We start from the raw sequence: 57113 nt of genomic DNA, 5'->3' as shown, positions 1-57113 counted from the left end.
CGGCTCGGTGTAGATGCCCTCCCCGGTCTCCGTATTGTTCTCGATCTTGATGGTGAGATCCCCGCCGACGGTCTCGACGAACAGCTCACCCCCGATCGAAATGTGCGGATGCCGCCCCAGCACATGATCGTCCCGCGTGGTCTCGACCCACTCGAAGTCATGCGCGGGCGGAAACACGTGATCGCGTTCCCCCCGGTTGTCCAGGTAGGTGAGCGTCCCGTCGTTGCCCACCGCCCACCGCAGCACCCGGATGTCCTGCGGCCCGGTCTGGAAGACCGCCAGCAGCCGCCCCTCGATCCGCCGCAGCTGCAGCAGCCGCGTCCCCTTGTAATACCGGTACAGCTCGCTGAAGTCCCGCTCGAACTGCGGGTCGGTGAACAGCCCAGGCGCGTCGTCGAACCGGTACGCGTCCCCGTCCCGCGAGAACCGGTGGAACGCGAACACGTCCGCCACGGCCGTCTGCGGCTTGAGCCCGATGAACACGTTGTAGCCGAACACCATGGTGTCCCCGGCGGACACGATGTCCCTGGGCACGCAGTTGTTCTCGGTCCTGATCCGCTCGGTCCCGATCAGCCGCAACTCGGAGCTGCCGAACACGCCCAGCCGCCGCTCGTTGAGCGCCTCCGCGGCCGTGGCCAGCGCGCCGGCCTGCTCGGCCAGCCGGGCACGCAGGATCTCGTACGTGCCCGCGTCCAGATTGACGGTCACGACTTCGACGGAACGGGGCCGAGCGCCGCCACCGGGGCCTCGGCCACGCCGAGGCGCTGCGCGGTGCTGAGCAGTTCACGCAGCTTCTCGGTGTCCTCCCCGCCCGACTGGATCAGCTTGACCAGGAACGCCGACAAGGTCATGTTCCGCACGTCCGCGGTGTCCAACCCGCCGATGATCTTCGCCAGGTCGTCGGCGATGCTCCCGGACCCGTTCAGGTACGGCGCCGCGATCGCCCGCACCGCCTCCGAGCCGTCCAGGAACCCGTCCACGCTCTTGCCCAGCGCCACCGACCCGACCAGCTTGTCCAGGAACATGGAGTCCCCGCCGACGATGTCGATGTTGGCCTTCTGCAGCCCGGCGGAGAGCACGGCCGCCTGCGCCTCGGCCACCTCGCGGTGCGCCTTGACCCCGGCCAGCCGGATCTCCTTCTCGGCCTCCAGCCGCAGCCGGTATTCCTCGTGCCCCCGGCTGGCGTCGGTCATGGCGGCCATCGCGGCGGCCTTCTCGGTCAGACCCTCGGCCTCGGCCTTCAGCTTCTCGCCCACCATCATGGCGGCTGACAGCGCCTTGGCCTGCTCGCCGTCCGCCTCCGCCTTCAGCCGCTCCCGGGTGCCTTCGGCGCTGGCCAGCGCCTTCTCCCGGTCCACCGCGGCCTGCGCCCGGCCCACCTTCTCGATGGCGACCGCGTCCCGCTCCTTGACCTGCACCTCGGCCAGCCCGGTGGCGGCCGCCTCGGCCTGCACACCCTCGGCCAGCCGGATCTTCGCGCGGGCGTCCAGCTCGGCGGCCTGCTGCCGGGCCTCGGCCAGCACCAGCTCCTCGCGGGCCCGGAACTTGGCGGCCTGCTCGGCGGCCTCGGCCGCCTTGATGTCCTTGACCAGGTTCTCCTGGGCTTCGGCCTCGGCGCCGATGATGACGGCCTGGCGGGTACGCTCGGCCTCCTCCACCACGCGCAGCCGCTTGATGTTCTCCTCCTGCTCGGCCACCGTCTTGTCGACGGCGATGCGCTCCCGCATCACCTCGGCGATCGCCCGCTTCTCGACCTCCAGCTCCTTGTCCTTGGCGATCGTGGACAGCTCGGTCTCCCGGTCCCTGGCGATCACTTCCAGCAGGCGGTCCTTCTCGATCCGCTCGGTCTCGATGGCGATGACCCGCTCGCGGTTCTTCTGCGCGACCGCGATCTCCCGATCCCGGTTCTCCCGCTGGATGCCCAGCTGCTCGTCGGTCTTCACGGCCGCGGCCTCGGCCTTGAGGCGCTCCTCGGCGCGGACCTTGGCGGTCTCCGCCTCCTCCCGCGCCTGCATGGTCTCGACCTCGCGCTTCTGCTTGGTCTCCGCGTCGGCCTGGCGGCGTTCCAGCTCCAGGATGGCCTCCCGGGCGTCCACGTTCTGCCGGGTGATCTCCTTCTCCTCGTTGCGCTGGAACTCGTTGGTGCGCACGTGCTCGATCGCGGTCAGCTCGGTGATCTTGCGGATGCCCTGGGCGTCCAGGATGTTGGCCGGGTCCAGCTTGGCCAGCGGGGTCTGCTCCAGGTAGTCGATGGCCGCGTCCTCCAGGCTGTAGCCGTTGAGGTCGGTGCCGATGACGCGCAGGATCTGGTCGCGGAACTCGTCCCGCTTGGTGTAGAGGTCCACGAAGTCCAGGTGCTTGCCGACGGTCTTGAGCGCCTCGGAGAACTTGGCGTTGAACAGCGTCTGCAGGGTGCCCTCGTCGCTGGCCCGGGCGGTGCCGATGGCCTGGGCGACCTTCACCACGTCCTCGGCGGTCTTGTTGACCCGCACGAAGAAGGTGATCCGGATGTCGGCCCGGATGTTGTCCCGGCAGATCAGCCCCTCGTTGCCGGACCGCTCGATCTCGATGGTCTTCACCGAGATGTCCATCACCTCGGCCTTGTGCACCACCGGTAACACCACCGCGCCGGTGAACGTCACGTCCACCCGGCGCACCTTGGAGACGATCAGCGCCTTGCCCTGCTCGACCTTGTGAAACAGGCGGCTGATGACGAACACCAGGCCGATGACGATCAGCAGGACGACGGCGACTAAGATCCCGGCGCCGGCGGAGATGACATCCATCTACAGTTCCCCCTCATAGGGCATGACCCAGAAGAACTCGCCTTCCGCGTCATAGTCGAAGATCAGTGCGGTTCCGCCCGCGCGGAAGGTGTCGGTGCCGGTCTGGCGGACCTGGATCACCGCGGACGAGCCGTCCTCGGCGTGGACTTCGGCTTGGCCGAAATCCCGGGTCACCGTGCTGGTCCGCAGGACGCAGGTGCGGCCGACGAAGTCCGTACGGGAAGGTGCTTTGGCCGCGGGCAGCGCTCTGCGCACGGCGGCCAGCAGCAGGCGCGCGCTCAGCCAGCCCCCGGCCAGCGCGACGGCGAGTGCGGCGGTCCGGGCCAGGCCGCCGGTGAACAGGGCTGTTCCGGCCAGGGTGATGAACCAGGCGACGGCGACAAAGAGCGAAACCGCGGCGGCCACCGGCACGCTCAGAAGCTCACCGTCGTCCAGCCCGACCAGGCCGGTCACCACCAGCACCCAGAACACCAACACGACCAGCAGCGCGAACGTGAAAAGGACGGCCGGAAACTCCAGCGCGGTCTGTACTAGTTCGCCCATCAAGCCTCCAGCCGCCACCGAGCCCCCTGGGCAGCTGAACGTGCAATCTAGCCATAGAGGTTCCGGAGATCAATATTTCCGCTCATATCCGTCCGAAAGCGGGCCGCGCCAGACGACCACCCGCGAGCACACCCCACCTACAGTTACGACATGGGCATGGTGAGCACGGTCGGCATGGTCCTGCACCCGCGGCGGGACTCCAAGGAAGCCATCGAGACGATCATCGAATGGGCCCGCGCCCGCCAGGTGACCGTGCTCGGCCTGCGGGAGGAGGTCGACCGCATCGACTGCAGCGCGGTCGCCGTGGACGCGGCCTCGCTGGCGGGCCGGTCCAACCTCCTGGTCAGCCTGGGCGGCGACGGGACGATGCTGCGCGCGATGCGCCTCAACGCCGGCCGCAGCACCCCCGTCCTCGGCGTCAACCTCGGCAAGCTCGGCTTCCTCGCCGAGATCGACGTGCAGGAACTGCCACCCGCCCTCTCCGCCATCGACAACCGGCAGTACACGATCGAGCCGAGAATGGCCGTGCAGGCCATGCTGCCCGGCATCGGCGCGGTGCGCGCGTTCAACGACATCGCCCTGGTCCGCACCCCCGGCGACGGCCTGGCGGCCGTGTCGGTCTCGGTGGAGGGCAACCCGTTCGTCCGGCTCGCCGCCGACGCGGTGATCGTGGCCACCTCGACGGGCTCCACCGCGTACAGCTTCTCGGCAGGCGGCCCGATCGTCTCGCCAACGGTGGAGGGCTTTTTGGTGGTGCCCGCCGCCGCCCACTCCACCTTCAACCGGGCCCTGGTGCTGTCCATCGACGAGGAGGTCACCCTGGACGTGCTGCCCTCCAGCGGACGCCTCGCCGTCGAGGTGGACGGCCAGATCGCGGGCTACCTGAACCCCGGCCAGTCGGTCACCGTCTCCGCCCAGCGTTCGGCCGCCCATGTCGTACGGCTCGGCACCACCACCTTCTACGAGCGCGCCCGCCGCAAGCTCCGGGTGAGCGGCAGCGCCGAAGCCGACTAGATTTTTCCGGAAAACACCAGCACCCGCCCCAATCGTTTGGTTTCGTTATGGAGTGACATAGGCACACAGGGTGACAACGGAGGGCCGGATGGTCGAAGACCCGCGCACGCCGGCCGTCCCCGGCGAGTTCACCGCCCTCGCCCACGACCACCGGTTCCACCTGCTCAAGGCCCGATTCCGGCGCCTGGCCACCACCCTCGTCGCCGCCTTCCTGGGCTGGTACTTCCTCTACATCGCGCTGTCGGCGTTCGCCCGCGACTTCATGGCCCGCCCCGCCTTCGGCCACATCAACATGGCGCTTCTGCTCGGCGTCCTGCAGTTCGTCTCCACCTTCGTGCTGGCCTGGCGCTACACCCGCTACGCCCGCCGCATGCTCGACCCTCTCTCCGCGCAACTCCGCGACGAGGCGCAACGCCGCCAAGCCGAACGCGAGCACATCGAGCAGATCATGGCCGAGCGCCGGCGCATCGAGAACTGGACAAGGGACTGATATGCCGGGCGACGGGCGTTTCCTGACCTTCGGCCTGTTCCTGGTGTTCATCCTGATCACCCTCGGCATCACCGTCTGGGCCCGGGCCAACACCCGCAACGCCGACGACTTCTACGCCGGCGGCCGCGCCTTCTCGGGACCGCAGAACGGCCTGGCCCTGGCCGGGGACTACATGTCCGCCGCGTCCTTCCTCGGCATCGCCGGCATCATCGCCCTGTCCGGCTACGACGGCTTCCTCTACTCCATCGGCTTCCTGGTCGCCTGGCTGCTCACCCTGCTGCTGGTCGAGCTGATGCGCAACGCGGGCCGCTTCACCATGGCCGACGTGCTCTCCTACCGGGCCAGGCGGCAGCCCCGCGTACGCACCGCCGCCGCCGTCTCCACGGTCACCGTCTCGGTCTTCTACCTGCTGGCCCAGATGGTCGGCGCGGGCGCGCTGGTCTCGCTGCTGCTCGGCATCCACCCCGGCCAGAGCTTCCTCGGCCTGTCCGCCGGGGCCGCCAAGGTGCTCACCATCATCGTCGTCGGCCTGATGATGGTCTTCTACGTCACCTACGGCGGGATGAAGGGCACCACCTGGGTGCAGATCATCAAAGCCGTCCTGCTGATGGCCGGCACGCTCGTGCTCACCGTGCTCGTGCTCGCCCGGTTCGGCTTCAACCTGAGCGACATGCTCGGCGCCGCCGCCAAGGCCAGCGGCCAATCCGCCGACTTCCTCCAGCCCGGCCTCAAGTACGGCAAGGAGATCGAGGGCGACCCGCTGCGCACGCTGATCAACAAGCTGGACTTCATCAGCCTGGCCGTCGCCCTCGTGCTCGGCACCGCCGGGCTCCCCCACATCGTCAGCCGGTTCTTCACCGTCCCCGACGCCCGCGCCGCCCGCACCTCCGTCAACTGGGCGATCGGCCTGGTCGGCGTCTTCTACCTGATGACGCTGGCGCTCGGCTTCGGCGCCACCGCCGTGGTCGGCCAGGCCGCCATCGCCGCCCAGGACCCGGCGGGCAACACCGCCGCCCTCCAGCTGGCGTACACCCTCGGCGAGTTCGCCGGCGGCCCGATCGGCGGCGACATCCTGCTCGCCTTCGTCGGCGCCGTCGCCTTCGCCACCATCCTGGCCGTGGTCTCCGGCCTCGTCCTGGCCTCCTCCACCTCGCTGGCGCACGACTACTTCGGGCACGTGCTGATGTTCGGCCGGCCGCGCGAGTCGCAGGAGGTCGCGGTGGCCCGGTTCTCCGCCTTCCTGGTCGGCGCCCTCGCCGTGGTGCTCGCGGTGGTGGCCCGCAACCTGAACGTGGCCTTCCTGGTGGCGCTCGCGTTCGCGATGGCCGCCTCCGCCAACCTGCCCGCCATCGTGCTGTCGCTGTTCTGGAAGCGGTTCAACTCCACCGGGGTGGTGGCCGGCATCTACGGCGGCCTGTCCGGCTCGCTGCTGCTGATGGCGCTGTCCCCGGTGGTCTCCGGCAAGGTCGACCCGGACACCGGGGCCAGCCTGTCGCTGCTCCCCGCCGGGGTGGACTTCCATGTGTTCCCGCTGGAGAATCCCGGCCTGGTGTCGATCCCGTTCGGGTTCCTCTGCGCGGTGGCCGGCACCCTGCTCAGCCGGGAACAGGCCGACCAGGAGCGCTACGACGAGCTCTCGGTCCGCGCGCTGACCGGGACCGGCTCGCATCGCGCCGCCCGCCGGGCGGGGAAACGCCCGTCAGGGAGATAACCCCGCAAGCTGAACCAGCCGCGCTTGCGGACCGTTGTGACCAACGAGAGTTCTGTTGCGCCGAGCCGGCCCGGCAACAACCTGGCAACTACAGAACCTCACCCTGGTAGGGCGTTCCATTCCGTTCCATCACGTGTCACGAAGCTTGGTGTGAGCAAGCGGCCGTCAAGGAACGTGCAAGCGGTTCCCGTATCACTTGTCTCATACGGGAGGACCGACATCGAGCTGCAGGATGAGAGGAAGCCGTGAGCTTGGTACAGGGGCTGGAGATCTACTCAGCCGACTTCGGCGACGGCATCGAATTCACACTCGTCGCCGGGGAACGAGCGCTGTATGTGGACGGCGACCTGCAGGCGGCACGGCGGTGGTTCGACGACGCCTACCGGATGGCCCAGGGCGAGAACAACGCCCCCGCGATGGCCCGCGCCGCCCTCGGACTCGGCGGGGTCTGGGTGCACGAGCACCGCACCACCGTGGAAGCCGGCCTGATCCGGATGCGCCAGCGGCACGCCCTGTCCGCCATCGACCCGCGCTCGACGCTGGCGCTGCGGCTGCGCGCCCGGCTCGCCGGCGAGGAGGACTACCGCACCGCGGAGCACGCCGCCATCATCAAGATCGTCGCAGAGGCCCGCCGCGCCGGGGACGCGCAGGCCCTCGCCGAGGCGCTCAGCCTCGCCCACCACTGCCTGCTCGCGCCCGAGCACGGCATGCTCCGCGCCGACCTGGCCGAGGAGCTCGTCTCGACCGCCGGGAGCACCGGCCGCCGCGGCGACCTGCTGATGGGCCTGCTCTGGCAGACCGTGGACCGCTTCCTGGCCGCCGACCCGCACGCCGAGCGCGCCCTGGAGGAGCTGCGCTCCCGCCTCGACCTGCACGACAACCGTGCCGTCGGCTTCGTGGTGAGCGCCATCGACGTCATGCTCGCCGTCCGCACCGGCCGCTTCGGCCACGCCGAGAACCTCGCCAACGTGGCCGCCGAGCGCGGCGCCGTGGCCGGCGACGTCGACACCACCGGCTGGTACGGCGGCCAACTCGGCACCATCCGCTGGTACCAGGGCCGGATCGCCGAACTCGTCCCGGTGCTGCTGGAGATGGTCAACTCGCCGATGCTGAGCGCCGTCGACAACTCCTACTTCGCGGCCCTCGCGGTCGCCTCCGCCGCCAAGGGCGACAAGCGCCTCGCCGCCGGCATGCTGGCCCGGCTGCGCGGCCGCGACCTGGCCGACCTGCCCCGCTCCAGCAGCTGGCTGTCCACCATGTACGGCATCGTGGAAGCCGCTCACCTGCTCGACGACGCCGAGACCTCGGCCGAGGCCTACCAGCTGCTGGCCCCGTTCGCCCGGCTGCCCGTGATCGTCAGCCTGGGCGTCTCCTGCTTCGGCTCGACCCGGCACGCGCTCGGCGTGGCCAGCCTCACCACCGGCGACCTGGACCGGGCGGTGGATCATCTGCGCGGTGCCGTACAGGACAATCTGGCGCTCGGGCACTGGCCGGCGACGGTCCTGTCGCGGTGGCGCCTCGGGCAGGCGCTGGCGCGCCGGAACGGCCCGAACGACGACGCCGCCCAGGAGATGGCGCAGGCGACCGAGGAGGCAGCCGAGCTCGGCATGGTCCTGCCGTCCGTGCCCGAGTCGCGCGCCCCGATCAAGTCCAAGGACGTCGGCAAATGCCGCCGGCACGGACGGCACTGGCAGATCGACCTGAACGGGCGGACCGTGCTGGTCGACCACAGCGTCGGCATGCGCCACCTGGCCACCCTGATCGCCAACCCCGGCTGCGAGATCCGGGCCACCGACCTGGCCGCCGGGCCCGGCATGATCGACGGCGAGACCGAGACCGGGCAGCCCGTCCTGGACGAGCAGGCCAAGCGCACCTACAAGCAGCGGCTCGCCCAGCTGCAGGCCGAGATCGACGAGCTGGAGTCGCAGCACGACCTCGGCCGGACCGAGGCCCTGCGCGCCGAGCGGGACTGGCTGGTGGACGAGCTGGCCGCGGCCACCGGCATGAGCGGGCGGGTACGCCGGTTCACCGGCAGCGAGGAGCGGGCCAGGATCGCGGTGGGCAAGGCCATCCGGCGCGCCCTGGCCCGGATCGCCGAAGCCGACCCGGTCATCGGCGACGAACTACGCACCACCGTGCAAACCGGCCTGCGCTGCTGCTACCGCCCCGCAGACCGATGAGGTTCCACCGGATGGAACGGGATGTCACGCCTTCCTCATGAGGGGGCAGCCGATGAGGGCGGCCCACCGCCGTCATCGGCGCCACTTCGCGGACTGGGGGACAGGATGCGCAACCCGCAAGGACTACGCGTACCCATCCGAGTAGACCGAAGCCTGCCCACACCGCTCCACGACCAGCTGGCTCACCAGCTACGGCAGGCCATCGACTCCGGCCAGCTGGCCACGGGCACCCGGATGCCGTCCACCCGGACCATGGCGGACGTGCTCCAGGTCTCCCGGGGAGTCGCGCTCGCCGCCTACGAGCTCCTGTTCGCCGACGGTTACGTCACCGGCAAGCACGGCTCCGGCACCTACGTCGCGATACACACCCGCGCCGACGACCGCGGCACGCCCCGAGCCACCACCCCGGCCCGCGCGCAGGGCCCGGTCGACCTGACCCCCGGCCAGCCCACCTCCGAGGCGTTCCCGATCGCTGCCTGGCGCGCCGCCTGGCGCCGCGCCAGCCACCACGCCCCACCCATCGACGAGCCACCCGCCGCCGGCCTGCCCGAACTGCGCTCCGCCATCACCGCACTGCTCCGCGACACCCGCGGCCTCGTCCTCGACCATCACGAGGTCATCGTCGTCTCCGGGTACGGCGAAGCGCTCCGCCTGGCCCTCCCCGGCGCCGGTGACCGGCCCGTGACCGTCGGCCTCGAAAACCCCGCACCCCCCGAGCTCCGCAACGCGATCGCCCGGCACGCCACCGTGCTCCCCATCCCCGTCGACGGCGCCGGCGCTCGCGCCGACCTGATCCCACCCGGCTGCGACGCCGTGATCGTCACCCCCGAACGCAACGACCCGCTCGGCGCCCGCATGTCCATCGACCGCCGCCACGCCCTCTCCACCTGGGCCACCGACCACAACGCCCTGATCATCGAACCCGCCTTCGACGGCGTCTTCAACCCCACCGTCAACCCACGCCCCAGCGTGCTGGCCGTCGCCCCCTCCCGCACCATGATGTACGGCTCGGTCCGCGACCTGCTCACGCCCTCGCTGCGGCTCGCCTTCCTGGTTGTCCCCCGGCAACTCGCGGCGGACATCGAGGCACGGCTTCAGTACGGCCCCGAGCCGCCATCCCACATGTGCCAGCAGGTGGCCGCCGACCTGCTCAGAGCCGGCTGCCCCACCCGCCGCGTGGACCGCCTCTCCAGCCTGTACGCCCAGCGCCGCACCTTGCTCCACCAGTCCCTCGGCGCCTACCCCGACGCCAGCCTCCTCGGCTCCAACTCTGGCTCCGCCGCCACCCTCCTCCTACCTCCCGCGCTCCCCGCCACCCGCCTAACCCACACCCTCCGCGACCGCGGCGTAATCGTCACCACCCTCGCCGACTACTACCACCCCCACAGCCACCCCAAGAACGGCATCGTCCTCGGCTACGGCCACCTCGACGAGATGACCCTCCGCCGCGCCCTCCGCACCCTCACCACCACCCTCGACGACCAAGGCCTCGCCCGCCGCACGGCAAATCGCGCCAGAACAGTGGCTTGAGCCACTCTTGCCTAGCGCGACCCTCACTCACACGCTCTGGCACCCCCATACTCCCCGGCTCCCCGCCCCACCCGACCGAGCACAGCGCCAACTCCGCAGCAGGATTGCCCTGTACGTTGATCTCCCTGACCTTCGACGCCACATCCGCCTGCCCTCTCTGGTGCCATAGCCGCGATATCGCCCGCCACGCCAAGGCATTCGATAAGGTCCGATCTGTGAAGCTGACTTCCCGGGTCACGGTGATTGGCGTTTGTTTCGCCTTACTGGCCGGGTGCTCGGGACCGGAACCGCAGACACTCGAATCCGCTACACAGAATCTGATCAACGATGGTAACGAGTTACTCTCATCGCCCCTGGTCCAGCGAGCGGGAGCACTGCACGTAACGGAGAAGGCCGAGAAGGCCAAGGACACCGCCTGCGTGCCCGGCACGACGCAACGTTTCTTCCGCGCGCAAGGAAACTTTACCCCCTCCGGCTCGCGGTCCCCGATCACCGCAGCCGGTCTCGTTCACGCCAAACTACTCGGGATGGACTACGACCGGCTCATAGACGAACTCGACTTCTTCGACGACGATTTGGCGGTCACGGTGCTGCACCGGCCGGAATCAGGCGTCACATTCCTGGTCGCCACGCGGATCACAGAACCCAACATCCTCATTGTCGGCAAGACGGATTGTCTGAAGCCGTGAGCGCAGTTGAACGTCAGCCTCCGCGCTCGTCCAGGGCCTTCACCAGGGCCGGGTAGAGCCGCCCGCGAAACGCCTGCCGCAACTGCTCTGTGTCCTCGACGGTCAGTGAGGGCTGTCCGTGCGCATCAAGCGAGTCGGTCAGTATCCGCATCTGAGCGTCAACAATCCTCGCACCGACGACGTCGGCCGTTTCGCCGGTCAGTTCGTCAAGGTGATCTTTGAGCATATCGGACAGCACGTCCTTCCCCCCACTGGTGTAGTAATCGACCCCGGTACTGCCCAGCGGAGTGGCGTCCTTGAATATTCGGGCGATGGTGAAGTTCACCGGCAGCAAAGCGGCGTCGGCGACGACATCAATGAATGCGTCGTCGTTGAATTCCGCGTAGGCCGAGCCGCCCAGTAGCAGATTCGACAACCCGCCCGCCTCCGCGCTCAGCCGCGTGTACTGGGCCCGCTCCGCCGGGTCGGAGCTGAACGGATGTGCCTGGCCGATGTCCAGACCTTTGACATACGCCTGGAAGTCGGCATGCAACATCGTGGCTGTGGCTGGGTCTTGCATGAGCGCGCCGATGAAACGGGCGGCTACATCCTCGTGCAGGCCCGTCCACGGGCCGGACGGCGCCAACCCCAGCCCTGGCGAATCGGCATGGACCTGGCCGCGCGCCAGCTCGCCCAAATACGGGGTCAAGTTCTTGGCGAGGACCTGGTTGAGCGGCGAATTCTCAAAGGTGGCGTAATGACCGGCCACCTTCTCCGTACCGTCATAACCGACCCCGTCGATCAAGTTGATCCAAGCCCGCTCCCGCGTCGCGGCTGCACCCGTCCCCGGGTCCAGCGCGCGGTCCAGGACCATGGCGAGCAGGCCGTCGAATCCGGGTGTGCCAGTCCCCTTGACCAAATCAGGGTCAAGCAACTGCCTGGCCACCTCCCTATGGTCGGCCAGCAGTCTTTGCAGTGCCTCCGGGTTACCGGTGTAGGCGCCGACCACCCAGACGGTGTTCCAGTCCGGATCCGGAAAAGCGCGCGAACCCGGCGGTGGGTGAACTCAACTGGCTGGCCGCGACCTCGTTGAGGAAGCCGCTGGACGGGCGGGCCAGCGCCACCATCGTCGACAAGGTGGCCGGATTGGCGCGGGTCAGCACATCCTCTCGCCACCCCGCAGGCAGGCGTGCGGAGCTCTCGGCGGCGGCGAAGGCCACCGCCAACGCTCCCAGCGACGACTGCGCCTTGCCCAGTTCCTCCGGGGTCAGGCCCCGGCTCCGTCCCGCGGCGTGAGCCTCCATCCATTGCCCGAAGATGGTCCGCAACTTGCCGGGGGTTCCCAGCGCGGCCAGAAACGCCGACGCATAAGCCGGGTCGCGCGTGTCGGCGGTTCCGGCGGAGGTCAGCGCCGCTTCCACCCCCGCCCACGCCCCCGGCGTTCCCTCCGCCAGGTGGGCGGTCAGCGCATCAGCCAGCGCCTTCCCCGCCTGGGCTCCTGCCGCGGCCGCCTGCTCCTGGCTGGTGAACGGCACCCGTACCGTCGTCAACGCGGGCGAACCCTCCGGCAGCACCTGGGTCAGCACCTGCAGTCGCCACCGCAGATCCGCCTGCGAGTCATGAAAGAACGCCCACGCCCGGTGCATCGCCGCCACCCCGCCCGCGCCGGCCCAATCCGCGCCCGCCTCGGCGATCGCGGCCTCCAATCCCGGCCGCACCCCCGCCAGCACGCTCTTCCCCGCCTCCAGCCGCCGGATCAACGCCTGCACCCCGGCCGGATCCATCCCCATGAACTCGGCCACAGCGCCTCCCGACCCAAAGCGTAGTCAGTCAGCATCTAGTGGTCCGCCAGACCACCAACACGGAACCCCGGGTACCGTAAGCCTTCCCTGGGGTTAGCCGCCGAGCGGATGTTCCCTACCCGGCCAAGCTGTCGGCCCCACACGTGCGGGGATGTTCCGTACCGGCGGATCCGCTTGGGCGTGGACCTCCTGTCGGCCCCCGAGTCTGCGGGGATGTTCCCAGGCCTGCCCGAAACCGCTGTCTAGGAGGCGGTCGGCCCCGCGCCTTTCCGTTTTGTGGGTCAGAGATCGAGAAACGCCATGATGCCGCTACCGATCGCCGCCAGGGTCTTGTGATCGACTTCGCCGACATGGTCGAGCAGCCGGGTTCGGCTTAGACCAGTCATGGAGGCGACATCGGCGATGAGTCCGGTGCCGGGATCGCGCACGGCCAGCAAGGTCGGTGTGACCGCCAGGTCGTCGCGTAGGGGCACGACGACCACGTTGGGGTGGTTGGGGACGACACCAATGACGACGACCTTACTCACGGTGCGGAGGTTGGTCTGCCAGATTTCTCCGCGATTCATGCGACGTCCAGGTCTTCGGCCACCTCGTCGGCGAGTCCGACGAGCGGTGTGTAGCCCTCGCTGACCATCTGCTCGATGGCATCGCGGACAAGCGCCGCGCGTAGAGCGCTCGCGGTGTAGGCGGACACGTTGGTGTTGCGGCGGGCGGCTACCTGCTTGGCCAGTTCAACCATGTCCTCAGGGATTGTGACAGTGACTTGTTTGGTCGCCATGCCGACGACCATATCACTCTATGGTCATCGCGAAGAACGAGCCACCGCAATGAAAGTGAGCTCGCCCAAGACGAATCAAGGGTTGAGGAGGGGCAGCAACGTGGCGAGGGCGCGCTTGTCGGGCTTGCCGGCGGGGGTGGTGGGGACGGATGTGAGGACGGTGATCGTCTTGGGGGTGTGTGCTTTGCTCAGGGATGACTGGATGAGGGACTGAAGGGCTTCGTTGTCTATTTGGTGGTCGGGGGTGGGGACGACGAAGGCGTGGATGGCTTCGCCGGTGGTGGGGTCGGGGGTGCTGGTGACGTAGGCGGCGGAGACGGAGGGGTGGGCGGTGAGGACGCGTTCGATGGCGGTGGGATAGCAGACTTCGGCGTTGACGAGGATGACGTCGCGGCTGCGGCCGGTCAGGCGGAGGAGGCCGTCTGGGCCGACGTAGCCGATGTCGCGGGTGTGGAGCCAGCCGTCTTGCAGGACCTCGGCGGTCTGGTCGGGGTCGTTCCAGTAGCGGGTCATCATGTGGGGGCTCCGGACCCAGATCTCGCCGGGGGTGGCGGGGCGGTCGCTGCGGATGTTGAGTTCGACGGTGGGGAGGGGGCGGCCAACTGTGGTGAGGGCGTCGGGGCAGGCGGCGATGTCGGTGGGGGTGAGCATGGAAATGACGCCAGCTTCCGCCTGGCCGTACCCCTGCCAGATGATCGGGCCGAGGCGGTCGATGGCGGCGGTGAGGAGGCCGGGGTCCGCCGGGGAGCCGCCCAGGACGACGGCGCGCAGGGTGGAGAGGTCGGCGGGGCGCTGGTGGAGGGTGGCGAGCAGGACGTGGAGGCGGGGTGGGGGCATCATGGTGGCGGTGACGCGGTGGCGTTCGATGAGGTCGGGGGTGAGGTCTCCGCTGGTCATGATGGCGGTGCCGCCGGTGACGAGGCAGCGGCCGAGGTAGGTCATCATGACGGGGCTGGCCAGGCTCTCGTGGACGAGGCAGCGCTGGAAGTGGGTCATCAATGACGTCAGCTGCGGGGGCCAGTCGTCGCGTTGGTAGGCGAGGCTGAAGGCGCGGTAGGTCTGGGCGCAGCCTTTGGGCTGGCCGGTGCTGCCGCTGGTGAAGGTGAGCCGGGCGATATCGCCGGGGCGGGCGTCGAGGGCGAGCGGGTCGGCCGGGTGGTCAAGCAATGTGGCGGTGTCTAAGACCTGGACGCGGTGGCCAACGCGGGCGTCGAGGTCCGGGACCTTCAGATCAGTGGAGCGGGCGCCGGGGTCGGGGCTCGGGACCTTCAGGTACGTGGGATGGGTTCCGGGATCGACGATGAGGGCGTCGACATGGTAGGCGAGGGCGTGGGCGATTTGGTCGCCGCTCCAGCGGGGGCGGAAGGCGGCGACGCGGCAGCCGAGGGCGTGGGCGGCCAGGTGGGCGGCGTAGGCGTCGGGAGAGGTGCCGGTCATCATGGCGACGCCCTTGCCGGGGCCGAGGCCGGCGGCGCGTAGGCCGGTGGCGATGCGGGCGACGGCGGTGAGGAGGTCACCGCGGGTGATCTCGCGCCCTCCGTGCTCGATGGCGGTACGGCTCGGCGATATCCGCAGCGCGTCAAGTACGGGGGCCGGGAACATCGATCTCCTCCTGAGGGGTCATCGGTAATACGGCAGGGGAAAGTCACGGGATTCAGGCCACGCCGAGGAATCTCCAGGCCACCCATTTCCCGTACAACAGAGTGCCAAGGTAGACAATTACCAAGGAGACGCCGATGACGGCTATTCCGATCCGTGGGGGTAGGTGGCAGTCCCTCAACGCGGGGGGTCACCGCACAGCGCTCAATGTCTTCCTGTTCATCGTCATCGCCCACTGGGCCGAGCACATCGTCCAGGCCATCCAGATCTGGGGTCTGGGCTGGCCGGTTCCCGAATCGCGCGGCGTTTTGGGCCAGGTTTTCCCGTGGGTGATCAAGTCCGAGGCGCTGCACTACGGGTACGCGTTGATCATGCTCGTCGGTCTGATCGTGCTTCGCAAGGGGTTCACGGGAACGGCTCGAACGTGGTGGAACATCTCGCTCGGCATCCAGGTCTGGCATCACCTGGAGCACCTGCTTCTGCTCTTCCAGGCGCAGTCGGGGCTGTTCCTGGCGGGCAAGCCCGTGCCGACCAGCATCGTGCAGCTGATCGTGCCCCGGGTCGAGCTGCACCTGTTCTACAACACGCTGGTCTTCATCCCGATGGTGGTGGCGGCGATCCTGCACCGTAAGCCGTCCGACGACGCCGCCTGCACGTGCGCGCGCGCCTGAGCGGGCCGTCGGGGTTCACCGTCGCCGTGGCGACCGCGGCGGCGGTGCTCCTGCTGGCGCTGGCCGTGCCGGCCATCGGCCCGGCCTTGCGGGCGGCCCGGGCGGAGGGCGTTCAGGGCACGTTCACCGCCGGCTTCTCCCGGTGTGTCTCCCACCTCGGCCACGAGGCCTGCACCTGGTACGGCACGTTCACGGTCGACGGCGAGAACCGCGACGTCTACCTGTACGGCAGCGCCACCCTCACCCAGGGCCAGCGCGTGCCCGCGATAGACATCGGCCGCCGCGCCTACGTCTACGGCCCCGGCGGTTCCAGCGAGTGGATCGTCACCTCGCTGCTGCTGCTCGCGGGGGTCGGCCTGCTGTGGCCGCTGGCGGCGAAGTGGCGCTCACACAGCCGCTCGCGCCGGGCGTCCCAGACCATGTAGGTGCCCAGGCAGAGCTGGACGAGCCCGAGTGCGACGTCTTCCCAGCGATCCCTGATCCTGATGAACGCCAGGGCGAGCGGGGAGGGCCGGGAGCCGCGCGGCAGGACGAGGCAGGGTCCGCGGTTGGGCAGCGAGCGGGTGTGGGCGGCCGTGCTGTGGAAGCTGTGGCGCCGGAGCAGCTCGGCGGTCGCCGCGCGGAGGGCGATCGGGGAGAGCCGCCAGGCTGGGCAGGGGCGATTGGCGGCGATCCCGTACGGGATGTGGTTGGCGTGCTTTACCGACAGGCTTTCCCACCGGCTGGGGTCGAACTCGTCGGGGCGCTCGAATCCGGCCCGGTGGAAGGCCGGGTAGTTGAAGCAAAGCACGGATCCGGCGGGCAGCACGGTGGTCTCGTCGACCGTGATGTCGGCGGAGGTGACGCGGTGGGCGATGCCGAACAGCGGGTAGAGCCGGAAGGTCTCCTCGATGATGTGGGCGAGGTCGCCGTGGGGGTGCCTGGCCAGGGACATGAGGATGTGCGCGGACGCCTCCGACTGCTGCACGACGGCCGTGTTGAAGAACGTGCCCTGCAGGTAGAGGGCCTGCTCGTGGCGGGTGAGGCCGGCGGGAAGCGGATGCCGTACGTCGTCGAGGCGGGTTTCGAGGTAGGCGGTGAGGCGGTGACGGCGGTCCATGTGGCGCAGGCCGCAGAATTTGAGCGCGGTGACCACGTCGTCGGCGTTGGCGACGATCAGGTCGCGGGCGTGGCGGGGGCAGCGTTCGGCGAAGACGAGTTCGTAGAAGAATTCCGCCCAGACGGGCATCATCAGGTCGCGTAGCCGTACCGAGCGGCGGATCTGGGCGCGGCCGGCGCAGCGGACGGCGAGGGCGGTGACGTCGGCGGTGGGCAGGGAGAGGAAGCGGCGCGTGGCGCGGGCGACCTCGTCGTAGCGTTCGCCGGGTTCCAGGTGTTCCTGGTGGATTTCGGCGCCCGGCGACAGCCAGTACCAGAACAGGTCGGACAGCTTGGCGCCGTGGCTTCGCCCATTGGCGGCGGGATCCGCGTAGACCTGGCGGAACCGCTCGACGGGGACGAGGTCCCCGGGGATCGGGATGCCTTCCTCGCCGTTGATCCTGGCGAAGATCCACATCCGCAGGGCGATCACCGCTCTCGGCACCCAGTACGGCAGGCTCGCCACCACCAGCATGGCCCCGATGAGCGGCACCATCAGCCCTCCTGGAGCGCTTCCGCCATCCGCGCCGCCACCCGCCCCCAGAACCGGTCGGGGTCGTTGAGATGCGGGTACGGTTCGACCGGCACCGGCAGCCCGAGGAAGTCGCACAGCGGCTGCCAGCCGTCGCCGGGCTGGATGACCAGCAGCCGATCGGCGGGGACCTCCCGCATGACGGCCGCGTTGTGCTGCTGGTAGACGGCGATGGCGTGGTCGCGGTCGGCGAACCTGCCGCCGAAGAAGCCGTTCCAGATCATGCGCCGGTGGAAGGCGGTGAACACGTCGAGTCCGGGCACGACGCGCAGGGCGTGCTGGGCGCGGGGGTCGGCGCCGCTGCCGAACATGGGGTAGATGGTGCGGTTGACGCTTTCGTACCAGCCGTCGGGTTCGCGGACGGTGAGGATGATCTTCGCGTCCGGGAAGGCGGCGCGCAGTTCCCGCCAGTAGGCCGCGCCGGGCCAGTCCACGGTGGAGCGGTAGCCGCGGAACACGGCCGTCCAGTCGACCGGGCGGCCTTCGGAGGCCGCTTCCCACAGGGGGAGCCGTTCCGGATGGTCGAGCACGTGGCGGCCGTGGAAGCAGGGCCCGAGGCCGAGCACCTCCAGCGCCGACTTGAGGGAGAGCGTCCCGGTCCGGCCGACACCGGCTCCGATGATCTTCACATGGCTCCTTGGATGACGAGATCGCGCGGCACCGACTCGACCGAGTCGCAGCCGCATAACGTGAGCGCGTTGAGCAGCTCGATTCGGAGCAGGTCGAGCACCCGGGCGACGCCTACCTCGCCGCCCGCGGCCAGACCCCACAGCACGGGGCGGCCGATCGCGGCGGCGGTCGCGCCCAAGGCGAGCGTCTTGACCACGTCGGTGCCGCGCCGGATGCCGCCGTCGACCAGCAGCGGGAGCTCGCCGCCGACCGTGTCCGCGATCACCCGCAGCCGGTCGACGGCGGGCGGGGTGCCGTCCAGCTGCCGCCCGCCGTGGTTGGACACGATGATCGCGTCGATGCCGCGGCGCTGGGCGAGTTCGGCGTCGGCCGGGTGCAGCACGCCTTTGAGCACGATCGGCAGCGTGGTGATGCCGCGCAGCCAGTCGAGGTGCCGCCAGGAGATCTCCGGGGAGAGCACCACGCCGCGCACGTCGCCGCCGGCCTCGCGGAGGTTCTCGCAGCGGATGCCGGGCGGCAGGTCGTGGAAGTCGTTGCGGTCGCCGCGCTCGTTGCGGCCGAGGGCCGGGGAGTCCACGGTGACGACCAGGGCGGCGACACCCGCCGCTTCGGCGCGGCGGACGATCGCCTCGGTGAAGCCCAGGTCGGGCTGGAGGTAGAGCTGGAACCAGAGGGCGGGGTCGTCGGCGACCTTGCGGGCCTCGTCGGCCATGTCCTCGATCGCCACGGTGGCGAGCATGGCGGCGATCATGATGACCCCCGCCTCGGCCGCGGCCCTGACGCTGGCCCGCTCACCATCGGGGTGGGCGAGCCGGTGGAATGCGGTGGGCGCGATCATGATCGGCATGGAGGCCTGGCTGCCGAGCACGGTGCGGCCGAGACGAGGGGGTTTGTGGCCGCGCAGGATCCGGGGCACCAGGGCGAGGCGCCGGAATGCCGCCTCGTTGGCCCGTACGGTGAGTTCGTCCTGCGCACCGGACGCGAAGTAGTCGAAATGCACCGGGTCGAGGACGGCTTTCGCGGCCGCCTCGAAGTCCCGCACGTTCACGTTGGCCTCCACGCCCGGTAATACGGAGAAAAATCAGTAAAAGATTCACTGAACCGGTTGGCTTCGGGATTCGTCGTAGGCGTGTGGCACTGTCGGATGAATCTCTCGTCGCGGGGATGGCTTCGGGCGACGCGGAGGCCGCTGCGGCCTTCGTCCGGAGGTTTCAGGCCCGGGTGTTCGGGCTGGCGCTGAGCGTGGTGGGCGATACCGGCCTGGCCGAGGAGGTGGCGCAGGAGGCGTTTGTCCGGGTGTGGCGGCATGCCGCGACCTACGATCCCCGGCGGGGGCGGGTGGCGACGTGGCTGCTCACGATCACCCGTAATCTGGCGGTGGACGCCATCCGGCTGCGCCACAAACATCGCGCCGACCCCGAACCGCTGCTGCGGGCGCTCCAGCCCGCCGCGACCGAGGATCCCTTCGAGACCGATCCGTACGGATCCGACCAGCTCCGCGCCGGATTACAGGCGCTGCCCTTGGAACAGAGCCGCCCCATCGTGATGTCAGTATTTTACGGATTGACCGCTAAGGAGATAGCCGACCGGGAGGGCATCCCGCTCGGCACCGTCAAGACCCGGATCAGGAGAGGCCTGGCGAAACTGCGGCATGAGCTGGGGGTGAGCGATGACTGAGACACCGGAGTGCGCGGCCGTCCGGGAGCTGATCCCCGAGCTCGCCGCCGGGGTGGCCGCGGGCGATGAGCGGGCCCGCGCCCTCAGGCATCTGGCCAGCTGCACCGACTGCCACCGCGAGCTTGAGGCGGCGGCGTTCGTGGTGGACGAGTTGCTGCCGCTGGCGCCCGCGGTGGAGCCGCCGCCGGGATTCGAGCTGAAGGTGCTGGCCGCGCTGAACCCGCCGCGCCGGCGCTGGCGGGGCAGGCTGCGGCTGGTGGCGGCGTTCCTGGTGGCGGTGGTGCTGGGCGGGGTTGGGATGTGGCAGGTCACCGCCGACGACCGCCGGATGGCCGACAGCTACCGCCGTACGCTGGCGGCCGCCAACGGGCGTTACATGACGGCCAAGACCTTCGCCGCCCCGGACGGCAGCACCGCGGGACGGATCTTCGCGTACCAGGGCAAACCCTCGTGGATCTTCATTACCGTGCAGTACGGCACGACCGGCGGGCCGTACACGGTCCGGTTGACCACGCGGGACGGGCGGAACGAGACACTGGGCACGATCATGGTGCAGGCGGGGGCCGGGGCCTGGGGGGGCACGATCGATGTGCCGGTGTCGGGTATCTCTCAGGTCAGCCTGACCGGCGCGGATGACCTGACCCACTTGATCGCGGGGTTCGGCCCGCCGCGATCGACCTGACCACTTCGCCGCGATTTCCACCCAGAAGTGGAACTGTCGCGTATTGCCGTTGCACCGGTCCAATGGGGACCGGAGGTGAGCCGATGTCGCGTCATCAGTCGAGTGTTTCCGCGCCGGCCAAACAGCACGGAACCGGTCGGCGTACGCGCACGGCCGGAATGGTTTTCCTGATGGCCGCGACGGTCATCGTGAGTACGGCGGCGGGCGCCCCGAAGCCGAACGCCCCGGGCGGGTGGACGCATGCCGCCGCGTGGGGTTTCGGTGCCTCGGGTCAGCTGGGCGACGGGGGCACGGTCAACCGGGTGACTCCGGTCGGCGTGCGCGACCCTGGCCTGGGCTTCGTCGAGGTCGCCTCGGGCGGCAACCACAGCGCGGCCATCGCCGCCGACGGCACGGTCTGGACCTGGGGCGGTGCGTCCCAGTCGGCGGTGCCCGTCCAGGTGCCGGGCCTGACCGGCGTCACCAGGATCGCCGCGGGCAGGGACCACACGCTGGCCGTGCGATCCGACGGCACCGTCTGGGCGTGGGGCGCCAACGAGAACGGTCAGCTCGGGGACGGCACCCAGGAAGCCCGGGACACGCCGGTCCAGGTGCCGGGCCTGGGGGCGATCGTGGAGGTCGCCGCAGGGACCTCGCACAGCCTTGCCGTACGGTCCGACGGCCGGGCTTTCGCCTGGGGCTGGAATCAGTTCGGGCAGCTCGGTGATGTGAGCGAGGTGACCAGGCTGAGCCCGGTCCCGGTGCACCTGCACGGGGGGCACGGAACCACCATCAAGGTGGTCAAGGTGGCGGCGGGCATGGCGCACAGCATGGCCCTGACGTCCAGTGGCTCCGTCTACACCTGGGGCCAGAACGGCTCCGGGCAGCTCGGTGACGGCACTTCGGAGAACCGCAACGTGCCCGGCTACGTCTACGGCGGGAGCGGCACGGCGAGCGCGGCCGACATCGCGGCCGGGGAGAACCACAGCATCGCGGCGCTCGCCAACGGCACCGTGCTGACCTGGGGTGACAATTTCGGCGGCCAGCTCGGCGACGGCACCACGACCGCGCGGAACGTGCCGGGCCCGGTGCCGGGGCTGACCGGCGTCACGCAGGTCACGGCCGGGTTCTGGTTCAGCGCCGCCCGGCGCGGCGACGGCACGGTGCGGTCGTGGGGCCTCAACTATCTGGGCCAGCTCGGCGACGGCACCACGACCAACCGGCTGACCCCGGTCCCGGTCCCCGGCCTCACCGGGGTGACGGAGATCGACGCCGGGCTACGCCCCGGGTTCGGCACCTCCTCGCACACGCTGGTCGTCCGCCCGGTCGCGCCGCCCGGGTTCCGGCTGGAGCTCGAGCGCGACGCCATCGACCTGCCCGCGGGTAGTTCGGTCACCACCCACGTGACCGTGGTCCCCCTCAACGGCTCGCATCAGGTGATCAGCCTGGCTCCGGCCCCGGCCTCGTCCGGGCTCGGCCTGCCCACCGGAGTCACGGTTGAATTCGGCTCGGGGTCGATACCGGTCGGCGAGACCGTTACTGTGACATTTACCGCCGACCTGGAAACCGCGCCATCGCATGGCGAGTCGTCTACCGTTGCCCTCATCGGCACGGCCAGCCTCCCCGCATCCTCCGCCACCACCACTCTCGACATCCTCATCACCGATCCGATGTCGTGAGCCCGCGGCGACTGGCCGTCCGTTGAGATGAGCGGGCGGCCGGTCGTCGAAAGGATCCACCCCATGCCAGACCTCGACCCTCAGCTCCTGGCCGCGGCCCGGCGTGTCCGGCCCGTGGATCCCGGGCTTCGCGACTGCTGGAATCACGTGGTCGGAGCCATCGAGCACGGCTGGCTGGACAGCACGGGCGTGCACGACGTGATCACCCGGATCAGGGCCGGGCACGACATCGGGTTCCAGGAGCTCTCCTTCGATCGGCTGGGCAACCGGCTGCGGGTCAGCCTGGGCGACCAGGAGGCGTGGTGCGTGCCGGAGGAGCTGCTGGGGGAGCTGGCCGCGCTGGTCGAGGGCAGGTCGCCGCGTGACTACACGGCGACGGCGATCGGGTGGGCGCACACCGGGGACGGCGAGTTTCCTTACGAGGCGTCCGCCGGTGCGGACGCGCTGGTGATCCGGGTCAACGATTTCCCGGCGGAGCCGCTGTACACGCTGATCGTGAACGGGCACGAGCATCTCGACCTGGAGGACTGGCCGGCCGCGTGGGCCCGGCCGCCGGTGCCGCGGCATCTGGTGGAGCTGGCGGAGGCCCGGGGGCGGCGGCGGTCGGGGGTGCCGCTGGACGCCGGGCTGCTGCTGTCGTGGGCGCAGGCGCTCTGCCGGTTGAGCATGGACGATCCCGTGCTGGTGGCGGGGTCGCTCGGGTTGCTGGGCGAGCTGGTGCCCCGGCGGGGCGAGGTCGCGGTGGAGCCGCCGCCTCCCGGGGCCGCCGAGTTGCTGATCAGCAGCCGGGGCGGGCGGTTCAAGTACGTGAAGATCCAGCCGTCGTCCACGTCGCTGATCCGGGCTGATCTGGACGCGTTGCTGGGGGTGGGGTTCGTGCCGCCTCGGGTGCATTGGGACAGCCCGCATACCCGGGTCTATCGGGTGGAGGTGCCGGACGCGCCGTACTGCTGCGACGTGACCGCCGAGTTCTACTTCACCGAGGAACCCAAGGCGACGGCAACCGTCCTGGAGGTCAGCCTGCACCGGATCCCGGTTTTCCCGACAATCTAAGACTCATGGAACTCAACGAGTCGTACTTCGACCAGCGGGCCAGCACATACGGCGATTTGAGCTGGCATGTCGGATATGCCGAGCGATTGGTGGAGCTGGCGGAGCTGCCGGCGGGAAGCTCCGTCCTGGACGCCGCCACGGGCACCGGGCTGGCCGCGCTCGCCGCCGCACGGGCGATCGGCCCGGTGGGCGAGGTGGTCGGCGTGGACATCTCCGCGGGCATGCTCCGCGAGGCCGAAGCCCTGCTGGCGAAGTCGGGGTTACGCAACATCCGCTACCAGAAGGCGGACGCGACCGCTTTGCTGGAGTTCTCCCCCGAGTCGTTTGATGTGGTGTTGTGCTCGTCGAGCGTGCTCTACCTGGACGCCGGACGGGCGCTGGCCGCCTGGCATCGGGTGCTCAAACCGGGGGGCATGCTGGCGTACTCGGCCATGCGAGCGGGCTTTCCCGTGTCATCGCGGGTGTTTCGCGAATGCGCGGCCGAGGTGGGCGTGACGGTCGCCGACCCGATGGCGGCGCTCGGCAGTGAATGTGCCAGCCGGGACGCGTGCGAGAAGGCCGGGTTCCGTGTCGATCGCATCGTCGACGACGTGGTGCGCCGGCCACCGCTGCCCGCGGCCGAGCTGTGGCGGAGCTACGCGCGCAATCCGCTCAATCCGGAGGTACCGGCGGCGGAGGTTCGCTACCTGGCCCGGATGGCCGAGTTCGCTGACGATCCGAGCATCTGCGACATGCCCGTTCTATTTGTCATAGCCAGCAGGAAATAGGTGTTATCGCTCACAAGAGAGTTCGTTCGGCGGCATTCGAGCGTTCTAAAGAGCCAATGTCGCGAACGGCGATCTGGTGAATGTTTCATTCGCGGTCGATAAAGCCGCTGGCGCGGCGAACGGATAGTTCGGATTCATTGACAGGCCGCGGTTGTCGGGCCGACCATCCCAGGCAAACATCGGAGCACTTTCCGGCGCATTAATGATTGCGCTAACACAAGGAGGAGTGGTGATCCGAAAAAGCCTGGTCGTGCTGGCCGTGCTGCTGCTCGGGCTCGTCCCCGGGCTCCCCGCCTCGGCGGCCACGTCGTACACCAATCCCATCAAATCCCAGAAAGGGGCAGATCCCTGGCTGCGCTACTACAACGGCAACTACTACCTGATCACCACATCGTTCACGAACACGCTCGTGATCCGGAAATCTCCGACTTTGGGTGGGCTTGCTAATGCGCCCAGCGTGCAGGTCTGGCAGGACGGGACCGCGTCCCGGGGGACCAACATCTGGGCGCCGGAGCTCCATATGTTCAACAACCGGTGGTATCTGTACTACTCAGCCGGGGCGATCGGGGCGGCCTGCTGTGACAGCCAGCGCACGCATGTCCTGGAAAGCGCGGGGAGCGACCCGCTCGGGCCGTACACATACCGAAATATCCTGACCGGTTCGAATCTCGCGCCCGGGGGGTGGCTCATCGACGCCAGTCCGATGCAGCTCAACGGGTCGCTCTACCTGCTCGGCAGTGGCTTCGTGAACGGCAGCGCGCAGAGCCTGGTGATCGCGCCGATGAGCAACCCGTACACGATCAGCGGCAGCACGTTCAGCCTGATCTCCAGTCCGTCCTACAGCTGGGAGACCCAGGGCGGCACGGTCAACGAAGGCCCGGAAGCGCTGCAACGGAACGGGCAGACCTTCATCATCTACTCCGCCAGCGCGTGCTGGGGGCCCAACTATCGTCTGGGCCAGCTCACGTACAACGGCGGAAATCCGCTGAGCGCCTCGTCCTGGGCCAAGAAGTCCACGCCGGTGTTCCAGCAGTCCGGCAGTGTGTACGGCCCTGGCCACAACGGCTTCTTCACCTCCCCGAACGGCACCGAGAACTGGATCGTCTATCACGCCAACAGTTCCGCCGGCGGGGGTTGCGACAACGGCCGTACCACGCGGGCGCAGCGGTTCAGCTGGAACTCCGATGGCAGTCCGAACTTCGGCACGCCGGTCGGGACCGGGGTCTCGCTCGCCGCTCCGGCCGGCGAGACGGCGAGCACTCCCAGCGCGTACACGCTGGTCAACCGCAACAGCGGCAAGTGCCTGGATGTCAACGCGAGCTCCGGCGCGGACGGCGCGAACGTGCGGCAGTGGGCCTGCACGGGCGGCAACAACCAGCGCTGGCGGGTCGAGGACCAGGGCGACGACACCAGCAGGCTGGTCAACGTGGCCAGCGGCAAGGTCCTGGACGTGAGCAACTGCGGCTCCGCCGACGGCACCAACATCCAGCAGTGGAGCTGGCTCAACAACACCTGCCAGCGTTTCCGCCTCGTGCATACGACGGCGGGTTTCGTCAGGTTGGTCAATGCCGCGACCAACAAGGTCGCCGACGTTGCCGACTGCGGCACCGGCGACGGCGTCAACGTCCGCCTGTGGACCTGGCTGAACAACAACTGCCAGCAGTGGTCCCTCAACCCGGTCCAGTGAGGAACGCCATGAAGACCATCGAACCCGGCGCGCGGACCTGGGGAGGAGCCCTCGTGGCCGTTCTCCTGGCGTTGACCGGCGCCATCCTGCCCGTGACTTCCGCCGCGGCGGCACCTCCACCGAGGTACCCCGGGCCTGGAGTCGTCACCGGCAGCACCACCGCCCACGACCCCTCGGTCGTGAAAACCCCGACCGGCGGCTATCTCCTCGCGGCCACCGGCAACAACATCTCCCTGAAAACCTCCACGGACCGTACGGCCTGGCGGGACGCCGGCGTGGCCTTCCCCGGCGGAGCGTCCTGGACGCTGTCGTACACCGGCGGGAGTGCCACCCTCTGGGCGCCCGACATCTCCTACCGCAACGGCCGCTACTACATGTACTACTCGGCCTCCACGTTCGGCTCCCGCAACTCGGCCATCTTCCTGGCCACCAGCCCGACCGGCGCCGCCGGCACCTGGACCCACCAGGGCACGATCATCAGCACCACCTCGTCCAGCACCTACAACGCCATCGACCCCAACCTGATCGTCGACGACTCCGGCGCCTGGTGGCTGAGCTTCGGCTCCTTCTGGACGGGCATCAAGCTCATCCCGCTCAATTCGACCACCGGCCTCCGGTCGGGCACCACGCTCCACTCGATCGCCCAGCGCACCGGCGGCTCCACCGCGATCGAAGCGCCCTTCATCGTCAAACGCGGCTCGTACTACTACCTGTGGGTGTCCTTCGACACCTGCTGCCAGGGCGCTTCCAGCACCTACCGAATCATGGTCGGCCGCTCCACCAGCATCACCGGCCCGTACGCCGACCGCAACGGAACCGCCATGACCTCTGGCGGCGGCACCCAGGTCCTGGCCGGTCACGACTCCATCCACGGCCCCGGCCACCAGGCCGTCATCGCCGACGTCGACGGTGACATCCTCTTCTACCACTACTACGACAACGCGGGCACCGCCCGCCTGGGCATCAACAAGATCGCCTACGACACCTCCGCCTGGCCCTTCGTCTACTGACCCGTCCGGGGCGCCCTGACCACGCCCCGGCCCACTGGACTCCCGCCCCGCCCCCCGGGGGGCGGGAGTCCACTTGCTGGCCGAGGGCGTAACGCCTGCGCATCCTTCCCGTTAAGTTCTTGAGGCTTCAAGTAACGTCCGATAGCTTGAAGCGTCAAGTTTCAAGGGAGCCTAATGTGAACGTTTTCCTGTGGGTCCTGCAGGGCCTGCTCGCCGCCCTCTTCGGAGGTGCCGGGATCATGAAGATCACCCAGCCCAAGGAGAAGCTCAAAGCGGGCCTGCCGTGGACCGAAGACTTCTCCCCCGGTGCCATCAAAACGATCGGCGGCCTCGAACTGCTGGCCGCGATCGGCCTCATCCTGCCCGCCGTCACCGGCATCCTGCCGATCCTCACCCCCCTCGCCGCCACCGGCCTCGTCCTCGTCATGATCGGCGCCGCCCTCACCCACCTGCGCCGCAAGGAGCCCCCGGCGATCGCCATCAATCTGGTCCTCCTCGCCCTCGCGGCCGTCGTCGCGTGGGGAAGGTTCGGTACGTACGCTTTCTGATGTGGAACCACGGGGCGGATGGCTGGACGAAACAGAGCAACGGGCATGGCAGGGCCTTCTCGCCTTCGCCATGCTCGCGCTGCCCGAACTCGAACGCGCCCAGCGCCGCCACGGCCTCATCCACATCGAGTACGGCCTGCTCGCCGCCCTCACCGAACGTCCCTTCCGGCTGAGCGACCTGGCCTCGATGCTCAACATGTCGCAGAGCCGCCTCAGCCACCGCATGAACAAGCTCCGCGACCGCGGCCTGGTCACCGTGCGCCCCTGCCTCGAAGACGGCCGGGTGACCATCGCCGAGATCACCCCGAGCGGCCGCTCCCTGGTCGAGAAGATCGCCCCAGAACACGTCGAAGACGTCCGCCGCCTCGTCTTCGACAGCCTCAACCCCGCCCAGACCCACGCCCTCGCCGACGCCCTTCAAGCGGTGATGTCCGGCTTGCGCATGTGCTCCCCGGACTGACTAGTGTTCTGAGCCGTGTACGTGAAGATCTGTGGCCTGCGGGAACCCGCCCATGTGACCGCCGCCGTGGAAGCGGGCGCCGACGCGATCGGCTTCGTGCTGACGACGAGCAAGCGCCGGGTCACTCCGGCCGAGGCCAGGGCGCTTGGGGAGGCGGTTCCGCCGCATGTGCTCACGGTCGGGGTCTTCGCGGGTGAAGCGCCGGAGATCGTGCGGGCGGTGGCGGTTGAGGCGGGGGTGCGGGCCGTACAACTGCATGGGAATCATCCGCACAGCGACTTCATCGCGCTCAAGGGTCTCACCCTGGTGCGTGCGGTGGCTGCGGACGCCGATCTGCGGTGTGGCGCGTTCGACGAGGAATTGCTGATCGTGGACGCTCCCAAGCCTGGGTCCGGCGAGTCCTGGAACTGGGCGGCCATTCGCGGCCGGCCCTCGGGTAAGTGGATGCTGGCGGGTGGCCTCGACTCGCGAAATGTGTCCAGGGCCATCTCCGAAGCGCGGCCGTGGGGGGTGGACGTGTCCAGCGGGGTCGAACGTGAGGGCAGGAAGGACGCTGACCTCATCTACGAGTTCGTCACCGAGGCCCGTCGATGATCGTGGACAGATGGTTCTGGAGATCGGGATCCACCGCGTAGAGCAACGTTCCGCGCATGCCTCTGGTCAGGAGGACCTTGTAGACGTTGCGGACGAGCTGGTCGAACTCGGTGTCGGGGACCGAGCGATGGCTTTTGAAGGCGGGGTCCCTGTTCGCCTCGCGTACCGTGGCCAGGCGTCCGTCCCGGATGGTGAGGTCGGGGCCGAGGATGACGCCGTTCCAGTCGTACTCGAAACCTTGGGCCGTATAGACGCAGCCGACCTGGCCGAAACCGCCGGGGTCGCTCGCCCACAGCATGCTGGGGGGCGCGTCGCCGACGGCGCGGTCCTTCTTGACGTTCCACGGGCGGGCCCAGCCGCCGATGGTCACGTCGTCGACGAGGGTGTCGTCGGAGCGCGGGTTGCTCCAGGGCCAGCAGTATCCGGCCGTCATTCTGGCCGTGCCGGGCTTGGCGCGGAGGGCGGCTTCCAGTTCGTGCGGGGAACCGGCCAGGCGTACCTCGAAGTCGTCGTCGCCGTCCCAGAGCTCCGGTCCGCCGTCGGCCAGGCCGAGCAGGCGCAGCACCCATCGCTCGTACTTCCGGCTGCCGCCGCAGCGGAACTGCTCGTCGAGGGAGACGCGGTGCACGTCGTAGCCCTTGGCTCTGGCGACGGTCTCGATTCGTTCGACGGTGCCGACTTCGCCGGGCCGTACCACTTGGTGCTGGTCGAGCAGGAAGACGGGGACGCGCGCGGCGGCCAGGAGTTCGTCGAGCTGGCTGCGGCCGTTTCGTTTCGCGGCGGGGGTGAAGCGGTTGGTGGAGGTCTCGCGGATTCGGTGGGCTTCGTCGCAGATCAGCACCTCCAGGTTGTTGGGTTCGGCGTCGATGAAGCTGTTGAAGTAGGTGAACAGGTTCTTGATGCGGGTGCTGCCGCGGCCGGGGTAGCGGCGCAATGTCTGGGTGAAGGACTGGGAGCCGGTGGCGTACAAGGCGGTGCGGCCCTGCCGGTGTGACTCGCCCAGCAGGGATAGGGCGATGACGCTCTTGCCGCTGCCGGGGCCGCCGGTGACCACGACGACCTGTTTGGTGTCGGATCGGCGGGCTCTGGTGACGGCGCGCGTCACCAGCTCGAATGCGACCTGCTGCTCGTCCAGCAGGGTGAACTGCTCGCGGTCGCGGATCTCTTTCGCCGCGTACGTCATGAGTTGCTTGCTTGGCGCCACGACACTGTGCAGCAGGCGGTCCGCGGCGTCGGCGCCGGATTTGCCGGATAAACGTTCGGCCAGGTAGCGCAGGAAGTCGCCGCGGCGTTGTTTGGTGAAGAGGCGGCTGTGCTCGTCGCGTACCTGGTCGGCCAGGCCGTCGATGTCGAGATCCATGGCGTTGTGCAGGTAGGCGGCGCCGTGCAGGGCGTCCGGTCTGTCCTTGAAGACGCCGAGGAAGTCGCGCATGTATTCGCAGTAGCGGCGGACCTGCTCGGCCGGGTTGAGCTTCTCCCCGCCGGGGACGCCTTCCACGATAACCAGGTGTTCGCCCAGTTCGGACGGCTCGGCGCGGCTCCACTGCTTCAGTTCGACCACCACGTACGAATCCGCGCCTGTGCGCGGGTGGACTCCCGCCAGGACCACGTCGGCGCGCCTGCTGGTCAGGGGAAGTTTGTATTCCACCAGCATCTCGACCTTGTCCAAGCCCGCGTCGGCCAGGTCGCGCGCGAGCGCGGGCAGGCTCCGCTGCCAGGACCTGACCTCCGCCGGAGACGGCCCGCGCCCGGTGGTCATCCGCAAATGTTCCGCGATCGCCGCCGCCAGCGCGGCCTCGTTCGGTGACGCGAGCAGGTTCTCGACAGACAGCCGCAACGCCGTCACGGACTTCCCCCAGGCAGCACGAGAAGACTCGTGCGGGTGGGGGCCTATCCGCAGGTGCTACGCGGAAGCCCGTCGGGCCGCATCACATGGTCATCACGAGGGTAGCGGGGGCGCCTTCCTGGCGGAACCGCGATAACGCTCGGGATCGTAGCGGCGGGCGTTCTCGTCCAGTTTGGCGTGGGCGGCCTCGATCAGGTCCACGCCGAGGACGTCGGCCAGGCGGATCAGGTAGAGCGTCACGTCGCCGAGCTCGGCGCGCACGCGGGCGAGGGTCGGGCTATCGAGGTTCTGGGATTCGGCCGGGGTAAGCCATTGGAACTCGGCGAGCAGTTCTCCCGCCTCTCCGGACAGAGCCATGGCCAGATTCTTGAGCGTGTGAAACTGCTCCCAGTCCCGCGACCGCACGAATTCCCGCAACCGCACGGCCAGCTCTTCCAGGTCGGTGGTCATGCTTGGCGACCCTATATTGCGGTGTCAACCGGCGTGCAAGTGTCGCGCAACCAGGCTGCCGTAGAAATAACACAAGGGAAATACGAAAGGAACAATCATGCGGGGGAACCTGACAATGCGGTGGAGTATGCCGCAGGAAGACCAGCGGCACCGTGCCGACGTTCGCGAAGGCATCCAGGACACGGGAACCCGTGGCCCGAAGCGCCCATCGCACCGACTCAGCGCGAATTGGAGTGTCGACCGCTGACAGTGGCTATGCGCTCCCCTCCGGGAGCACGACCACCAGCGTATGGGGGACTTAGCGACGATTGTTGTCGCTCGGTTCCGGTAGCGCCGCCCGTAGCGCCCTGACCAGGGATGTCGAAGGGCGGCACCACCAGCTATAAAACAGATAGTGAGCCTTCGTGGCTCCGGTCACGGGACCAGTGCCGTGACGGCGGTGGCGAGGTAGAGGCAGCCGCCGATGGCCACTGCGACGCCTGCCAGCGCGGGCGTCCATGCCGCGGCCGTGCGCAGTAGGCGCAGGTCTGGGGCGCGGTGGCGCACCAGCGCGGCCCCGCGTACGGTCACGACCCCGACGGCGGTCAGCGTGATCGCCATTCCGGCGCCGAACACCAGCACCAGGACGACGGCGTCGAGCGCGCGTCCGGTGAGCAGGCCGCTGACCAGCACGATGAACGCCGAAGGTGAGGGAACCAGCCCGCCGGAGAGTGCGAGCGCGATGAGTCCACGCCGCGACCACGGATCCGCTGGCTGGTCATGCCCATGCCCATGCCCGTCATCGTGCCCGTGCCCGTGGCCGTGGCCGTGGCCGTGACCATGTCCGTCATCGTGGCCGTGTCCGTGGCCGTGTCCGTAGGCGTGTGTCTTCCGGTTGCGGAGGTGGCGATAGGTCAGGTGTGCGCCTACGCCGATTACGACCACGCCCGCGATCACCTGTAGCCAGCTGGTGACGGCCTTGGTGCCGACGGCGGTGCTGGTCAGGCCTGCCCAGGTCAGTGCGAGGGCGAGCACGGAGACCGTGTGCATCAGGGCGACGACCACGCCGAGGCGGAGGGCGTCGCGGTAGCGGCCGTGTGTGCCGATCAGGTACGCGGCCGTCACGCTTTTGCCGTGGCCCGGTGCGACGGCGTGCAGCGCGCCGACGCCGAGCGCGACGGCCAGTGCCAGCCAGAACGCGCCCGCGCTGTCGAACAGCGTGATCAGGTAGTTCTCCTGGTCAGTGGTGCCGTTCATGCGCGTGTGCCCGCGCGCCGCCGACCCCGTACCAGGAAAGCGGCCAGCGCGCCGAGTGCGGCGACCAGCGCGATGGCGGGAACGACGAGGGAGATGCCGCCCGTCGCCGACGGGTCGAAGCGCAGGCGCTGGGTGGCGGTCGCCGCTGTGAGCATCGCCTGGGTGGGTGTGGCGGGGGTCTCGGCGGTGAGCACGGTGCGGTATGCCTCGTGCAGGTCGGTCAGCGCGTCGATCCGGACGTCGACATCGACGACCGGGTTCGCGCAGGCGAAGCTGAACCGGGCGCCCTCGGCGAGTAACCGCTCCAATGGGGCCAGTTCGGCCGCGCAGGGCTGCCCGGCCTGGGTCACCCCGACCCGGGCCAGCAGGTAGTCGCGCACGGCGGTGGAACGGGCGAGTTTCTGCTCGCCGGTCAGCGTGGTGTCGACGCCCGCGGACGGATCGCCGAACGCGCCGACCGAGCGGCCGAGCGCGACCCAGTCGTCCTCGGCGGCCAGCCAGGCGATGGCCACGTGCGAGCCGTCGACGCTGATCCGCGCGGTGGACGGCGGGCCGAAGGGATGAGCGGCGGCCGGCGCCGCCGGCACGGCGGCCACCGCCGCCCCGGCGAGCAGCGCGCCCGCCAGACGGGTACGGAAGGTCACGGGATCTCCTGTCGAGCCGGCCGGATGGCCGGCCTGGGGCGGCCGGGCCGGCGCGGTACGCCGGCCCGGCCCGCGGGCGCGGGCCGCGCCCCGGTACCCGTCCCGGAGGACCGGTACCGGGGCGGGCCCGCATCCGGTGGGGCTACTACTTGACCGTGATCACCGGGCTGGTGATCTTCTGGGTGGCGCTCTCCAGGTACACCCGGTAGGTGCTGTCCTTGTCGAGGTCGGCCGGCAGCTTGAAGCTGTAGCTCAGCTTGCCCAGCGCGTCGGCGGTCTGGGTGCCGACGTAGGTCCGGCTGTCGTAGTCGCGGTCGCCGTCGCCGGCGTTCGCGGCCGTGCCCTTGGTACGGAGGAGGTAGACCTTCACCTTCTCGCCCGAGTCGTAGCCGAACGCGGTGGCGGTGAGCTGCTCACCCGGCTCGACACTGGTCTTGTCCACGGTGACCTGCTCGCCGGTGTTGTCAGCGACGAGCTCCGTGACGGTGCGCTCACCCGCGTCGTTCTTGCGGATCAGGAAGCCGTCGTGGTGCTCGCCGTTGGCGTAGCGGGCCTCGAAGCGCAGCTGGTCCTTGTCGACGTCGATCATCTGGTACAGCTGCGTGTTCTCGCTGCTGCTGATCACCTCGGCGCCGTTGCCGGTCCAGTTCACGCCGCCGTTGAGGTCGTACATCTTGCCGCCGGAGACGGACACCACGTACGAGACGCCGTTGTGCGTGGTCGCGGACTGGCGGGCGGACTTCAGGTTGCCCCGGCCGTAGGAGTGGTCGTGGCCCTGGAGCGCCAGGTCTACGCCGTACTTCTCGAGCAGGGGCGCCCACTGGGCGCGCACGTTCGGGTTGTTGCGGGTGCCGGTGGTGGAGTAGACGGGGTGGTGGAAGGTCACCACGGTCCACTTGTTCGGGTTGTTCTTCAGCAGACCCTCCAGCCAGGTGGTCTGCGCGGCCATCAGCGTGGCGTTGCTCTGCACGTTGCTGTCCAGGCCGATGAACCGTACGCCCTGGTAGTCAACGCTGTAGACGGTCTGCTTGAGCTCGGGGTTACCCGGCCCGTTGTCCGGGTACGGGAACTGCGGCCGCCAGAAGGTGGACAGGCCGCCGCTGTACTCGTGGTTGCCGGGGATCGAGATGTTGTTGACCTGGCCGTCGATGAAGCCGCCGGCCTGGAACCACTGGCCCCACTGCTCCTCGCTGTTGGCGGAGTCGATGAGGTCGCCCGCGTTGACGATCGCCTTGGCCTGCGGCCGGTCGGCGAACGCCTGGCGGAACACGCGCGGGACCGCGGAGTCGATGTAGTTCTGCGCGTCGCCGTAGTAGATGAAGGAGAACGGCTGGAAACCGGCGGCGGCGGTGGTGAAGTCGGTCCACGCACTCCAGTTGGTGCCGTCACCGACGCGGTAGGTGTAGCGGGTGTTGGGCTTCAGGCCGACGAACTCGACGGTGTGGTAGGTCGAGGCGTACCCGAGCGTGGTGTTGACCGGGACGCTCGCCATGGCCATGACGTTGGTCACCGCGCCCGCAGCCGGCGCGACCTCACCGAGCGCGCGGGGCGCCTCCAGGATCTGGGCCTGGGCGGTCTCGGCGGTGGCCTCGGCCCGCCAGGTCACACGCTGGCTGGCGGCCGGGGTGTTGGTGGGGATGAGGATCAGACGGTCGGGGATGGGGGAAGGCTTGTGCGCCTCGGCGGCCGGGTACTTGGGAGGCGCCGCCGCACTGATTGCGGCGGGGGCCAACGCCAGGCCACCGACGAGCAGCGCACCAGCGCCGATCGACGCGAGCTTCGCCTGCCGGGACCTGATCGGCCACGACTTTCTGGGCTCATTCACTTCTGGTTCTCTCCACAAGAAATGGACTCGTCCACCCGCGAGTGCGGGGTGGACGCCAGCGAATTCACCCAGGCACCACTGACGCTCACCTGTACCTTGCCTGTCAGGAAGATGAATTCATGATCGTCAATGTGGTGGTCATCCGGTGTTGGCCTGGTGTTTCTCCGGATCCCCCTACCATCGGCCACGGATTGCGGGCGAACGGGAAAGGGTGAATCGGATGGCTCGTTTTGGGCTGCTCCCGGCCATCGTCGCGCTCGGCACGCTGTTCGTGGTGCCGCCCATGGTCAAGACGGAGACCTTCATCACCGCCGAGACGACCGGGATCCTGCTGATCGAGGGTGGCGAGTGTTTCAGCGACCCGGCGTACTCACCGGGGGCGGCGGAGCGGATCGTGCTCTACACGCCTTGCGCCGACGGCGCGGACAACCAGTCGTATGGCTTCACCCACATGCCCGACGGGCCGTACGACCCGGCTGGGCTGTCCGCGTTCGCCTGGCGGAGTTGCGGCGAGCGCTACGCGGAGCTGTGGGGTGGCGGTCGCGATGACCTGGACTTCTATCCGATCATGCCGACCGCGGAGACCTGGGCCGACGGCGACCGGGACGTGATGTGCGCCGTCTACCACCCCACCGGGCGACTCTCCGGCTCAGCGCTGAAGACGTCGTTCACCTGATGCTCCGGTATCCGCGCATGGCCAGCCACGCCAGCGTGCGCCACGTCAATAAGCGCGTCACAGCGTCTCCCCTTCACGCGCCTGAAGTTGTCGGTGGCACTCCTCCGCCAACCTGGGGTACGCGCTGGCGATGGCCGCGTAGATCCGCCTTCTGAGCAGACGCGTCCCTTCCGCACGACCCACCCTTCCGAACAGCCCTTCTACCTCGACCTCGTAGCCGGTGAGCTCGTGCCGGAGATAGTTGACAACCCACCGTTGCAAGGTCAGCTCATCCACATCGGCCACACGCGCCGGAGTGGCGACATGATCGAGCCGCTGCCACGCCCGTTCCTCATCCCGCCGGTTACGGTGCACGACCGCTTCGCGGACCAGGACATGCCAACCTCGATGCGCCCAGCACCCTGTGGAAACGCCCACGGCTACGAGACCGACATGGAGGCGGCGCTGCGCCGGGTCGCCTCCTGCGACTGCGGCGAGGAGACCTCCTGCTACGGATGCCCTGCGGACCCGCCGCAACGAGGACTACCATGATCAGCTCAGCCGAGGGTTCGGCCATGCGGGCTTACGCTCCTTGGCGACTTGGCGTAACTGTCGGTCGCTTACTGCATCCTGGAAGAGATGGACGAGACAGCGGTGGACCCAGAGACGGACGGCGTGAACCCTCATGCGCCCGAGTCCGGCGCGTTCGGGATCGACGCGTTCACCCTCGACGACCGGATGCGGCTGTTCCACTTCGCCGCGGCCGAGAAGCGGCACGACTACCTGTGGCTGCTGCGCGCCTTCGACCGCGGCCGGGCCAACTACCAGGTGCTGCTGCACGCCTCCCAGGCGCGCGACCTGCTCGCCGCGCTGCGCGCCGAGCATCCGGGCTGCCCCGAGATCGACGACGTGCAACCGCTGCTCGACTCGCTGACCGACTGGCGGCTGCTGGACCGCAGCTACGACGGCACCCGCGCGGCCAACCTGGCCGAATACCGCAACCGCCATTACATCTACCAGTTCACCCAGGCGGGATACCGGGCCTACCGGGCGGTGGAGGAGGTGCTGGGCGCGGGCCTGGAGGATGCTCAGCTGTCCCGGCTGATCTTCCCCGACATCCTGGCCGACCTCAGGGCCCTGGCCGAGGCCAACCGGATGGGCGACGGCGAGGAGGTCTACCGCAAGCTCGGCCGGCTGGACCAGGTCCTGTCCGACATGGCGATGCGGGCCGCCCGCTTCTACCTCATGCTGGGCGACCTGGCCAGGACCAACGACACCCGGCCGGAGGTGTTCCTGACCCACAAGGACGCGCTCCTGTCCCACATGCGGGAGTTCACCGCCGAGCTGGCCCGCTACCAGCCGATGCTGGCCGCCGCCGTGGCGGAGGTGGCCGAGACCGGGGTGGAGCGGCTGATCGTCTTCGCGGCCGGCGCCGACGAGCGGCTGTTCCGCTCGGCGGCCGACCGCGAAGACGACTGGCGGCAGCGCTGGGCCGGTCTCAACCACTGGTTCACCGGCGTCGCCAGTGAGGCCGAGCGGCTGCAGTCCGCGACCGTCACCGCCATCGCGGGCGTGCTCGCGCTGCTGCGCCGGGTGACCGAGGCCAGGCGGGGCGGAGTGAGCAGGGAGAGCCAGTTGCGGCACCTGGCCCAGTGGTTCGCCTCCTGCCCGTCCGAGGACGACGCGCACGCGCTGTTCCAGGCGACCTTCGATCTCGGTTCGCCCCGGCATGTCGCCGTGCCGTATGAGGATCCCGAGCTGATTCCCAGCCGCCTGTCGTGGTGGGAGGCCGAGCCGGTGCGGGTGGCGCGCACCCTGGTGCAGTCGGGCCGCACGCCCGGACTGCACGGTCCTGGCAGGATCCAGCGCAACGAGGAGCAGCGCCAGCGGCTGCGCGCCGAACAGCTCAAGGCGCAGGCGCAGCGCCGGTCCGCCGCGGCCTCGCTGGCCTCCGAGGGGGTGTATGAGCGGGTGCTGGACGAGCCGGAAACCCAGACCCTGCTCGGCCTGCTCGATCTGGCCCTCACGGCGCGGGTCCCGGTCTCGCGCGCGGCGAGCGGTTCGGCCCATGGGGTGCGGCTCACGCTGCGCCCATGCGAGGGATCGACCGTGGTCAGGACCGTCCGCGGCCGGCTGCACCTGGACGGCGTGCGGCTGGAGGTGTCATGAGGGTCGCGCACGAGGTCGGGCCGCTGGAACTGGCCGACTACCAGCGCGCGGTGCGGCTGCTGCTGCGCCACCCGCTGATCACGGCCGCCTACCCGGACCGGAGCGCGTTGCCGCTGGTCCGGCGCTGGGCCACGCAGCTGCGCGCCGATCTGTTCGAGACGCTCGGCTACCGGCTGCTGACCACCGGCGACACCGCCCGGCTGCTCCGCGTGCAGGACGGTCTTGACGCCACCCGCCCCGCGCTCACCCGTACCGACCGGCCGTTCGACCGCAGGCGCTACGCCTATCTGATGCTGGCCCTGGCCGCGCTGGGCCGCGCCGGAACCCAGATCGCGCTCGGCGAGCTGGCCGACGCCGTAGCCGCCGACGCCACCAGGATCGACGGTCTCGGCATGGACACCGAACGTAAGCCCGACCGCGACGCCTTCGTCGATGCGGTGGCCTGGCTGGAACGGCGCGGGGCGCTGGCCCTGGCCGACGGGTCGGCCGTCGACTGGGTCAACAATCCCGACCGGGCCGAGGCGCTTTACGACATCGACAGGGAGATCGTCGGCGCGATCTACCGGCCGAGCCGGGTCCTGCAGCACATGCGTTCGGTCACCGCTCTGCTGGAGGGCGACTCGGGTCTCGCGCAAGGGCGGGAGACCACGCGCAGGACGGCGGCCCGCAAGGCGCGGCGGCTGGTGCTGGAGCAGCCGGTCGTCTACTTCGCGGACGTGGCGGAGTCGCTGCGCGGCCAGCTCCGCTCCCCCGCGCTGGCCGAGGATCTGGAGCGGCTGACCGGCCTGGGTGTGGAACGCCGTGCCGAGGGCGTCGCGATCATCGACTTCTCCGGCCGCCTGTCGGATGTCCGCTTTCCCGGCGGTGGCACGGTCGCGCAGGCGGCGCTGCTGCTGGCCGCGCGTATCGCCGTGTATTGCGGGCCGAACAATCGGGTCAGCAGACCGGCTCTGCTGCCTGTCCCTACCGCGGCGGAACGGCTGGCTGAGGCGGCGGGCAGGATCGACTCGGCGTTGCCGTACCGGACTGTGCTGGAGGAGCTGGCCGGTGACGTACCGGCGTCCGGCGCGGAGCAGATCGAGCCGGCGACCTACCCGTTCCTTCCGGACGCCTGGCTGCGCAGGGCCATGAAGGAGCTGGTCGGTCAGTACGGTGCGGCGTTCGGAGCGCAGTGGCGGGCCGATCCCGATCGGCTGCTCGGCCAGGCCGTGGCGCTGCTGGCCGGGCTCCGGCTGGTCGCCACGGTGGAGGGCGGCGTGCTCGCGCTGCCGTTGCTGGCCCGCTATCGGGGGGTCACGGCCGAGGTGAAGTCCCGTACCCAACCCACACTTTTCGAGGATGCCTGAGCAGGTTCGTGCCTACGCGGGCTGGGATCGTCAACCTGTGGGACTACCGGGATGAGGAGTTCACGTTCGCCAACGGGTGGCTGGTCCTGCGCGGTCCCAACGGCTCGGGTAAGACCAAGGCCCTCGAAGTGCTGTTCCCGTTCGTGCTGGACGGCCGGATCGACCCCAAGCGGCTCAACCCGTTCGCCTCCGAGGACCGGACGATGAAGTCCAACCTGCTCTTCCGCGGGCAGGACACCGCGCTCGGCTACGTCTGGCTGGAGTTCCGGCACCGGGACACCGGGCAGGCCGTCACGGTCGGCGTCGGCCTGCACGCCCAGCGGCACCGCGACACCCCGGTGCGCTGGCACTTCGTGGCCGATGGCCGGATCGGGGAGGACTTCTCCCTCCTCACGGCGGACGACCGGCCGATGACCCGCAAGCAGCTGGCCGGGGAACTCGGCGAGCACGCGCTGCTCGGCTCCCCGTCGGACTACCGCGCCGCCATCGACCAGCGGCTGTTCGGCCTGGGCCGGGAGCGGTACGAACAGCTGATCACGCTGATCCTCACGCTGCGGCGCCCGCAGCTGGCCAAGAACCTCGACCCGGTCAAGCTGTCGGACACCCTCACCGAGGGCCTGCGGCCGATCGACGACGACCTGGTGACCGAGGCGGCGCGCTCGTTCGACGACATGGAGGCGGTGCAGCGGACGCTGGAGGGCCTGGTCGCCGCCGACGAGGCGACGGCCGCATTCCTGTCCAGCTACACCACCTACCTGCGAACCCACGCGCGCTGGGCGGCCGACGCCCTGACCCGCCGCCGCGACGACGTGACCGCGCACCGCACCGGCCAGGACACCGCGGCCGACCAGCTCGCCACCGCCGAGCACGACCGGGCCGAGTCCGAGCGACGGCTGGCCGCGGCCGAGAACGCGCTGGCCGGGCTGCGGGCCCGGCTGGAACAGCTCAAGGCGAGCACGGCGTACGAGGCGCTGCAGCAGCTGGCCGACCTGGAACGGCTGGTGCGGACCTGCGCCGACGCCGAAGCCACGGCGCGCGCGGAGCTGGCACGGCGCGCCGCCGCCCGAACCCGGGCCACCGCCGAGCTGGAGACGGTACGGCGCGGCCTGGCCGAACTGGAGGCGGCGGTCTCCAGGACCGCGACCGAGCTGGCCGACGCGGCTGCCGCCGCCGGGATCGGCTGGGGTCCGGCCGACGCCGGCGAAGACGGCTTCACCGACCGGGTCGGTGCCCGGGTCGCCGCCAGAGACGACGATGTCATGGCCGTCCGGGCCGCGCTGGCGGCCATGGGCAGAGCCGAGCAGGCCCGTGACCTGGCCCGGCAGGCGTTGGACCGAGCCCTGGAGATCATGACCGCGGCCGAGGCGGAGGCCACGGCGGCCGAATCCGAGGTCGAGCGGACCAGGGCGGCCGCCCGCGCGGAACTGTCTGGTTGGGCGGTCCGGCACCGGGAGGTCGTGCCCGATTCCGCGGCGCTGGGTGAGGCGCTGGAACAGGTGGGCGAGCCCGACGCCCCGGCCCTGGACGCGGTGTTCGCCGAGCTGGTGGCGCCTGCCGTACAGGAGTTGCGGGAGGAGCGGGCGCGGCTGCGCGGGGAGCGGCGGCAGGCCGAGCGGGAGCGGGCCGCCGTCGAGGAGGAGCGGCGGCTGATCGCCGCCGAGCGCGACGACGCGCCGGCCGCGCATCCCGCCCGCACCGCCTCGCGGGAAGGCCGGGCGGGAGCACCGCTGTGGCAGCTGGTCCGGTTCCACGACGGAGTGTCGGAGGAGGACGCTGCCGGGATCGAGGCAGCGCTGGAGTCGGCCGGGATGCTCGACGCCTGGGTCACCCCGTCGCCCGAGCCGGTGCTCGCCGGGGACTCCGACGTCTATCTCGCCGAAGGTCCGCCGTTCCACCAGTCGCTGGCCGACCTGCTCCGGCCCGAGGACGACGTTGCCGTCCCCGCCGAGCGGATCACCGCGATCCTGCGGTCGATCTCCGTCACCGCCGACGACTGGCAGATCGCAGACGGCGAGGACTACGGGCCGTTCTCCGGCGAGCTCAATCTGGACGACCCGTTCCCCGCCCCGGTGATCACCAAGAGCGGCCGGTTCTTCCAGGGCATCCAGCTCGGCGCGCACCGCAAGGACCACGCCGAGTACATCGGCGCGACCGCCAGGAGCCGCCGTCGTGCCGCCAGGCTGGCCGAGTGTGATGCCCGCCTGGCCGCGATCGCCGAGTTGCTCGCCGCTCTCGACCGGCAGGCTGCCGACGCCGAGGCCGGGCTGGACGCGATCGAGGCCGCCCGCTCCACGCTGCCGATGACGGGCGCCATCACCGCCGCCCAACGCGCCCGCGAACAAGCGGCGGGACGGCTGCGCGCCACCCGGGACGGCGCCGACGTCGCGCGGCGTGGCTACGACGAAGCCGTCGCCGCGTACGGCGCGGCTGAGCGGGCGCTGCGCCGCACCGGGGCCGAGCGCGGGCTCTCCCCCGAGACGGTGGAGGAGGTGGCGGCTGCCGTACCACGCTTTGAGCGTACGGCGGGCGCGTTGACCGGGCGGCGGCGAGAAGCCGCCCGGCAGGCCGAGACGGCGCAGATCGCGACAGACCGGCTGACTGACGCGGCCGAGGACGAGGCCGCCGCCGCTGAGACCGAGCAGACCGCGCGCCGCCGCCATACCGAGGAAGCCGCCAAGCTGACGGCCCTGAAATCGACGGTCGGCGCCGAGGCCGAGCAGGTGCTGGCCGAGGTGGGGCAGGCCGAGACGGCGATCACCGAGGCCGAACGGGAGACCGGCGCCCTGCGGAACGCCGAGCGGGAAGCGCTGTCGGCCGCCGCCGGAGCCCGCGCCCGCCTGGACGCCGCCCGCGAGGCCCTCGCCGTGGCGCGGCGCGAGGAGCGGGAGACCGCCCGCGAGCTGGGCCCCTACGCCAGGAGGGAACTGCTCGACGTGCTGCGCTGCCCGCCGGACCTGGCCTGGCCCGCGCAGGAGGCCGACTGGCTCGGACCCGAACTGCCCGCCGGGGTTCGCGCGGTCCACGAGGCGATCTTGGGGGTCACCAGGGACCTCACCCCCACCGAGATCTCCCTCAAGCAGTCCACCACCCGCCTGACCAAGGCCCTGGACGACCTGCAGGCCCAGCTCACCGCGGCTGACCAGGACTACCGCCCCGAATGGGACGGCGCCGACGGCGTGATCGTGGTCCGGATCGCCGACGAGGAAGGGCCGCTGCCCGTCGGCGCGTTCGCCGCGAAGATCTCCGCGAGCCGTCGCGACCAGCAGGACTTACTGTCGGAGTCCGAGCAGCGCATCCTGGAGGACGCGCTGCTGACCCGGCTCGCCCAGCAGATCCACGACCGCACCGTCGACGCCCGCGACCTGATCCGCCGGATGAACACCGAGATGCGCTCGCGCCGCATGTCCTCCGGCACCACGGTCGGGGTGAGCTGGCTTCTCGCCGACAACCTGGACGAGGGGCAGCGCGCCGTCTGCGCCCTGCTCGACGGCGACGCCGCCCGGCTGGGCCCCGACGACCTGGGCCGGATGCGCGGCCACTTCGCCACCCAGATCAAGAACGCCAGGGCCCGGCACCGCGACCGCCCCTACCGGGAGCTGCTGGCCGAGGTGCTCGACTACCGCCGCTGGCGGCAGTTCGCCTTCCAGCTGGTACGGCCCGGCGCCGGTTCCGGGAGTACCGAGGAGCGGCTGACCCGGGCACGGCACAGCCGCCTGTCCGGCGGCGAGCAGTCGGTCTCGCTACACCTGCCGCTGTTCGCCGCCGCCCACGCGATGCTCAACTCGGCCCGGGCAGACGCGCCCCGGCTGCTCGCGCTGGACGAGGCCTTCGCCGGGGTGGACGACACCGGCCGCGGTGAGCTGCTGTCGCTGGCCGCGCAGTTCGATCTGGACCTGTTCATGACGGGCTACGATCTGTGGGCCACCCATGCGTCCGTGCCCGCGGCGGCGCACTACGATCTGGCCCACTCCCCCGTCGATCACACCGTCAGCGCTCTGCTGCTGGTGTGGGACGGCTCGGAACTGCTAGCCGATGACGCCGGGGAACTCGCCACCGCACTGGGCTCCCCCGGCACCCGCCGCGTCCTCACCTCCGTCGGAGCCTCGAACGCACCCGACACCCTCTCCCTTCCCGACCACCTCTCCACTCCTGACGTTCTCTCCATTCCTGACGCTCTCGACTGATGGGCCGCGCCGGGATGGACGAACTGCGTGGCGAAGGCTGGACCCGGCTACTCGCCGCCGCCCGTCGTAAGTTGGAACGCGGCGGCGACACCGGCTCCATCGGGCTGAACGACCCCTCCGAGGCCGAACGCCGCGTCATCATCGGCCTCACCGGCAAATACCGCCCTGAGTCGGTCAAACGACTCGCGGTACCGCTCCCCCAACTCGACGCCGCACTGACCGCCCGCTACGGCATGGGCCTCAGGGAAACGCTGACCCGGCTGAGCGGCCCTCTCCAGAACCGCCCCGCCGAACGCACAGCCCTCAACCTGGAACGCGACCACCTCCTGGCCACCGCCAAATCATCCAGCTTGACAGCCGAGCCATGGTTCACGGCCTGGCTGGACAGCCTTACCTCAGACGGGACGCTAACCCGCCTGATCCGACGCGGAGACGCCCACCTGCTGAATTGGGCAACCAGCATCCTCGATCTACTCCCCAACCTCGACGAGCGACCCACACCACGTACCGCTGAGAATCCCCCCGCTTCCCAAACCACGGAAGCACCCACCTCCCCCACTGCCACACCTGGGCAAACCATCCCTTCCACTGCTTCCCAAACCGCGCAAGCACCCGCAACTTCCAATCCCCCACCCGGAGAAACCATCCCTTCCACCGGTTCCCGGACCGAGGGAGCACCCGCCTCCTCCACAGTCGCGCCCGGGCAGGCCGTCCCCCTGCCGGTGTTGTCGGAGCGGGCCACCGGCGATACCAAGGCGCTGGCTCCCGGCTCTCCGCTGGCCCTGCTCGTGCTGCGGGCGCTCGCGTCGCGCGCGGGTCTGCCCACCGTGCCGGGGAGCAGAGCGGGGCAGCGGGAGCTGTGGGAATCCGCAGGAGTGATCGTCGACGACCTGGCCAGCCAGGTGCTGGTACTGAACCTTCAGACCCGCTCCGCGGGCGTCGTCTCCGGCTGGCTCGACGAGGCCGCTCGGCACGGCCTTCCCTTCCGGCTCACGCTGCAGCAGCAGGCCGTCTCCCCGGTGATCCCGGCCGCGGATGAGATCTTCGTCTGTGAGAACCCCGCGGTCCTCCGCACCGCCGCAGCCGAACTGGGCTCCCGCGCCGCCACCCTGATCTGCACCGAGGGCGTCCCCTCGATGGCCTGCCACCGCCTGCTGGACGCGGCCGTCGCCGCGGGCGCCCGTCTGTACTGGCGCGCGGACTTCGACTGGACCGGTCTGCGCATCGTCGGCCGCGCCATCTCCCGTTACGGCGCGACCCCCTGGCGAATGTCCGCCGCCGACTACACGACGGCCCTGACACAGGGCGAATCCACCCCACTCACCGGCCCGCCCGCCCCCGATCCATGGGACCGCGAACTCGCCACCCTGATGACCTCCCACGGTCGCGCGGTCATGGAGGAACGCCTCATCCCCTTCCTGCTCACTGACCTGAAACGTCCGCCAGTGTGAAATGCCCGCTCACGACGCTGCCGCAGTCCGCGTTCGCGACTGATCCTGGGGCATCGCAGGAAGCCGGGAACGTTCACTCAGCTGTTCTTGATCATCCGTTCTCCGCCGAGCGCGAGGAGAAGGAACATGTCGAACTGGTGAAGGTTGGCCCGGTCCATCCGCCTGATCGCTTCGATTCCGGACCTGGCGGTTCTGACATGGTTGATGGCTCCCGGACGAGTGGCGTCGAAGGCGGGAGCGTAGTCCGCGCCATGCCGCGCGTCCTGAAGCTCGCTGAAGGCGCTGGCCAGCACTTCGAGATCGATCGGCACAGCTCCGCTGGTGGGATCGACCAGCAAAAGCTTCACCGGGTTCGGAGGAGTACGGCCAGCGGAGATGTCCTCCACCCAGCGGGCTGCCCTCCGGAAGTTACCGTGGGCGTACCAGCGGCTGATCGCCTGTCGATGTTCGACTGGTCCCGTTCCGGCCGCTCGTCTCGCGCCGTGCTGCACCAACTCGTGAAAGAGCGCGTAATACGCAGTCGACGTGGCGCGCCGCAGAAAGGCGGTCCGGGGACGCCCGCGCCCAGCGGTGCCGCCCGCGAGGGCATCGGCGAGGTACAGGTAGTCGTCGGCCTTGAAGTCGCGTATCACGACCCATCCTGTTGGTCGCGGTTCAAGGCTTCTTTTATGGCGCTGGTGTCGGGCTCTTCGCTCGTGTCCTCGGGCTCGTTCCGGGACGCGAAGTCCTCCTCGGTGAGGGGCGTGACATACACGTAGTCGTCGAGACCATGTTCCACCGCGAGCTGATTCACCCGCTTACGGAGATCGTGCGTGAACCTAGCCGACCACCCGTCATCCTCGGGCGCGTCCGTGATGACCACTGCTCTGAGCGCCGACTCGCCCTCCGAGTCCACATAGGGCTCAACCAACACCTGGCGGATCGCGGGCCCGTCCGGGAGGACTATTTCCCTGATCGCAGCGACCAGCTCGTTCAGGGCTTCATCCCGACGGCTCACACTCATAATGACCATCTTCGCACTTCCCGGCGCGATTGAGCTGGAGGGCAGTAGGGCTTGGCTATCGTGCCATGCCACGGTGGGGCTCGCGGGTGTTCTTCGCGACATCCTCAGCGGACGGGTGAGAAATCTCCGCTTCAGAGGCCTTCTCGACCCCATGGGCCTCTCCTTGTGGTGACGAATCGCCATCGCGAGCCTGTGGCGATGTGATTACCCTGATCGTCGATCGAGGAGGCAGTCATCTGTGGACGAGGCACCTGTTCCAGGCTTCTACGACCGGTGACGCGCCTGGTGGGTAACGTCATGGCCAGATCTTCTACCGCCTGACGCGCTGGCGCCTCTCCATGGTGGCCCTCAGCTCAGGTGGGCGATCGAGCCGATGAGAGCAGGGTTGTCGATGGCCTCGGGCGTTAGCCGTACCCCTGTCACACGCTCGGCGAGAGCGAACGCGGTGTGGATGGGGTCGCCCCAGTCGTCAGCATCGTCGACGTCCTCGGTAGGCATGCCGAGTTCGACCATGTGCGTCAGGAGCCGGTTCTCGTCGATTCCCGAGCGGGAGCCGGGGTAATCCGGTTCGAACGAGGTCACCACGCGGCCGTCAGCGGCGTGAACGAATTGCTGGTCGAGGTTGACGTTGCAGAACACTGCCGCGGTCACGGTCCCCACCGATAACGGCCCAGTCACCGTGGCGAGAATGCCCTGAAAACCGTTGAACTCGATCAGGATGGTGCCTCCGTCAACCGCGCTCGCGGCCATCACTCCCTCCTCATAGAAGCCGTCGTCATCGGGATCATCGTCGGGGGCGACGCCGAGCCGGTCGAAGGCCTGCTGCGGGGTCAGGCCACGGACAAACGTGACACAGAACGCCTCGGCCAGACCCGAATCATGCTCGTCGAACCAGGCGTAGTCCTCGGCGACCGCGCTGCTCATCAACATCTCCTCGAACGTGGGGGGCAAGCGAAACAGATCCTGCCAGGCCGCTCCGACAAAACCCGGGGGCCCGAGTTCTGTCAGTGCTCCTTCGTAGGCTGCGAGCGTGATCTCCTACGTGACGGGCGACGCGACAACTCCCTCCGGCGACGGCCCGAAAATCATCTGTCATGTGTGCAATGACATCGGCGGGTGGGGCCGCGGCTTCGTGGTGGCCGTCTCCCAGCGCTGGCCTCAACCGGAGGCCGCCTACCGGGACTGGTATCGCGACCGCCAGCACAACGACTTCGGCCTGGGCAAGATCCAACTGATCTCAGTCGAAGAAGATCTCTGGGTGGCCAACATGGTCGGCCAGCACGATATCCGCGGCACCGACACCACTCCACCCATCCGCTACGAAGCCGTGGACAGTTGCCTGGACCTGCTCGCCACTCACGCCGCCGAACACGACGCGACCGTACACATGCCGCGCATCGGCTGCGGCCTAGCCGGCGGCACCTGGGACCGCGTCGAACCGCTCATCATTCAACGCCTGATACGACGCGGCATCGCGGTCACCGTCTACGACTTAGCCGAATAAATCATCATCCTGCGGTTCCATGACAAATCGAGCCCGATACATGACCACGAACAACGCGTCCCAGACGGCAAGGCCCAGCGCTTCACCATGAGCATCCCCCGCCGACCTGATCACCGACCGGGAGGTGGCCCGTCGGCGTAGAGCTGGTCCAGGCCGATCAGGACCGTGCCGGTCCGGTCGTCGGCGTGGAGTCCCTCGGTGAATCCGGCTCCGGAGTAACACGCCAGGACGGTGTCCCGGGTGTCGAAGCCCTTGACAGCCAGGAGATCGCGTGCCCGGGCCAGCCGCTGCAGATGACTGTGTCCCATGACCTCGCCCCACTTCGCCTCGCCCAACGACAGGATGCGACGCGGCTCGTTGGGATGCTGGACCGCCATCACGACCACGTCGATCTCGATCTGGGTACGCGTGGCCGGGTCGTTGACCACGCCGGAGCCGACCTCGGCCGGAAGCTCCCCGAACAGTTCCACGTCCGCGTCTACGGCGAAGTCCCGGCACACGGCTTCGAAGTGCGGCGCGGCCACCTGCTTCAGGAAGGTGGGACGGGTGGCCTCCCAAACGGCTTCGGCCCGGTTCCGCTCCAGCTCAGTCCAGCGGCGGCGCATGATCGCCTCGTAGAAGGTGATGAGCGGCTCGACGATCCGGTACCGGGACCGGCCGTTACGGAAGAGATCTGGTTCTTTGGCGATCAGTGCGCAGTTCTCCAGCACGTTGAGCGGGTGTGAGATCTCATCGGACCTGCGGCCGATATAGCTCGCGATCCCGCCGTTGGTCGTATTCCCGGTCGCGATGGCGGCTAGCACGGAGTGGTAGAGGGCGGGGTCGCGAATGTCAGACTCCTCCGCCAGCAGATAGCGGGCTTCCCGGAACAACGGGGTTTGCCGGTTGAGCACCGTCCGGACAACCCAGGCGTCGAAGTCCGCGAGATCCGCCGGAGCGTCCCCGCTGACGAACTCCTCGCGGTAGGCAGGCGTGCCGCCGACGATCATGTGGACGAGCAGGGCAAGGCGCGGATCGGTGAGCCCCCAGAATTCGGCCGCGTCCCGATAGGAGAACGGCTGAACAACGAGTTCCAGCCCGGCCCGACCGCGCAACGGCGCCCGCCCAGCCAGCAGACCACCCATCACCGACATCGCAGACCCACACAACAGCAGCCGCGCGGTGCTCTGCCGACCGCTGCCGCCCGGCCCCAGTTCCCGCTGGATGATCGACGGCAGGGAGGGCGACACCTTGGACAGAAAGGGGAACTCATCGATGACCACCGGAACAGGCCGGTCACGGAACTGCCGAAACAGATAAGGAATCGCGTCGTTCCAGTCCCGGAACGGAATCTCCAGCGGCTCGCGGGTATACCGCGTCAGAGCCTCCGCGAAGATCCGCAGCGATTCCGCCTCAGTTGCCTCGGTGGCAACGAAGTACAACCCACCCGTCTCCTGCGCCAGCGCCTCCAGCAGAAAGCTCTTGCCCTGCCGTCGCCGCCCGCTGACAACACCGAGGGTGGCCACAGATTGCCCATGCGAGACAAAGCCAACCAGCCCCTCCCACTCCCGGGTCCGATCGAAGACATGCGCGGGTTTCCGGATCACCATGCCTCCCAACTATCAGGGAATCATATCTCACTGAAGTACACTTCCCGGAACCGTACCTCCACATTTGCTAAGGACTACGAGCCCACCGACGCTCAGACGACCGCCCGCAACGCACAGGTCGGCGGTCGACCCCCGGACGCCCCGCGCTGACGGCGGGGTACCGGAATCGCATCGCTCCTTGTCACTCGTAACGGACGGCGTTGCGTCGAGTGGAGATGTCCAGCAATGGCAGTGCGGCCATCGTGACGGCTAGGGCGGTCAGTACGCCTGCGCCGAGGCTGGCGGCGCAGTCCAGGCCGGGGGAACTTGTCCGGGCCGCAGCGCTGGCCTTCTAGCGCAGGTCAAGGGGCGGGATGCCCGGCGGGGTGAAGCCGAAGCACTGGCCGTAGAAGGAGAGTTCGGCTTCCAGGCAGCGGATGATGGTCTCCTGTTTGTGGAAGCCGTGCGACTCGCCGGGGAACTCCAGGTAGGCGTGTGACACCCCGGCGCGCTTGAGCGCGTCGGCGAATCTGGTCGACTGGCTGGGCGGGACGACGGGGTCGTCCAGGCCCTGCAGGAGCAGCACGGGGCAGCTCGTCAAGTGGGCGCGGGCGAGTGGTTCCCTGGTGCTCGGGTCGACAGGACCGATCAGCTCGGACACGTACCGCGACTCGAAGTCGTGGCTCTCCTCGCTGAAGCCCTCCACCGTGGACAGGCCGTAGTAGGACGTCGCGGCGGAGAAGACCCGGGTGGCGGTGATGGCGGCCAGCACCGTCCAGCCGCCCGCGCTGCCACCCCGGACCGCGATCCTGGCGGGGTCGGCCAGCCCGGCGCGGGCCAGCTCTTCGGCGACGGCCACCACGTCCTCGACGTCGGCTACGCCCCACTGGCCACGCAGCCGCTCCCGGTGGGTCCGGCCATAGCCGCTGGAGCCCGCGTAGTTGACGTCGGCCACGCCGATGCCCCGGCTGGTGAAGAACGCCTTGCCGAGGTCGAGGTCGGTGCCCACATGGCCGGTCGGGCCGCCGTGCACGAAGACGACATACGGCGCAGGACCCGCGCTGGTATCGGAGGGCGGATAGACGTACGCCGACACCGCCCGGCCCGAACGGCCACGGGCCACCAACTCGCTGGGCCGCGGCAGGTGGATCGGGTCGGGCAGCTCGGCCACCGGCGTCGCGACCGGTGCCCATCCCCCGGCGACATCGACGGTGACCAGCGACCACGGGAGGTCGGGGGCCGCGGCCGTCCCCGCTATCAGGGAGCCGGAGACGGCGAGCGCCGGATGCCAGGTGGTGTAGGGCAGATCCAGGTCCTGGAGGGTGCCGTCCTCGGGATCCAGGACGGCGAGCCGCTGGTCGCCACGGCCGTGCAGGACCGCGAGACGACCGTCTTCGAGCATTCCGTACGGCCTGCCGCCCAGCTCCCAGAGCGGCTGGGCGAACTCCTCGTCGATCGGGCAGAGCGGGCGGAGCGCGGAGCCGTCGACCGCGAGTTCGTAGAGGTTCCACCAGCCGGACCGGTCGGAGATCACGTACAGGCTGGAGTCGTCCTTCCAGACCGGGGCCAGCACCGATTCACCGGGGCCGCCCAGGAGGGTCACGGTCGTGCCGTCCTGGATGAGCTGGAGGTAGGTGCCGTCCCACGGCATCTGAGGGTGATTCCACGACAGGACGGCGAGCCGGCGGCCGTCCGGTGAGGCGGTGGGGCAGGCGTAGAAGTCCGCGCCCGTCACCAGCACCCTGACCTCGCCCCCGGCGAGGGGCACCGCCACCACGGCCCGGGTGACGCCCTCGGCATGCTCCGATTCGCGGACACACCAGACTTCCGTGCCATCAGGGGAGAGCGTGAGATCGGCGTACCGCGCTCCGTCGTCGGGCGTGAGCGCGGTCACCTGTCCATCCGCTGACGTCCGGTACATCCGCTGATCGTCCTCTTTGACGAACACGAAGCCACCGTCGGGCAGTGCGAGATAGGAGCGCCCGCCGTACTCGTGCACCCGCGTCCTGGCATCTACCCCGGCAAGCGGTTCGACCGCTTCGTGGAGGATGGCAGTCCTGCCCGATTCCTCCGGCCGGCGTTCCTGCCACCAGAGGCCATCCTGGAACTGCGGAAAGCCGTACTCCCGCCGGCCATGCGCGACCAGCTCGGCCGTCACCGGTGATGGCCAACTTCCGTATGTCCGCGCAGTGCTCATCACTGTCGATCATACGCCGGAGTCCAGGTGGGGCTTAATCTCGCAGCGTGGCGGCGACGTCGGGAACATGGCTTCGCTGGGTGCGTGGTGGGCGGCGGTAGCCCGTTGCCGGGGGGCGTTCGGGGATTTCGAGCGGAGTCTGCCGCACCTCGCCGTACGGGATGGTCGAGAGCAGGTGGGAGATCATGTTGATCCTGGCGGCCCGCTTGTCCTCGCTCTCCACCTCATACCAGGGAACCTCGGGAATGTCGGTGTGAACCAGCATCTGATCCTTGGCCCGCGAGTAGTCTTCCCACCGGGTGATCGACTCCAGATCCATCGCCGAGAGCTTCCAGCTCCGCATCGGATCCTCCAGCCGCGCCCTGAACCGCTTCTCCTGCTCGACATCGCTGACCGAGAACCAGTACTTCCGCAGCAGGACGCCGTCCTCCACAAGCAGCCGCTCGAAGATCGGGCACTGATGCAGGAACCGGGTGTACTCCTCCTGCGTGCAGAACCCCATCACCCGCTCCACACCGGCCCGGTTGTACCAACTCCGGTCGAACAACACGATCTCCCCAGCCGCGGGCAGATGCTCGACATACCGCTGGAAATACCACTGCGTACGCTGCCGCTCAGTCGGCACCGGAAGCGCCACAATCCTGGCCACCCGAGGATTCAGATACTCCGCCACCCGCTTGATCGTGCTCCCCTTGCCGGCCGCGTCCCGCCCCTCGAAGATCACAACGAGCCGCTGCCCCTCGGATCGCACCCACTCCTGAAGCTTGACCAGCTCACCCTGAAGACGAAAGAGCTCCTTCTGGTACGGCTTGCCCTTCACCATGCACCACCCCTCGTTCCCAGGGATCATAGGCCGCGAAGGGGTGTTCATCCCCTATGTCGACGGCCTCCCGCGAGTGGGCGGTGTCCGTGGAGGCCCGAGGGTGCTTACCTGTGCAGTGCTTCGAGAACCCGCTGACACATATCGGCGCAGTGGCGCGTGGCCGCCGCGCACATCTGGCAGTGGGCGTGGCGCGCGGCGTGCCGGGTGCACAGGGCGTTGCTGCGCTCGCAGGCCAGCAGGCACGCGTCGAGCTGCGCGCTGATCAGGCTGTTGTCAGGACCGCTGCCACGGGTCAGGACGCGACGTGTCGTCGCCGCGACGTCCGCGCAGTCCAGGTCCCGGCTGATCGCCGGTGCCATGGTGAGCGCGTCCTGTTCACCCAGCATGCCCATCGCGCAGGCGGTCGCCGCTTCCTCGCATTCCTGGAGGATGTCCACCGCGTTGGCGAGAACGTCGCTGCCCAGCCCGGCCTTGGCGGTCACCGTGTCGAACAGTTCACGAGTCCGAGGCATGTTTCCTCCTCGTCGGGACGCTGTTTCCCTTCCACGCTAGCCCCGATATCCCGGCGCCGCCCGACCTCCGCCCTCGGTGGTCCCGGACGCGGCCCGGAGCAGCGTCCAGGCATCTGATTCGCCGTTCAGTTCCTCGTGGCGAGGATGCCGTCATCGTCGCTGAACAGCTCGGCTCCCGGAGTGAAGGTGACCCCGCCGAAGGTCACGGGGACATCGCGTTCTCCGGTTCCCTCCTTGGCGCTCTTGCGAGGGTTGGAGCCAAGGGCCTTGATGCCCAGGTCGAGCTCACCCAGGGCGGCGACATCGCGGACGGCGCCGTTGATGATCACTCCTGACCAGCCGTTGCCGACGGCCAGGCCCGCGATGACATCGCCCATCAGCGCGGCGTGCAGGGAGCCGCCGCCGTCCACGACCAGCACCCGTCCCGCACCGGGCTCGGACAGCGCGGCCTTGAGCAGGACGTTGTCCTGGTGGCAGCGGACGGTGGTGATGGCGCCATGGAAGGCGCGGCGCCTGCCGTACTGGCGGAACTGCAGGTCGCAGGAGTCGAGCTGCTCGCCGCGCTCGTCGTAGAGGTCCGCGGTCGCGATGCTCGTCATAGGTTCCTCCGGAAAGCTGGGTTACGGGTCGATCGGAAGCCGGCGTGCGGCGACGCCAGCCCAGCCGAGGCCGAGCGCCGTCACCCAGAGCACTCCGGCCGCTCCGAGTCCGGTCGCCACCAGCCCGGCGGCGCCGGGGATGAGCAGCTGTCCGGTGCGGTTGCCGACGAGCCGCAGGGACATGGCCCGCCCCCGTAGCCCAGGCGGGGCGGATTCCGCGAGCCAGGACATGGTGAGCGGCTGGCCGACGCCCAGACCGAAGCCTAGAACCAGGAGCAGGGCGGCCAGAATCCACAGGGGCCAGGACAGCGGGACGAGCACCATCGCCAGCGCTGCCGCGGTGGTGCTGGCGATCAGCAGCCTGCGCCGGCCGACGACCCGGGAGAGCCGGCCGAGGAAGAACCGCGAGCCCATGGACGCCACGCCGCGCACCGCCAGCAGCAGGCCCACCGTGCCCGAGGCGAGACCACGCTCGGCTCCCAGCGCGGGCAGGTAGACCAGCGTGATGTCAACGGCGGCCAGCACGACGCAGCTGGTCACGAGGGCGCGCATGACGCCCGGCACCCGCAGGAGCGATCGCAGCCCCGCCTCGCCGTCCGGTGCCTGCGAGCTCGTACGGGAGCCGCCGGGAAGAAGCACCGACAGCACGACGAGGGCGACCGCCAGGAAACAGGCCAGCAGGAAGATTCCGCCGGTGTCCGGAATGGCCCGACCGCCGCCGAAGGCCGTGATCAGGACCGGACCGGCGACCTGGCCGATCGAGGCGGCGAAGGTGTAACGCCCGAAGGCGGCGTCGTAACCGCCGCGTTCGGTGGTGTTGGCCACCATGGCCTGCTGGGCGATGACGCAGCCTAGGTGCCCGGCGCCGAGCAGGACGCAGGCGAGGACCAGTCCCGCGATGCCGTGGCCGAATAAGAGAAAGGCGATGCTGGAAGCCGTGAGCAGGACCGCTCCGCCCACCGCCATCCGGCGCTCACCGTAGCGGTCAGCCGCCTGACCGGCGGGAATGGCCAGCACCAGCGGGGCGATCGCGAAACTGGCGCCCAGCACGCCCAGCCAGGCCGCCGGGACGTCGAGCTCGATCGCGCGGTAGGACATGGTCGGGCGCAGCACGAAAGTGATCACCTGAGTGGCCACGGCGTGCGCCAGCAGGACAGCCGTGCCGCGCCGCCCATGCCAGGATTCAGGCATCGCCCGTGCCCTCGCCGCGACGGTTGCGCAGGCGCCAGGCGGCCTGCGCGCCCAGGCTGGTGTCGATGTGCTCGCGCATGATGGCGGCGGCGCCCTCGGCGTCCCGGGCGACCACGCAGTCCAGCAAGGCGTCGTGCTCGGCGGCCTTCCGGTCGCGCGCCTCCTGGCCGCGTTCCACCTCCAGGGCCAGCCGGCGATAACGGTCGGCTTTGTCCCACAGGCTGTCGAGCGTGTTGATGAGCAGATCGTTGTGTGAGGCGTGGTAGAGCGCTCGGTGGAATCGCCGGTGGGCGATGAGTTCCTCGTAGGCGGGGTTGCCCGGGAGCGGCTTGAGCTCCGCCGCGGCCGCGCGGATGGCGGCGATGTCGGCCTTGGTTCTGCGCTCGGCGGCCAGCGCGACGGCCAGCGGATCGAGGGAGCGCCGCAGCTCCAGCAGATCGCGAGCCTCCTCGGCCGCCAGCGGAGCCACCCGGGCGTCGCGGTGGGCGTCGAGCTCCACCAGCCCTTCGCTCTTCAAGCGGCGCAGGGCTTCGCGCAGCGGGGTGGTGCTGATGCCGATCTCGCGCGCGAGCCTCGCCTGCGCGATGACGGAGTCCGGCGGCAGCGCTCCGGAAAGGATCAGCTCCTTGACGCGCAGGTAGGCGAAGTCCGCCTTGGTGGAGTAGAGCTCAGCCGCTGGGTCGCTCATCGCCGTCCTGTTCTGGTCGCTCGCGGTTATAACCTACCTGACATCTTCGCGCATGCCAGCACCCTCGTGACGAGCTGGCCGAGTCGAAACCTCGGTGCGATAGCGGACACTACGCCTTCCACAAGGGGAATCGCGTTACATCCGGCAACATGTGGTTGGCGTCATAGGTTATAACAAAGTAGATTGAGCGCCATCACAGGCGGAGGCGGTGGTGTTGTCGCGCGGCATCGGCATTGCGGCCAAGGCGCCCCACGCCGCCACGGCCAAGCTCTTCGTCGACTTCGTCCTGTCGCAGGGGCAGCGGGCGGTGGCCGTGGGCGGGCTGACCTCCTACCGCTGCCCGGCCAAGTTCGGCCTGACCGGGCAGGAGCGCATCACCATCCGGGGGGCCCGCTACCGCCCACGCTGGCTGTCACCGCGGACGGCGTGACGTTCGAGACTCGGCTCCGGCTGGACACCGCACGCGAGGTCGCCTATTACCGGCACGGTGGTGTCCTGCCCTATGTCTTGAGGATGCTGCGGGATGGATGAAGGTGGTCAGCGGCAAGGTCGCCAGGGGGTGGCCTTGAGGTCGAGGGTCTTGAGGATGGCGTCGCGGCCTGCGGCGTTGGCCGGTGGGCAGGTGACGGCCGCCGTGGCTCCCTCGTCGGTGTACTCGACCTGGAACACGGCCTTGCCCGCGACGAGGAACTGGTCAAGGATGTCGCACTCGTCGTACTCCTGGCAGCTCTCATTGATCGCGTAGTCGAACCAGTCGATCAGGTCGGCGACCTGGCCGAGATCGTTCTTGAGCCCGGCCGACAGACCATGGTCGTGGGCCAGATCGGCCAGCGCCCGGTTGTAGGCGAGCTGGTCGGCTGGGCTGACCACGAATCCCGGGTCGTTCTGGTACGAGTCGACGTTGTCGAACTCGACCGAATCGAAACCGGCCTGCTCGCACTTGGCGACGCGAGCCTCCATCAGCGGCAGCAGCACGGTCAGGTTCCGCACGTCGAGCCACTTCTCTCCCGGCCAGGTGCCGTCCGGGCCCCCGTCCACGTCGTTGCCCTTGACCGACTCGGGGAAGTCGCCGGCGTCGGGCCGCCAGTCTTCCCAGGTTCCGGCGGAGATGTAGCAGATCGCGTGCTTGCCTGCGGCGTGGATGGCCTGGACCGCGGTCGTGTTCGGGGTCACGTGGTCAGGGGCGTACAGATCGATGTCGTACACGGTCGGGGAGACGCACGACCCGCCGCTGTACGGGACGGTGCACAGGTTGAGCCTGATGCCACCGGCCGTGCCGCTGCCGGTCGCGTTGGGCTGGAGCTGGTACTGCCAGCGGTCGGTCTGGGCGGGCAGCCACAGGTCAGGACCGGGCGTGGGCGTTGGCGTGGGCGTCGGCGTTGTTTCGGCGTGCGTGACGGTCAGGCCCGCATAGTCCAAGTCGGCGTCGTCCGCGGCGTTCGAGGAGGTCATCCTGATGAGAATGTTCCCGGTGACCGCCTGCACCAGCTCCGCCTGCGGATCCGGAGCGTTGAAGGTCAGCACCTTCCAGATCCCCCAGGAGGTGGTGCTGGTGTTGTCCCCCAGCACCACCCAGGAGCCGGTGGCGAAGTTGTAGACGCTCCACTGCCACTGCTGCTCGGCCCTCGACGGCCCCCGGTAGTTGACCTTCAACTGCACACCGCTGACCGAGGAGGCCGGGACCGACGCGGGCAGGGTGTAGGTGAGCTGGCCGCTGTAGGCGGTGTTCACCGTGTGGCCGCGGAATTCGACGTACTTGTTCCAGTCGTCGGCGATGCTGGACTGATCCTGAACTCTCAGGTTGCCGACACTCTGGCCACTCCCGATCGAGCCCGTGCCGGTGGTGAGCGATACGGGCGCCAGAGTGGTGGTGTCCGCATTCGCGGGGACGATCCCCGCGAGCATTCCTCCGATGGTGAACAGAACGGTTCCGGCCACCAATAAGGCGCGCCGAAACATGGAATTTCTATGCACTGAATACTCCATCTCAGCTGTTGCAGAAGGTCCGAAGCCCGACCGGCCCCGAACGGGCCCGGTCCTCCGTCGTGTACGCCTTCGGCCCGCGCCTGGGCTCCAAGCTAGGAATCCCGACTTGGATGCCAGTTGCGGACGGCCGCAGAAAATCACCCACGCCATTCAGCGAAATACCATTAATTCGGCCAGTCAATTAACGACCTTTTCGGTACGGCCGTTCGCAACAAGGGCTGGGGCATCTTGCCTTCAAGCCCACTTGAAGTTGTTGACTTGGCGATCGTGAGATCCAAATCGCTCAGGCAGCAAGTGGTCACCAAGCTTATGCGCCAATTCGGCCGACCGAACGGAGTGACCGGACGGGTGGCCGGATGGGTCATGGCCCACCGCGGCTCCAACCGGCGGCGCAACCTGTGGGTGGTGTCCCTGCTCGACGTACAACCCACGGACCGGGTGCTCGAGATCGGCTTCGGCCCCGGTCTGGCCATCGCCGAGCTGGCCCGCCGCGCCACCCGAGGACACATCTACGGCATCGACCACTCCGAAGTCATGGTCCACCAGGCCGGCAAGCGCAACGCGGCAGCCATTCGCGCCCAACGGGTCGAGTTGCTGCACACATCGGTGGACCGATTGCCGCGCTTGAACGAGCCGCTCGACGTCATCGTCGCGGTGAACTCGGCCGGATTCTGGCCCAACCCGGCCGAACAGCTCAGCGAACTGCGCGGCCTGCTCCGCCCGGGCGGACGCATCGCGCTCGCCAGCCAGCCCCGCTGCGCCGGCGCCACCGCCGACACCACCGCCCAGGCCGGCCGGGAACTTCACAACCTGCTCACCCAGGCAGGGTTCACCCAACCCCGCATGGAAACCCTCAATCTCAACCCACCGGTCGTCTGCGTTCTGGCCACTACCTGACTTCACCTAGCCCCGTTTTCCGCAGGTCTGTGATCGTCACCGGAGCTGCCGTGGATCCACCCCGAGGAGATAGAGGAGATCGAGCTGGGTGGGGGTGGGCTGCGGGATCACCGGTGGCGTGGCGAGGTGGCC

Annotated in this window: 54 protein-coding genes (1 of these 54 running past the window's edge); 26 read left to right on the top strand and 28 right to left on the bottom strand. The window is 69.2% G+C overall.

The window, feature by feature from the left end; translation table 11 throughout:
• The 3 genes in view from ABGB08_RS09755 to ABGB08_RS09745 are tightly spaced (each overlapping or abutting the next) and all read right to left on the bottom strand, a layout consistent with a single transcriptional unit that may run on beyond the window.
• Positions 1–708: the start of a DNA repair ATPase gene (locus ABGB08_RS09755; protein WP_347588589.1), read on the bottom strand. 4143 nt of this gene lie to the left of the window's left edge; only the first 708 of its 4851 coding nucleotides appear in the window; it begins with the start codon at positions 706–708; the stop codon falls past the left edge of the window.
• The gene (locus tag ABGB08_RS09750) at positions 705–2786 is read right to left on the bottom strand and encodes a flotillin family protein (protein ID WP_347588587.1); all 2082 of its coding nucleotides are present in this window, start codon (positions 2784–2786) and stop codon (positions 705–707) included. The genes ABGB08_RS09755 and ABGB08_RS09750 overlap by 4 nt, the downstream gene beginning before the upstream one ends.
• Positions 2787–3329, bottom strand: a complete 543-nt coding sequence (locus tag ABGB08_RS09745) for a hypothetical protein (protein WP_347588585.1) — start codon at positions 3327–3329, stop codon at positions 2787–2789.
• A gap of 150 nt (positions 3330–3479) precedes the next feature.
• Here ABGB08_RS09745 and ABGB08_RS09740 point away from each other — a divergent pair, with 150 nt between their 5' ends.
• The 6 genes from ABGB08_RS09740 (at position 3480) to ABGB08_RS09715 (ending at position 10943) form a co-directional block, all read left to right on the top strand.
• A complete protein-coding gene (locus ABGB08_RS09740) occupies positions 3480–4343 on the top strand; it encodes an NAD(+)/NADH kinase (protein ID WP_347588583.1) in 864 nt (287 codons plus the stop codon).
• A gap of 88 nt (positions 4344–4431) precedes the next feature.
• Positions 4432–4833, top strand: a complete 402-nt coding sequence (locus ABGB08_RS09735; protein ID WP_347588581.1) for a DUF485 domain-containing protein — start codon at positions 4432–4434, stop codon at positions 4831–4833.
• 1 nt (position 4834) lies between these two features.
• Entirely contained in the window at positions 4835–6544 is a 1710-nt protein-coding gene (locus tag ABGB08_RS09730; RefSeq protein ID WP_347588579.1) for a cation acetate symporter, read from the top strand.
• A gap of 245 nt (positions 6545–6789) precedes the next feature.
• Complete coding sequence (locus ABGB08_RS09725; protein WP_347588577.1) at positions 6790–8724, top strand: hypothetical protein; 1935 nt, start codon at positions 6790–6792, stop codon at positions 8722–8724.
• A gap of 105 nt (positions 8725–8829) precedes the next feature.
• A complete protein-coding gene (locus ABGB08_RS09720; protein WP_347588575.1) occupies positions 8830–10254 on the top strand; it encodes a PLP-dependent aminotransferase family protein in 1425 nt (474 codons plus the stop codon).
• A gap of 116 nt (positions 10255–10370) precedes the next feature.
• The gene (locus ABGB08_RS09715; protein WP_347588573.1) at positions 10371–10943 is read left to right on the top strand and encodes a hypothetical protein; all 573 of its coding nucleotides are present in this window, start codon (positions 10371–10373) and stop codon (positions 10941–10943) included.
• A 13-nt stretch (positions 10944–10956) separates the two neighbouring features.
• On the opposite strand, the gene ABGB08_RS09710 is transcribed toward ABGB08_RS09715, so the two are convergent.
• The 5 genes from ABGB08_RS09710 to ABGB08_RS09690 form a co-directional block, all read right to left on the bottom strand.
• Complete coding sequence (locus tag ABGB08_RS09710) at positions 10957–11931, bottom strand: hypothetical protein (protein ID WP_347588571.1); 975 nt, start codon at positions 11929–11931, stop codon at positions 10957–10959.
• Positions 11909–12724 carry a hypothetical protein gene (locus ABGB08_RS09705; RefSeq protein ID WP_347588569.1) on the bottom strand — a complete coding sequence of 272 codons (816 nt, stop codon included), beginning with the start codon at positions 12722–12724 and terminating at the stop codon, positions 11909–11911. The genes ABGB08_RS09710 and ABGB08_RS09705 overlap by 23 nt, the downstream gene beginning before the upstream one ends.
• Positions 12725–13005: 281 nt before the next feature.
• On the bottom strand, positions 13006–13251 hold the full coding sequence (locus ABGB08_RS09700) for a hypothetical protein (protein WP_347588567.1): 246 nt from the start codon (positions 13249–13251) through the stop codon (positions 13006–13008).
• 35 nt (positions 13252–13286) lie between these two features.
• Positions 13287–13502: a hypothetical protein gene (locus tag ABGB08_RS09695; RefSeq protein ID WP_347588565.1), complete on the bottom strand. Its 216-nt coding sequence runs from the start codon at positions 13500–13502 to the stop codon at positions 13287–13289.
• 75 nt (positions 13503–13577) lie between these two features.
• Complete coding sequence (locus tag ABGB08_RS09690) at positions 13578–15104, bottom strand: AMP-binding protein (protein ID WP_347588563.1); 1527 nt, start codon at positions 15102–15104, stop codon at positions 13578–13580.
• Positions 15105–15238: 134 nt separating this feature from the next.
• Between ABGB08_RS09690 and ABGB08_RS09685 the strand changes: the two genes are divergently transcribed.
• Positions 15239–15772: a hypothetical protein gene (locus ABGB08_RS09685; protein WP_347588561.1), complete on the top strand. Its 534-nt coding sequence runs from the start codon at positions 15239–15241 to the stop codon at positions 15770–15772.
• 292 nt (positions 15773–16064) lie between these two features.
• Here ABGB08_RS09685 and ABGB08_RS09680 read toward each other — a convergent pair whose 3' ends face one another.
• Genes ABGB08_RS09680 through ABGB08_RS09670 form a run of 3 tightly spaced genes read right to left on the bottom strand, consistent with a single transcriptional unit; the run spans position 16065 to position 19119 of the window.
• Entirely contained in the window at positions 16065–17405 is a 1341-nt protein-coding gene (locus ABGB08_RS09680) for a cytochrome P450 (protein WP_347588559.1), read from the bottom strand.
• A complete protein-coding gene (locus ABGB08_RS09675; protein WP_347588557.1) occupies positions 17405–18070 on the bottom strand; it encodes a sulfotransferase family protein in 666 nt (221 codons plus the stop codon). Before ABGB08_RS09675 ends, ABGB08_RS09680 begins: the two co-directional genes overlap by 1 nt.
• Complete coding sequence (locus ABGB08_RS09670; protein WP_347588555.1) at positions 18067–19119, bottom strand: alpha-hydroxy acid oxidase; 1053 nt, start codon at positions 19117–19119, stop codon at positions 18067–18069. The genes ABGB08_RS09675 and ABGB08_RS09670 overlap by 4 nt, the downstream gene beginning before the upstream one ends.
• A gap of 116 nt (positions 19120–19235) precedes the next feature.
• On the opposite strand from ABGB08_RS09670, the gene ABGB08_RS09665 reads away from it, so the two are divergent.
• The 10 genes from ABGB08_RS09665 (at position 19236) to ABGB08_RS09620 (ending at position 28207) form a co-directional block, all read left to right on the top strand.
• Positions 19236–19748 (top strand): sigma-70 family RNA polymerase sigma factor, encoded by a 513-nt coding sequence (locus tag ABGB08_RS09665; RefSeq protein WP_155355335.1) that lies wholly within the window; start codon positions 19236–19238, stop codon positions 19746–19748.
• Entirely contained in the window at positions 19741–20430 is a 690-nt protein-coding gene (locus tag ABGB08_RS09660) for a zf-HC2 domain-containing protein (protein ID WP_347588550.1), read from the top strand. Before ABGB08_RS09665 ends, ABGB08_RS09660 begins: the two co-directional genes overlap by 8 nt.
• 170 nt (positions 20431–20600) lie before the next feature.
• Complete coding sequence (locus ABGB08_RS09655) at positions 20601–22088, top strand: hypothetical protein (RefSeq protein ID WP_347588548.1); 1488 nt, start codon at positions 20601–20603, stop codon at positions 22086–22088.
• A 63-nt stretch (positions 22089–22151) separates the two neighbouring features.
• On the top strand, positions 22152–23141 hold the full coding sequence (locus tag ABGB08_RS09650; RefSeq protein ID WP_347588546.1) for a hypothetical protein: 990 nt from the start codon (positions 22152–22154) through the stop codon (positions 23139–23141).
• A 5-nt stretch (positions 23142–23146) separates the two neighbouring features.
• On the top strand, positions 23147–23908 hold the full coding sequence (locus tag ABGB08_RS09645; RefSeq protein WP_347588544.1) for a class I SAM-dependent methyltransferase: 762 nt from the start codon (positions 23147–23149) through the stop codon (positions 23906–23908).
• A gap of 229 nt (positions 23909–24137) precedes the next feature.
• The gene (locus ABGB08_RS09640; protein WP_347588542.1) at positions 24138–25595 is read left to right on the top strand and encodes a family 43 glycosylhydrolase; all 1458 of its coding nucleotides are present in this window, start codon (positions 24138–24140) and stop codon (positions 25593–25595) included.
• A gap of 8 nt (positions 25596–25603) precedes the next feature.
• Positions 25604–26605 (top strand): arabinan endo-1,5-alpha-L-arabinosidase, encoded by a 1002-nt coding sequence (locus ABGB08_RS09635; RefSeq protein WP_347588540.1) that lies wholly within the window; start codon positions 25604–25606, stop codon positions 26603–26605.
• 176 nt (positions 26606–26781) lie between these two features.
• The gene (locus ABGB08_RS09630) at positions 26782–27153 is read left to right on the top strand and encodes a DoxX family protein (RefSeq protein ID WP_347588538.1); all 372 of its coding nucleotides are present in this window, start codon (positions 26782–26784) and stop codon (positions 27151–27153) included.
• 1 nt (position 27154) lies between these two features.
• Positions 27155–27613, top strand: a complete 459-nt coding sequence (locus ABGB08_RS09625; RefSeq protein WP_347588536.1) for a MarR family transcriptional regulator — start codon at positions 27155–27157, stop codon at positions 27611–27613.
• A gap of 15 nt (positions 27614–27628) precedes the next feature.
• Positions 27629–28207 carry a phosphoribosylanthranilate isomerase gene (locus ABGB08_RS09620; protein WP_347588534.1) on the top strand — a complete coding sequence of 193 codons (579 nt, stop codon included), beginning with the start codon at positions 27629–27631 and terminating at the stop codon, positions 28205–28207.
• On the opposite strand, the gene ABGB08_RS09615 is transcribed toward ABGB08_RS09620, so the two are convergent.
• The 5 genes from ABGB08_RS09615 to ABGB08_RS09595 all read right to left on the bottom strand — a co-directional run bounded on the left by ABGB08_RS09615 (position 28188) and on the right by ABGB08_RS09595 (position 34208).
• The gene (locus tag ABGB08_RS09615) at positions 28188–30053 is read right to left on the bottom strand and encodes a DUF2075 domain-containing protein (protein WP_347588532.1); all 1866 of its coding nucleotides are present in this window, start codon (positions 30051–30053) and stop codon (positions 28188–28190) included. The two genes, ABGB08_RS09620 and ABGB08_RS09615, sit on opposite strands and share 20 nt — an antisense overlap.
• Positions 30054–30146: 93 nt before the next feature.
• Positions 30147–30503, bottom strand: a complete 357-nt coding sequence (locus ABGB08_RS09610; RefSeq protein ID WP_347588530.1) for a nucleotide pyrophosphohydrolase — start codon at positions 30501–30503, stop codon at positions 30147–30149.
• A 414-nt stretch (positions 30504–30917) separates the two neighbouring features.
• Positions 30918–31739 carry a hypothetical protein gene (locus ABGB08_RS09605; protein WP_347588528.1) on the bottom strand — a complete coding sequence of 274 codons (822 nt, stop codon included), beginning with the start codon at positions 31737–31739 and terminating at the stop codon, positions 30918–30920.
• The gene (locus ABGB08_RS09600) at positions 31736–32383 is read right to left on the bottom strand and encodes a hypothetical protein (protein ID WP_347588526.1); all 648 of its coding nucleotides are present in this window, start codon (positions 32381–32383) and stop codon (positions 31736–31738) included. The genes ABGB08_RS09605 and ABGB08_RS09600 overlap by 4 nt, the downstream gene beginning before the upstream one ends.
• Before the next feature lie 145 nt (positions 32384–32528).
• Positions 32529–34208 carry a metallophosphoesterase family protein gene (locus ABGB08_RS09595; RefSeq protein WP_347588524.1) on the bottom strand — a complete coding sequence of 560 codons (1680 nt, stop codon included), beginning with the start codon at positions 34206–34208 and terminating at the stop codon, positions 32529–32531.
• Positions 34209–34428: 220 nt separating this feature from the next.
• Here ABGB08_RS09595 and ABGB08_RS09590 point away from each other — a divergent pair, with 220 nt between their 5' ends.
• Positions 34429–34884 (top strand): hypothetical protein, encoded by a 456-nt coding sequence (locus ABGB08_RS09590; RefSeq protein ID WP_347588522.1) that lies wholly within the window; start codon positions 34429–34431, stop codon positions 34882–34884.
• A 57-nt stretch (positions 34885–34941) separates the two neighbouring features.
• On the opposite strand, the gene ABGB08_RS09585 is transcribed toward ABGB08_RS09590, so the two are convergent.
• Positions 34942–35145: a hypothetical protein gene (locus ABGB08_RS09585; RefSeq protein WP_347588520.1), complete on the bottom strand. Its 204-nt coding sequence runs from the start codon at positions 35143–35145 to the stop codon at positions 34942–34944.
• Between the two features lie 42 nt (positions 35146–35187).
• On the opposite strand from ABGB08_RS09585, the gene ABGB08_RS09580 reads away from it, so the two are divergent.
• From ABGB08_RS09580 to ABGB08_RS09560, 5 genes are all read left to right on the top strand, one after another.
• Entirely contained in the window at positions 35188–35415 is a 228-nt protein-coding gene (locus ABGB08_RS09580) for a hypothetical protein (protein WP_347588518.1), read from the top strand.
• 87 nt (positions 35416–35502) lie between these two features.
• Positions 35503–37032: a TIGR02677 family protein gene (locus ABGB08_RS09575; protein ID WP_347588516.1), complete on the top strand. Its 1530-nt coding sequence runs from the start codon at positions 35503–35505 to the stop codon at positions 37030–37032.
• A complete protein-coding gene (locus ABGB08_RS09570; protein ID WP_347588514.1) occupies positions 37029–38378 on the top strand; it encodes a TIGR02678 family protein in 1350 nt (449 codons plus the stop codon). Before ABGB08_RS09575 ends, ABGB08_RS09570 begins: the two co-directional genes overlap by 4 nt.
• A gap of 8 nt (positions 38379–38386) precedes the next feature.
• A complete protein-coding gene (locus ABGB08_RS09565; protein WP_347588512.1) occupies positions 38387–42562 on the top strand; it encodes a TIGR02680 family protein in 4176 nt (1391 codons plus the stop codon).
• The gene (locus tag ABGB08_RS09560; protein WP_347588510.1) at positions 42562–44013 is read left to right on the top strand and encodes a TIGR02679 family protein; all 1452 of its coding nucleotides are present in this window, start codon (positions 42562–42564) and stop codon (positions 44011–44013) included. Before ABGB08_RS09565 ends, ABGB08_RS09560 begins: the two co-directional genes overlap by 1 nt.
• A gap of 77 nt (positions 44014–44090) precedes the next feature.
• On the opposite strand, the gene ABGB08_RS09555 is transcribed toward ABGB08_RS09560, so the two are convergent.
• The 3 genes from ABGB08_RS09555 to ABGB08_RS09545 form a co-directional block, all read right to left on the bottom strand.
• Positions 44091–44645, bottom strand: a complete 555-nt coding sequence (locus ABGB08_RS09555; protein WP_347588508.1) for a hypothetical protein — start codon at positions 44643–44645, stop codon at positions 44091–44093.
• Positions 44642–45016: a hypothetical protein gene (locus ABGB08_RS09550; RefSeq protein ID WP_347588506.1), complete on the bottom strand. Its 375-nt coding sequence runs from the start codon at positions 45014–45016 to the stop codon at positions 44642–44644. The genes ABGB08_RS09555 and ABGB08_RS09550 overlap by 4 nt, the downstream gene beginning before the upstream one ends.
• A 348-nt stretch (positions 45017–45364) precedes the next feature.
• Positions 45365–45940, bottom strand: a complete 576-nt coding sequence (locus ABGB08_RS09545; protein ID WP_347588504.1) for a DUF6461 domain-containing protein — start codon at positions 45938–45940, stop codon at positions 45365–45367.
• A 106-nt stretch (positions 45941–46046) separates the two neighbouring features.
• Between ABGB08_RS09545 and ABGB08_RS09540 the strand changes: the two genes are divergently transcribed.
• Positions 46047–46520, top strand: a complete 474-nt coding sequence (locus ABGB08_RS09540) for a macro domain-containing protein (RefSeq protein ID WP_347588502.1) — start codon at positions 46047–46049, stop codon at positions 46518–46520.
• 110 nt (positions 46521–46630) lie between these two features.
• On the opposite strand, the gene ABGB08_RS09535 is transcribed toward ABGB08_RS09540, so the two are convergent.
• The 7 genes from ABGB08_RS09535 to ABGB08_RS09505 form a co-directional block, all read right to left on the bottom strand.
• Positions 46631–48025 carry an ATP-binding protein gene (locus ABGB08_RS09535; protein WP_347588500.1) on the bottom strand — a complete coding sequence of 465 codons (1395 nt, stop codon included), beginning with the start codon at positions 48023–48025 and terminating at the stop codon, positions 46631–46633.
• Positions 48026–48440: 415 nt separating this feature from the next.
• Positions 48441–50285: a prolyl oligopeptidase family serine peptidase gene (locus ABGB08_RS09530; RefSeq protein ID WP_347588498.1), complete on the bottom strand. Its 1845-nt coding sequence runs from the start codon at positions 50283–50285 to the stop codon at positions 48441–48443.
• Between the two features lie 34 nt (positions 50286–50319).
• The gene (gene ppk2, locus ABGB08_RS09525) at positions 50320–51108 is read right to left on the bottom strand and encodes a polyphosphate kinase 2 (RefSeq protein ID WP_347588496.1); all 789 of its coding nucleotides are present in this window, start codon (positions 51106–51108) and stop codon (positions 50320–50322) included.
• 104 nt (positions 51109–51212) lie between these two features.
• Complete coding sequence (locus ABGB08_RS09520; protein WP_347588494.1) at positions 51213–51620, bottom strand: four-helix bundle copper-binding protein; 408 nt, start codon at positions 51618–51620, stop codon at positions 51213–51215.
• 125 nt (positions 51621–51745) lie between these two features.
• Positions 51746–52219 (bottom strand): ribonuclease E activity regulator RraA, encoded by a 474-nt coding sequence (gene rraA / locus ABGB08_RS09515; RefSeq protein ID WP_347588492.1) that lies wholly within the window; start codon positions 52217–52219, stop codon positions 51746–51748.
• 21 nt (positions 52220–52240) lie between these two features.
• The gene (locus ABGB08_RS09510; protein WP_347588490.1) at positions 52241–53410 is read right to left on the bottom strand and encodes an MFS transporter; all 1170 of its coding nucleotides are present in this window, start codon (positions 53408–53410) and stop codon (positions 52241–52243) included.
• A complete protein-coding gene (locus tag ABGB08_RS09505; RefSeq protein WP_347588488.1) occupies positions 53403–54098 on the bottom strand; it encodes a GntR family transcriptional regulator in 696 nt (231 codons plus the stop codon). The genes ABGB08_RS09510 and ABGB08_RS09505 overlap by 8 nt, the downstream gene beginning before the upstream one ends.
• 208 nt (positions 54099–54306) lie before the next feature.
• On the opposite strand from ABGB08_RS09505, the gene ABGB08_RS09500 reads away from it, so the two are divergent.
• On the top strand, positions 54307–54528 hold the full coding sequence (locus ABGB08_RS09500) for a hypothetical protein (RefSeq protein ID WP_347588486.1): 222 nt from the start codon (positions 54307–54309) through the stop codon (positions 54526–54528).
• 107 nt (positions 54529–54635) lie between these two features.
• Here ABGB08_RS09500 and ABGB08_RS09495 read toward each other — a convergent pair whose 3' ends face one another.
• The gene (locus ABGB08_RS09495) at positions 54636–56003 is read right to left on the bottom strand and encodes an endo alpha-1,4 polygalactosaminidase (RefSeq protein WP_347588484.1); all 1368 of its coding nucleotides are present in this window, start codon (positions 56001–56003) and stop codon (positions 54636–54638) included.
• 429 nt (positions 56004–56432) lie between these two features.
• Here ABGB08_RS09495 and ABGB08_RS09490 point away from each other — a divergent pair, with 429 nt between their 5' ends.
• Complete coding sequence (locus tag ABGB08_RS09490) at positions 56433–56981, top strand: methyltransferase domain-containing protein (RefSeq protein WP_347588482.1); 549 nt, start codon at positions 56433–56435, stop codon at positions 56979–56981.
• Positions 56982–57113 lie beyond the last annotated feature (132 nt).

It is taken from the genome of Acrocarpospora sp. B8E8 (genome assembly GCF_039871605.1).
GTDB classification, from domain to species: Bacteria; Actinomycetota; Actinomycetes; order Streptosporangiales; family Streptosporangiaceae; genus Acrocarpospora; species Acrocarpospora macrocephala.
The sequence above is the reverse complement of the archived record's forward strand: the minus strand, read 5'-3'. Positions and strand labels throughout refer to the sequence as shown.

Excerpts from the sequence above, each read along its gene's own strand:
- ABGB08_RS09750 (WP_347588587.1), bottom strand. The coding sequence starts at position 2,786 with ATGGATGTCATCTCCGCCGGCGCCGGGATCTTAGTCGCCGTCGTCCTG.
- ABGB08_RS09745 (WP_347588585.1), bottom strand. The coding sequence starts at position 3,329 with ATGGGCGAACTAGTACAGACCGCGCTGGAGTTTCCGGCCGTCCTTTTC.
- ABGB08_RS09740 (WP_347588583.1), top strand. The coding sequence starts at position 3,480 with ATGGGCATGGTGAGCACGGTCGGCATGGTCCTGCACCCGCGGCGGGAC.
- ABGB08_RS09735 (WP_347588581.1), top strand. The coding sequence starts at position 4,432 with ATGGTCGAAGACCCGCGCACGCCGGCCGTCCCCGGCGAGTTCACCGCC.
- ABGB08_RS09730 (WP_347588579.1), top strand. The coding sequence starts at position 4,835 with ATGCCGGGCGACGGGCGTTTCCTGACCTTCGGCCTGTTCCTGGTGTTC.
- ABGB08_RS09720 (WP_347588575.1), top strand. The coding sequence starts at position 8,830 with ATGCGCAACCCGCAAGGACTACGCGTACCCATCCGAGTAGACCGAAGC.
- ABGB08_RS09695 (WP_347588565.1), bottom strand. The coding sequence starts at position 13,502 with ATGGCGACCAAACAAGTCACTGTCACAATCCCTGAGGACATGGTTGAA.
- ABGB08_RS09690 (WP_347588563.1), bottom strand. The coding sequence starts at position 15,104 with ATGTTCCCGGCCCCCGTACTTGACGCGCTGCGGATATCGCCGAGCCGT.
- ABGB08_RS09685 (WP_347588561.1), top strand. The coding sequence starts at position 15,239 with ATGACGGCTATTCCGATCCGTGGGGGTAGGTGGCAGTCCCTCAACGCG.
- ABGB08_RS09680 (WP_347588559.1), bottom strand. The coding sequence starts at position 17,405 with ATGGTGCCGCTCATCGGGGCCATGCTGGTGGTGGCGAGCCTGCCGTAC.
- ABGB08_RS09665 (WP_155355335.1), top strand. The coding sequence starts at position 19,236 with ATGGCTTCGGGCGACGCGGAGGCCGCTGCGGCCTTCGTCCGGAGGTTT.
- ABGB08_RS09660 (WP_347588550.1), top strand. The coding sequence starts at position 19,741 with ATGACTGAGACACCGGAGTGCGCGGCCGTCCGGGAGCTGATCCCCGAG.
- ABGB08_RS09655 (WP_347588548.1), top strand. The coding sequence starts at position 20,601 with ATGGCCGCGACGGTCATCGTGAGTACGGCGGCGGGCGCCCCGAAGCCG.
- ABGB08_RS09650 (WP_347588546.1), top strand. The coding sequence starts at position 22,152 with ATGCCAGACCTCGACCCTCAGCTCCTGGCCGCGGCCCGGCGTGTCCGG.
- ABGB08_RS09645 (WP_347588544.1), top strand. The coding sequence starts at position 23,147 with ATGGAACTCAACGAGTCGTACTTCGACCAGCGGGCCAGCACATACGGC.
- ABGB08_RS09635 (WP_347588540.1), top strand. The coding sequence starts at position 25,604 with ATGAAGACCATCGAACCCGGCGCGCGGACCTGGGGAGGAGCCCTCGTG.
- ABGB08_RS09610 (WP_347588530.1), bottom strand. The coding sequence starts at position 30,503 with ATGACCACCGACCTGGAAGAGCTGGCCGTGCGGTTGCGGGAATTCGTG.
- ABGB08_RS09605 (WP_347588528.1), bottom strand. The coding sequence starts at position 31,739 with ATGAACGGCACCACTGACCAGGAGAACTACCTGATCACGCTGTTCGAC.
- ABGB08_RS09590 (WP_347588522.1), top strand. The coding sequence starts at position 34,429 with ATGGCTCGTTTTGGGCTGCTCCCGGCCATCGTCGCGCTCGGCACGCTG.
- ABGB08_RS09580 (WP_347588518.1), top strand. The coding sequence starts at position 35,188 with ATGATCGAGCCGCTGCCACGCCCGTTCCTCATCCCGCCGGTTACGGTG.
- ABGB08_RS09575 (WP_347588516.1), top strand. The coding sequence starts at position 35,503 with ATGGACGAGACAGCGGTGGACCCAGAGACGGACGGCGTGAACCCTCAT.
- ABGB08_RS09570 (WP_347588514.1), top strand. The coding sequence starts at position 37,029 with ATGAGGGTCGCGCACGAGGTCGGGCCGCTGGAACTGGCCGACTACCAG.
- ABGB08_RS09560 (WP_347588510.1), top strand. The coding sequence starts at position 42,562 with ATGGGCCGCGCCGGGATGGACGAACTGCGTGGCGAAGGCTGGACCCGG.
- ABGB08_RS09550 (WP_347588506.1), bottom strand. The coding sequence starts at position 45,016 with ATGAGTGTGAGCCGTCGGGATGAAGCCCTGAACGAGCTGGTCGCTGCG.
- ABGB08_RS09545 (WP_347588504.1), bottom strand. The coding sequence starts at position 45,940 with ATGAGCAGCGCGGTCGCCGAGGACTACGCCTGGTTCGACGAGCATGAT.
- ABGB08_RS09530 (WP_347588498.1), bottom strand. The coding sequence starts at position 50,285 with ATGAGCACTGCGCGGACATACGGAAGTTGGCCATCACCGGTGACGGCC.
- ppk2 (WP_347588496.1), bottom strand. The coding sequence starts at position 51,108 with ATGGTGAAGGGCAAGCCGTACCAGAAGGAGCTCTTTCGTCTTCAGGGT.
- ABGB08_RS09520 (WP_347588494.1), bottom strand. The coding sequence starts at position 51,620 with ATGCCTCGGACTCGTGAACTGTTCGACACGGTGACCGCCAAGGCCGGG.
- rraA (WP_347588492.1), bottom strand. The coding sequence starts at position 52,219 with ATGACGAGCATCGCGACCGCGGACCTCTACGACGAGCGCGGCGAGCAG.
- ABGB08_RS09510 (WP_347588490.1), bottom strand. The coding sequence starts at position 53,410 with ATGCCTGAATCCTGGCATGGGCGGCGCGGCACGGCTGTCCTGCTGGCG.
- ABGB08_RS09505 (WP_347588488.1), bottom strand. The coding sequence starts at position 54,098 with ATGAGCGACCCAGCGGCTGAGCTCTACTCCACCAAGGCGGACTTCGCC.
- ABGB08_RS09495 (WP_347588484.1), bottom strand. The coding sequence starts at position 56,003 with ATGCTCGCGGGGATCGTCCCCGCGAATGCGGACACCACCACTCTGGCG.